Source organism: Streptomyces turgidiscabies Car8 (assembly GCF_000331005.1).
GTDB classification, from domain to species: domain Bacteria; phylum Actinomycetota; class Actinomycetes; order Streptomycetales; family Streptomycetaceae; genus Streptomyces; species Streptomyces turgidiscabies.
This window is the reverse complement of sequence record NZ_AEJB01000343.1, coordinates 1-57671: the sequence shown is the minus strand read 5'-3', so window position 1 is coordinate 57671 and position 57671 is coordinate 1. Positions and strand designations below refer to the sequence as shown.

34 protein-coding genes and 3 pseudogenes (1 of these 37 running past the window's edge) are annotated in these 57671 nt (G+C 70.5%); 18 read left to right on the top strand and 19 right to left on the bottom strand.

What is annotated here, in order from left to right; all coding sequences use genetic code 11:
- Positions 1 to 1070: the 5' portion of a family 2B encapsulin nanocompartment shell protein gene (locus STRTUCAR8_RS23255; RefSeq protein WP_006378390.1), read on the bottom strand. It extends 340 nt beyond the left edge of the window; 1070 of the gene's 1410 nt are visible here — the first part of the coding sequence; its start codon is at positions 1068 to 1070; the stop codon falls past the left edge of the window.
- Positions 1071 to 1925: 855 nt separating this feature from the next.
- On the opposite strand from STRTUCAR8_RS23255, the gene STRTUCAR8_RS23250 reads away from it, so the two are divergent.
- The 8 genes from STRTUCAR8_RS23250 (at position 1926) to STRTUCAR8_RS23215 (ending at position 23086) form a co-directional block, all read left to right on the top strand.
- Positions 1926 to 3188 carry an acyl-CoA dehydrogenase family protein gene (locus STRTUCAR8_RS23250; RefSeq protein WP_006378375.1) on the top strand — a complete coding sequence of 421 codons (1263 nt, stop codon included), beginning with the start codon at positions 1926 to 1928 and terminating at the stop codon, positions 3186 to 3188.
- A complete protein-coding gene (locus STRTUCAR8_RS23245) occupies positions 3185 to 4060 on the top strand; it encodes an SCO6745 family protein (RefSeq protein WP_006378365.1) in 876 nt (291 codons plus the stop codon). The genes STRTUCAR8_RS23250 and STRTUCAR8_RS23245 overlap by 4 nt, the downstream gene beginning before the upstream one ends.
- A gap of 49 nt (positions 4061 to 4109) precedes the next feature.
- Complete coding sequence (locus STRTUCAR8_RS48780; protein ID WP_006378352.1) at positions 4110 to 4733, top strand: nuclear transport factor 2 family protein; 624 nt, start codon at positions 4110 to 4112, stop codon at positions 4731 to 4733.
- A gap of 215 nt (positions 4734 to 4948) precedes the next feature.
- Positions 4949 to 6607, top strand: a complete 1659-nt coding sequence (locus tag STRTUCAR8_RS23235; protein WP_006378357.1) for a PfaD family polyunsaturated fatty acid/polyketide biosynthesis protein — start codon at positions 4949 to 4951, stop codon at positions 6605 to 6607.
- A gap of 139 nt (positions 6608 to 6746) precedes the next feature.
- On the top strand, positions 6747 to 12908 hold the full coding sequence (locus STRTUCAR8_RS23230) for a type I polyketide synthase (RefSeq protein WP_006378369.1): 6162 nt from the start codon (positions 6747 to 6749) through the stop codon (positions 12906 to 12908).
- 8 nt (positions 12909 to 12916) lie between these two features.
- Positions 12917 to 19579: a type I polyketide synthase gene (locus tag STRTUCAR8_RS23225; protein WP_006378362.1), complete on the top strand. Its 6663-nt coding sequence runs from the start codon at positions 12917 to 12919 to the stop codon at positions 19577 to 19579.
- A 114-nt stretch (positions 19580 to 19693) separates the two neighbouring features.
- Positions 19694 to 20956: a phenylacetate--CoA ligase family protein gene (locus tag STRTUCAR8_RS23220; RefSeq protein ID WP_006378388.1), complete on the top strand. Its 1263-nt coding sequence runs from the start codon at positions 19694 to 19696 to the stop codon at positions 20954 to 20956.
- Between the two features lie 138 nt (positions 20957 to 21094).
- A complete protein-coding gene (locus tag STRTUCAR8_RS23215) occupies positions 21095 to 23086 on the top strand; it encodes a ThiF family adenylyltransferase (protein ID WP_006378371.1) in 1992 nt (663 codons plus the stop codon).
- Between the two features lie 149 nt (positions 23087 to 23235).
- Here STRTUCAR8_RS23215 and STRTUCAR8_RS23210 read toward each other — a convergent pair whose 3' ends face one another.
- The 11 genes from STRTUCAR8_RS23210 to STRTUCAR8_RS23160 form a co-directional block, all read right to left on the bottom strand.
- The gene (locus tag STRTUCAR8_RS23210; protein WP_006378385.1) at positions 23236 to 23958 is read right to left on the bottom strand and encodes a FadR/GntR family transcriptional regulator; all 723 of its coding nucleotides are present in this window, start codon (positions 23956 to 23958) and stop codon (positions 23236 to 23238) included.
- The gene (locus STRTUCAR8_RS23205; RefSeq protein ID WP_044472716.1) at positions 23949 to 24977 is read right to left on the bottom strand and encodes an aldo/keto reductase; all 1029 of its coding nucleotides are present in this window, start codon (positions 24975 to 24977) and stop codon (positions 23949 to 23951) included. The genes STRTUCAR8_RS23210 and STRTUCAR8_RS23205 overlap by 10 nt, the downstream gene beginning before the upstream one ends.
- An 86-nt stretch (positions 24978 to 25063) precedes the next feature.
- Positions 25064 to 26110: a sugar kinase gene (locus STRTUCAR8_RS23200; RefSeq protein ID WP_006378368.1), complete on the bottom strand. Its 1047-nt coding sequence runs from the start codon at positions 26108 to 26110 to the stop codon at positions 25064 to 25066.
- Positions 26107 to 26742, bottom strand: a complete 636-nt coding sequence (locus STRTUCAR8_RS23195; protein WP_006378366.1) for a bifunctional 4-hydroxy-2-oxoglutarate aldolase/2-dehydro-3-deoxy-phosphogluconate aldolase — start codon at positions 26740 to 26742, stop codon at positions 26107 to 26109. Before STRTUCAR8_RS23195 ends, STRTUCAR8_RS23200 begins: the two co-directional genes overlap by 4 nt.
- Positions 26739 to 27500 carry an SDR family oxidoreductase gene (locus STRTUCAR8_RS23190; protein WP_006378395.1) on the bottom strand — a complete coding sequence of 254 codons (762 nt, stop codon included), beginning with the start codon at positions 27498 to 27500 and terminating at the stop codon, positions 26739 to 26741. Before STRTUCAR8_RS23190 ends, STRTUCAR8_RS23195 begins: the two co-directional genes overlap by 4 nt.
- A complete protein-coding gene (locus tag STRTUCAR8_RS23185; RefSeq protein ID WP_006378354.1) occupies positions 27497 to 28540 on the bottom strand; it encodes a zinc-dependent alcohol dehydrogenase in 1044 nt (347 codons plus the stop codon). Before STRTUCAR8_RS23185 ends, STRTUCAR8_RS23190 begins: the two co-directional genes overlap by 4 nt.
- A complete protein-coding gene (locus STRTUCAR8_RS23180) occupies positions 28537 to 28974 on the bottom strand; it encodes an RbsD/FucU domain-containing protein (RefSeq protein WP_044472715.1) in 438 nt (145 codons plus the stop codon). Before STRTUCAR8_RS23180 ends, STRTUCAR8_RS23185 begins: the two co-directional genes overlap by 4 nt.
- A gap of 359 nt (positions 28975 to 29333) precedes the next feature.
- The gene (locus tag STRTUCAR8_RS23175) at positions 29334 to 30668 is read right to left on the bottom strand and encodes an L-fuconate dehydratase (RefSeq protein ID WP_006378379.1); all 1335 of its coding nucleotides are present in this window, start codon (positions 30666 to 30668) and stop codon (positions 29334 to 29336) included.
- Between the two features lie 129 nt (positions 30669 to 30797).
- Positions 30798 to 31838, bottom strand: a complete 1041-nt coding sequence (locus STRTUCAR8_RS23170; RefSeq protein WP_006378384.1) for an ABC transporter permease — start codon at positions 31836 to 31838, stop codon at positions 30798 to 30800.
- Entirely contained in the window at positions 31831 to 33393 is a 1563-nt protein-coding gene (locus STRTUCAR8_RS23165) for a sugar ABC transporter ATP-binding protein (protein ID WP_006378374.1), read from the bottom strand. The genes STRTUCAR8_RS23170 and STRTUCAR8_RS23165 overlap by 8 nt, the downstream gene beginning before the upstream one ends.
- A 44-nt stretch (positions 33394 to 33437) precedes the next feature.
- Positions 33438 to 34502 (bottom strand): sugar ABC transporter substrate-binding protein, encoded by a 1065-nt coding sequence (locus tag STRTUCAR8_RS23160; protein ID WP_006378392.1) that lies wholly within the window; start codon positions 34500 to 34502, stop codon positions 33438 to 33440.
- A 478-nt stretch (positions 34503 to 34980) separates the two neighbouring features.
- Between STRTUCAR8_RS23160 and STRTUCAR8_RS23155 the strand changes: the two genes are divergently transcribed.
- Positions 34981 to 37212, top strand: coding sequence for an alpha-L-fucosidase (locus tag STRTUCAR8_RS23155; protein ID WP_044472722.1), 2232 nt, complete (start codon positions 34981 to 34983; stop codon positions 37210 to 37212).
- Between the two features lie 504 nt (positions 37213 to 37716).
- Here the strand turns inward: STRTUCAR8_RS23155 and STRTUCAR8_RS23150 are convergent.
- A complete protein-coding gene (locus tag STRTUCAR8_RS23150) occupies positions 37717 to 38499 on the bottom strand; it encodes an IclR family transcriptional regulator (RefSeq protein ID WP_006378363.1) in 783 nt (260 codons plus the stop codon).
- 159 nt (positions 38500 to 38658) lie between these two features.
- Here STRTUCAR8_RS23150 and STRTUCAR8_RS23145 point away from each other — a divergent pair, with 159 nt between their 5' ends.
- The 3 genes from STRTUCAR8_RS23145 to STRTUCAR8_RS23135 all read left to right on the top strand — a co-directional run bounded on the left by STRTUCAR8_RS23145 (position 38659) and on the right by STRTUCAR8_RS23135 (position 41216).
- Positions 38659 to 39369, top strand: a complete 711-nt coding sequence (locus STRTUCAR8_RS23145) for a CoA transferase subunit A (RefSeq protein ID WP_078507286.1) — start codon at positions 38659 to 38661, stop codon at positions 39367 to 39369.
- Between the two features lie 34 nt (positions 39370 to 39403).
- Positions 39404 to 40087 carry a 3-oxoacid CoA-transferase subunit B gene (locus STRTUCAR8_RS23140; protein ID WP_044472714.1) on the top strand — a complete coding sequence of 228 codons (684 nt, stop codon included), beginning with the start codon at positions 39404 to 39406 and terminating at the stop codon, positions 40085 to 40087.
- 151 nt (positions 40088 to 40238) lie between these two features.
- The gene (locus tag STRTUCAR8_RS23135; protein WP_100247632.1) at positions 40239 to 41216 is read left to right on the top strand and encodes a LacI family DNA-binding transcriptional regulator; all 978 of its coding nucleotides are present in this window, start codon (positions 40239 to 40241) and stop codon (positions 41214 to 41216) included.
- 55 nt (positions 41217 to 41271) lie between these two features.
- On the opposite strand, the gene STRTUCAR8_RS23130 is transcribed toward STRTUCAR8_RS23135, so the two are convergent.
- Together STRTUCAR8_RS23130 and STRTUCAR8_RS23125 are read right to left on the bottom strand one after the other, a co-directional pair.
- Positions 41272 to 42783, bottom strand: coding sequence for a glycoside hydrolase family 43 protein (locus STRTUCAR8_RS23130; RefSeq protein WP_006378351.1), 1512 nt, complete (start codon positions 42781 to 42783; stop codon positions 41272 to 41274).
- A 38-nt stretch (positions 42784 to 42821) separates the two neighbouring features.
- Positions 42822 to 44945: an alpha-galactosidase gene (locus STRTUCAR8_RS23125; protein ID WP_006378367.1), complete on the bottom strand. Its 2124-nt coding sequence runs from the start codon at positions 44943 to 44945 to the stop codon at positions 42822 to 42824.
- 209 nt (positions 44946 to 45154) lie between these two features.
- On the opposite strand from STRTUCAR8_RS23125, the gene STRTUCAR8_RS23120 reads away from it, so the two are divergent.
- From STRTUCAR8_RS23120 to STRTUCAR8_RS54375, 4 genes and pseudogenes are all read left to right on the top strand, one after another.
- Positions 45155 to 48010, top strand: a complete 2856-nt coding sequence (locus STRTUCAR8_RS23120; RefSeq protein WP_006378360.1) for a glycoside hydrolase family 3 protein — start codon at positions 45155 to 45157, stop codon at positions 48008 to 48010.
- Complete coding sequence (locus STRTUCAR8_RS23115; RefSeq protein WP_006378349.1) at positions 48007 to 49404, top strand: GH1 family beta-glucosidase; 1398 nt, start codon at positions 48007 to 48009, stop codon at positions 49402 to 49404. The genes STRTUCAR8_RS23120 and STRTUCAR8_RS23115 overlap by 4 nt, the downstream gene beginning before the upstream one ends.
- Positions 49401 to 51683 (top strand): alpha-xylosidase, encoded by a 2283-nt coding sequence (gene yicI / locus STRTUCAR8_RS23110; RefSeq protein WP_006378348.1) that lies wholly within the window; start codon positions 49401 to 49403, stop codon positions 51681 to 51683. The genes STRTUCAR8_RS23115 and yicI overlap by 4 nt, the downstream gene beginning before the upstream one ends.
- 98 nt (positions 51684 to 51781) lie before the next feature.
- Positions 51782 to 51868: pseudogene (locus STRTUCAR8_RS54375) on the top strand (GntR family transcriptional regulator); the annotation flags it as partial.
- On the opposite strand, the gene STRTUCAR8_RS23105 reads toward STRTUCAR8_RS54375, so the two are convergent.
- From STRTUCAR8_RS23105 to STRTUCAR8_RS23100, 4 genes and pseudogenes are all read right to left on the bottom strand, one after another.
- Positions 51835 to 52236, bottom strand: coding sequence for a ribosomal maturation YjgA family protein (locus tag STRTUCAR8_RS23105; protein ID WP_006378397.1), 402 nt, complete (start codon positions 52234 to 52236; stop codon positions 51835 to 51837). The pseudogene STRTUCAR8_RS54375 and the gene STRTUCAR8_RS23105 sit on opposite strands and share 34 nt — an antisense overlap.
- Positions 52237 to 52345: 109 nt before the next feature.
- A complete protein-coding gene (locus STRTUCAR8_RS49980; protein WP_006378393.1) occupies positions 52346 to 52513 on the bottom strand; it encodes a hypothetical protein in 168 nt (55 codons plus the stop codon).
- A gap of 491 nt (positions 52514 to 53004) precedes the next feature.
- Positions 53005 to 53277 (bottom strand): annotated as a pseudogene (locus tag STRTUCAR8_RS49975) (amidase family protein); the annotation flags it as partial.
- Between the two features lie 66 nt (positions 53278 to 53343).
- Entirely contained in the window at positions 53344 to 55647 is a 2304-nt protein-coding gene (locus STRTUCAR8_RS23100) for an alpha-L-fucosidase (protein ID WP_234372571.1), read from the bottom strand.
- 381 nt (positions 55648 to 56028) lie between these two features.
- Between STRTUCAR8_RS23100 and STRTUCAR8_RS23095 the strand changes: the two genes are divergently transcribed.
- Both STRTUCAR8_RS23095 and STRTUCAR8_RS23090 read left to right on the top strand, forming a co-directional pair.
- Complete coding sequence (locus STRTUCAR8_RS23095) at positions 56029 to 57468, top strand: RICIN domain-containing protein (RefSeq protein WP_006378391.1); 1440 nt, start codon at positions 56029 to 56031, stop codon at positions 57466 to 57468.
- Between the two features lie 16 nt (positions 57469 to 57484).
- A pseudogene (locus STRTUCAR8_RS23090) lies at positions 57485 to 57671 on the top strand (WHG domain-containing protein); the annotation flags it as partial.

The following is a 57671-nucleotide window of genomic DNA, read 5'->3' as shown; positions in this document are numbered from 1 at the left end:
CTGAACTCACGCCCGATCGCCGCGATGGTCCTGGGGTGCGCGAGATAGAACTTGGACCCTCGTCGGCGGCAGAGCAGCTCGTCCATGTCGTCCGGGGTCGGCGGCCCGGAGTGCGTCTGGATGCGCTGCTTGAAGTCGGCGTTGTGGAGCAGCCCGAACTCCCTGTTGTTGATCAGCTCATGCTCCTGGCGCTCACGCAACGCCTCGATGGTGAGCCTGAGTTGCTCCTTGGTCTGGTTCATCGGCCCGTTGTAGAGGTCGGCGACCCTCGTGTGGATCCGCAGAATGGTCTGCGCGACCGACAGTTCGTACTCGCGCGGCTTCAGCTCGTAGTCGACGAACGCGCCGGGCAGGTCGTGCTCGCCGGTGTGGCCGGCCGACATCGCGATCTCCGCCTCGCCGCGGTGGTTCTGCCGTTGACGGGGAAGGGACTTGAACTCCTCGATGTGGTCCTGGAGGCCCGGCGCCATGGACAGGACGGCGTCGAAGTCGGCGCGCGACAGGGTGAGCAGGGTGCCCGAGGTCACGGCGGTGGCGGTGTGCTCCCACGGGGCGCTCCCGTTCAGCAGGGCGTGGTCGCCGAACCGGTCGCCGTTGGCGAGTACGTCCAGGGCGACCTCGTCGCCGTACCCGCCGACCGAGGTCCGGCGGATGCGGCCGTGGGCGATCAGGTGGAGGCGGTCCGCGGGCGCACCGCGTTCCACCAGCGTCTCACCGACCCGGAAGTCGCGTTGGACGCACCGATCGGCGAGGGCGGTCAGCACCTCCACGTCGTCGAAGCCGCGCAGCAGGGCCAGTTCACCGAGTTCGTGCGGGATCACCCGGACGTCGGCGCCGTCCTGGACGAACTCCACGCTCCCGTCGCCGACGGTGTAGCTCAGGCGACGGTTCACCCGGTAGGCCCCGCCCTTGGTCTCCACCCAGGGGAGCATCCGCAGCAGCCAGCGGGAGGTGATCTCCTGCATCTGCGGCGCGGACTTGGTGGTGGTGGCGAGGTTGCGGGCCGCCGCCGTGCCGAGGGACTGCCGGGGTGGCTCCGGCCGCGCATCCGGGATCGTGTCAACAGTCATCGGGCGAGCTCTCCTTGCTCAGGGCGGTGATGACACCTGCGTGGGCGCATCGGACCAAGCAGGAGAAAAGGGGGTTTTCAAGGGGGAATCCGTCCAGACCCAGGTGAACAGTAGTGGCCGCTTCGTCCTGTGGACCAAGGGAAGTCGGCGACATTAACTCGATGCGATGATCGCGCCCGCGCGATGTTTGCCCGGGTGACGGCGGGATTCGTCCCTGTTTGGGTGACGGTGCGTCGGAGACGCGACAGGAGTCCGACGAAGCCATCGGGTTGCCGGAGTGCGGGACGCGGTGCTGCGCACGGGCCGGGTCGACGCGTGCTCGCGTCTCGCACCGAGCGGCGACACAAGCGGCGACGCGCCGGGACCAGGGCGCCTGTGCGCGTCGGCCTGACTCGGCTGCGGACGTCCCTGACGTCGTCGGAACACTTCAGCAAGGACCCGCGAGATCGTCAAGGGGACTCAGGCGTATGGCATATGACGAGACGTCAGGAGTGCGAGGCGGCTCGCGCATGATGTTCACGCCAGGTCGGCCCTCGGCACTCCCGTGCCCGAATGTCTCGTTCCGTTTCACCCTCATGCGGGGGTACCGGGCGGGACGGGTTGCGGTCATGGTGGGACCCATCGAGAAGAGTTCGTGACCCGACCCGGCCAAGACGCACTGCGTATTCGAACCACTATTCGTTCCCCAGGCAGGAACTCCGCAGGGGATTCTGGCCAGGGGCTGGGCCGGCAGGCCCCCTTCATGTTCCAAGGGCCGAGGCGCGAGGCCCCTACCGCTCCCTCCGCCCCGAGGTTCTGCCGCCCTGTACAGCCGCTGTGCGCAAGCGCGTTCGCACGCCCAGAGAGGCACTTCCGATGGATTTCTCCTATTCACCGAGGCTCGTCCGGCTGAAGGAAAGCGCTGTCGATCTCGCACAGAGGATCGCGGCCTACGAGGACGAGTGCGAGACGTCGGGCGGTCTCGGCCCCGAGAGCCGCGCCGCCCTGCGCCGGATCGTGCTGGACAGCGGTCTGCAGGCGATGAACGCGCCGGTCGAGTGGGGTGGCGCGGGACTGAGCTGGACCGAACAGGTCACCGTGGAAGAGGAGTTGGGGACGCTCACCAACGGACTGTGGGCGGCGGTGTGGCGCCCCACCGCCGCGGCCCTGCTGGCCTCGACACCCGAGCAGCGGGAACGCTATCTGTTCCCGGAGAACCGCGGCGAACGGTTCGGGGCCCGGGCCATCACCGAACCCGAGGCGGGCTCCGATCCCCGGCGGATCGCGACCGTGGCACAGCGGACGCCCGGCGGGTACCGCATCACGGGCGAGAAGTGGTTCGTGACCATGGGCGATGTCGCCGACTACCTGATGGTGCTGGCTGTGGTGCAGCCCGACGCCGCTCCCACGATGTTCCTCGTCGACAAGGACGCGCCCGGTGTGCGGCTCCTCGAAACCCCGCGCTACTCCCACAACTTCGCCTACGAGCACCCGCACTTCGCCCTGGACGGCGTCGAGGTCGGTGAGGACGCCGTCCTCGGCTCGGTCGGCGACGGGCTCGCGCTGGTACAGGCGACGTTCTTCGAGGAACGGGTGCTGGTCGCGGCGCACGCGGTGGGCGCCGCCGAGCGTGCCCTGCGGCTGGCCGCCGACTGGGCGCGCGAGCGTGTGCAGGGCGGAAAGCCCATCATCAGGCACCAGTTGATCCAGGCCATGCTGGCGGACTCCGCGACGGACATCGCCGTCAACCGCATGCTGGTCTACCGGGTCGCGTGGGAGATCGACCAGGGCGGGGACCCCAAGACACTCAACGCGAAGGTGGCCATGGCCAAGGTGTCGGCCACGGAGGCCGCGGGACGGGTCGTGGACAGGGCGGTGCAGATCTTCGGAGGACGCGGTTTCATCCGGGACAACCCGGTGGAGCGTCTCTACCGGGATGTGCGCGTCGACAGGATCTGGATGGGCACCTCCGAGGTCCAGCGGCTGATGATCGCCAACGAGATCGACAAGCGCGGGCTGCCCGGCCTGCTGCACTTCCCGGCGGCACCGCCGGACGCACCCGACCCGGCCGGTGCGGCGGACACCCCGGTCTCCGTGGCCGACGCCGTCGAGCCGCACTTGGAAGGGGCCTCCCGGTGAGCGCGCCGACCGTGGCGCGCCGGGACCCCGCGCGCGTGCTGCACGACGTCCTGGAGCCGTATCACGCGGTGGTGTACTACGCGCCCCAGGTCTACGAGGCCTTCCGGGGTGTCGGACTGAGCGGCACCTGGCGTGGCTACTTCGGCGGTCGCGCGGCACCGCTCGGCGCGGTCACCGAGCCGGTGGTCACCGCCGCGTTCTACCATTTCCGGCCGAGTGTGGTCGCCGCGACAGTCCCGGCGGTGTGGGAGAAGGCGGCGCCCGAGAAGGTGCTGGCCGCGCGGCTGGCCGGAGTCGACGCGGCACTGCGCGCGGTACTGGACGACGTGCTCGACGGGCCGGAACTCGCCGAGGCAGCGTCACTCGCGACGGACGCCGCCGGGGCGTGCACCGTGCCCGGACGGCCACTCGGTGCCGCGAACGCCGCCCTCGAACCCTCGTCGGTACCGCATCTCGCGCTGTGGCAGGCGGCGACCACGCTGCGGGAGTTCCGCGGCGACGGGCATGTCGCCGCGCTGACGCACGCCGGGTTCGACGGTGTCGAGGCGCTGGTGAGCATCACCGCGGCCGGCGGCGAGGTCCGGGAGGACATCCAGGCCAGGCGCGGCTGGACCGACGAGGAGTGGGCCGAAGGCGAGCGCAGGCTGCGCGAGCGCGGCCTGCTGGACGCCGACGGGGAACTCACCCCCGAGGGGCGTTCGGCGCGGAACACGGTCGAGGAGCTCACCGACCGGTTCGCCGCCGCACCCTGGAACGCCCTGGGCCCCGCGGGCACCCGTCGCCTCCACACTCTGCTCCGGCCCATCGGTGAACGCGTCATCAAGGGGTTCCGGCTGCCGCTGCCCGTACCCACGGACTCCTACGACAGCTGACCCCGGCACCCCCTCCAGGACGACGTCCCCGACCCGCTTGGCGGAGCACGTGACAGACCTGACCGATCTGACCTCGCCCCACCCCCTGAACACCACCACCGAACTCCCGAACGCATCCGGCATCCCGGAAGGCACCGACCGTGCGGGCGAGCACGCGCCGCCCGCCCACCCGCACGGGTTCGCGGTGGCGACCCCGCCGTACGCAGTCCTCGCGGACGACGAGCACGGTCTGCGGGACCGGATGGATCTGCGGCAACTCGTCGACACCTACGCCTACGCCCTCGACCGGCGGATGACGGAGCTGTTCGCGTCCCTGTTCGGTGAGGGTGGCCAGCTGGTACTCATGCGGCCGCCGGGCAGCCTTCGGGCGCCGTACGTACTCGACGGGCGCGACGGCTGGGCGAAGGCGCTGGCCGTGCTGGATCCGTGCCGGGTCACCACGCACTTCGTCGGCAACCACCTGGTCCGGCTCGCCGGAGACAGTGCGACGGGGGAGACCTACTGCCTGGCGCACGAGATCTACCCCGCCGACGGGGCGGACCGGATACGGGTCCGGTCCATCCGCTACCACGACTCCTACCGCCGTACGAACGGTTCCTGGCTCTTCGCCCGCCGGGAACTGACCATCGACTGGACCGAGGACCGCGACCTCTGTTACCCCTCGGGCCCCTAGGACCGGGCGTCGCATTCGCCTGTGCCCGGCGACGCCACGCCCCCGCGCTCGCCCGCATCGGACGCGATTCGACGACAGGCGGGCCCACAGGCCGCCCTCGACCGCCCGCGCCGCTCCCCTCCCGGCCGGCGCGGGCCCCCGCTCATCCTCCCCAGCACCGCGGCTGCCACCGGCGCGCTCGCGGCGGAACGACCCATGCCGGCGAAGGACGGAACATGGTTGCAGAGAGTGTGCTCACCGAAAGCGGCGCACCCACTCCGGGCGGAGGCATCGCTGCCGCCACCGGCCCGATCGACCCGTGGGCCCCCGACTTCGCGGGTGACGCGCTTGTGCGGCGCGCACACCGCATCAGAGAAGCCGCACACATCGTGCGGGAACGGTCCACCGGACGGACGGGGCTGGCCCCCGGCAGCGAGTCGGCCCGCACCCGGCTGGCCGCCGAAGGCCTGCACCAGGTCCTCGGCACCCTGCCGCCGCTCTACCCGGAGTGGCTGGGCGATCCGTCGTTCTGCACCGCACACGGGGTCCGATTCCCTTACGTCGGCGGTGAGATGGCCAACGGCATCGCGACCACGCGGATGGTCATCGCGCTGGCCCGGGCCGATCTGATGGGGTTCTTCGGCGCCGGCGGGCTGGATCACCGGAGCGTCGAACGAGCCGTGGCGGACCTCGCGGCGGGTCTCGGCGACCGACGCAACTGGGGGGTCAACCTGATCCACTCCCCGCAGGAACCGGAGTTGGAGGAGCGGGTGGCCGGCCTCCTCGTCACCCGGCACGTGCCCGTCGTGTCGGCGTCGGCGTTCATGGCACTCACTCCCGCGGTGGTGCGCTGTGCCGTGGCGGGGCTGGCCACGGACCCGTCGGGTGTGATCGTCCGGCGCACCCGCGTCTTCGCGAAGGTGTCGCGGCCGGAGGTGGCCGAGCAGTTCCTGTCACCCGCTCCGCCGGCTGTCCTGCGTGTCCTCGTCGAGCGCGGCGAGATCACCGAACGGGAGGCCGACCTCGCGGCCCATGTGCCCGTGGCCGAGGACCTCACCGTGGAGGCCGACAGTGGTGGCCACACCGACAACCGGCCGCTGGGCGTACTCCTGCCCGTCCTGGTCGCGCTGCGTACCGAACTCGCGGCGCGGTACGGCTACCGGGTGCCGCCGCGTGTGGGGGCGGCCGGCGGTCTGGGCACCCCGGAGGCGCTGGCCTCCGCGTTCGCCATGGGCGCGGCGTACGTGGTCACCGGCTCCGTCAACCAGGTGGCCCTGGAAGCGGGGCTGTCCGACGAGGGCAAGGGCCTGCTCGGCCAGGCGGACGTCGCGGACGTCACCATGGCGCCCGCGTCCGACATGTTCGAACTCGGCGTCAAACTCCAGGTGTTGCGCCGGGGCACGATGTTCCCCGCGCGGGCCCACCAGCTCTACGAGGTGTACCGGACCTGCGAGTCGCTGGAGACGATCCCCGACGACGTACGCGCTCGGCTGGAGCGCGACGTACTGGGCGGCACCGTCGACGAGTTGTGGAGCAGCACCCGCCAGTACTGGCAGGACCGCGATCCGGGACAGCTCCACCGGGCGGAGCGGGATCCCAAGCACCGTATGGCGTTGCTGTTCCGCTCCTATCTGGGGCAGTCGAGCCGTTGGGCGATCACCGGCCATTCGGCCCGGCGCACCGACTACCAGATCTGGTGCGGACCCGCGATGGGTGCCTTCAACCGCTGGACGAAGGGCAGCTTCCTCGAGCTGCCCGAGAACCGCTCCGCGGTCCAGATCGCGCTCAACCTCCTCGAAGGAGCCGCCGTGGTCACGCGCGCCCAGCAACTGCGCACCCACGGCGTGCCGTTGCCCGCCGCCGCATTCTCCTACCGGCCCCGGCCACTGGCCTGAACCCGCAACGCGACTCCTTCCCGTTACGCGGGCCGGCTCCACGGAGCCCGGGATCGCCCGCGCTGAACATCGTCGTATCGCCCGCATTGCCGTTCCATGCCGCTCGGCGTCACCCCCATGCTGCAGACGGAGAACTCCTATGACCGCATCGACCGCATCGACCGCGTCATCCGGACTCACCAATCCCGACCCGGCCGGACCAGCCCGGCCGGACCGCCCGCTGCACGTCCCCATCGCCGTCATCGGCACCGCCGCCCTGACTCCCGGTGCCGCCGATGCGGAGGGCTTCTGGCGGAACGTGCTCACCGGACGGGACCTGATCACCGACGTACCCGCCGACCACTGGCTCGTCGAGGACTACTACGATCCCGATCCGTCCGCGCCGGACCGCACCTACGCCCGGCGCGGCGCGTTCCTTCCCGTGACCGACTTCGACCCGTCGGCGTACGGCATCCCGCCCAACGCGCTGCCCGCCACCGACACCACCCAACTGCTCGCCCTCGCGGTCGCCGAACGGGTGCTGGCCGACGCCGGGTCGAGCGGTGCCGAGCGGTTCGACGGGGAGCGTACCGGGGTCATCCTGGGCACGGCCGCGCTGGAACTGCTGCACACCATGAGCAACCGCATGCAGCGTCCGGTGTGGCTCAAGTCGCTGCGGGAGAGCGGTATTCCGGAGGAGCGGGCCCAGGAGATCTGCGACCGGATCGCCGGCCACTACGTGCCGTGGCAGGAGGAGTCCTTCCCCGGAGTGCTCAGCAATGTCGTCGCCGGGCGGATCGCCAGCCGTTTCGACCTGCACGGTTCCAACTACACCACGGACGCCGCCTGCGGCAGTTCGCTCGCCGCGGTGACCGCCGCCGCCAACGAACTCGCCGTCGGGACAGCCGACTTGATGATCACCGGGGGCGTCGACACCCTCAACGACATCCTGATGTACATGTGCTTCAGCAAGACCCCGGCACTCTCCCGGTCCGGGGACTGCCGGCCGTTCTCCGACGCCGCCGACGGCACGATGCTCGGCGAGGCGCTGGTGATGTTCGCGCTGAAGCGGCTCGACGACGCGGAACGTGACGGAGACCGGATCCACGCCGTGCTGCGCGGGATCGGCAGCTCCTCCGACGGCCGGGGAAGCGCCATCTACACGCCCGTACCCGCCGGACAGGCCCGTGCGCTGCGGCGGGCCTACGCGTCCGCCGGATACGGTCCCGAGTCCGTCGAGCTGGTCGAGGCACACGGCACCGGGACCACGGCCGGTGACGCCGCGGAGTTCACCGCGCTGCGCACCGTGTTCGAGGAGTCCGGCCGCAGGGACGGCCAGTGGTGTGCGCTGGGTTCGGTGAAGTCGCAGATAGGGCACACCAAGTCTGCCGCGGGCGCGGCAGGGCTGCTCAAGGCAGTGATGGCACTCCGGCACAAGGTCCTGCCGCCCACGATCAAGGTCGAACGACCCAATCCCGCACTGGAGTTGGACAAAAGCCCGCTGTATCTGAACACGGAGGCCCGCCCCTGGGTGAAGGAGGCGGCGCAACCCCGGCGTGCCTCCGTGTCGAGCTTCGGGTTCGGTGGCACCAACTTCCATCTCACGCTGGAGGAGTACGTTCCCGCGGCAGGGGCGCGGTCCCGTCCGGTTCCGCCGGCCCGGACCGTGCCCACCGAACTGGTCGTCCTCGGCGCGGCCTCGGCGGAGGAACTCCTCACGCGGGCGGCGGAGTTGGCGACCGAGGTCACCGACGGAACCTGGGCCGGAGCGACGTCGGCGGCTCAGCGGGGCTTCCGTCCGTCCGATCCGTACCGGCTCGCCATGACCGCCACGGGGCCCGAGGATCTCGCGAAGCGGCTGGAGCAGTTGGGCACGCTGATCCGCCGCGACCCCGACCGCCCGCTGACCACGCCGGACGGCGTCACCTACCGCACCGGCACCCCCACGCCCGGCCGGACGGCCTTCCTCTTCTCCGGGCAGGGCAGCCAGTACACCGGTATGGGTGCCGACCTGGCCATGCACTTCCCCGCGGCCCGGGAGGCCTGGGACCGGGCGGCCGAACACGAACTCGACGCCGAACTCCCTCTGCACCGGGTGGTGTTCCCGGTTCCCGCCTTCACGGAGGAGAGTCGCGCCGCACAGCAGGACCTGCTCACCCGCACCGAGTGGGCCCAGCCGGCGCTCGCCGTGCAGAGCGCAGCACTGCTCGCCGTGCTGCGCGCCGCGGGCGTCGAGCCCGACTGCGTAGCCGGGCACAGCTTCGGTGAACTGGTCGCCCTGCACGCCGCCGGAGTCCTCGACGAGCGCGTGCTGCTGCGACTGGCGCGCAGGCGCGGGGAGCTGATGCGTGACGCGGCCACGGAGCCGGGCGCCATGCTCGCGGTGATGGGCGTCTCGCGCGAGGACGTCGCCACGCTGACCGACGGCTTCGAGGACGCGGTGTGGGCCGCCAACGAGAACGCTCCGGGACAGGTCGTCCTGTCCGGACGGGCCGACGCCGTGGACCGGTTGGAGCGCCGGCTCGGGGCACGGGGCGTCGCCGTACGGCGGTTGCGGGCATCGGGTGCCTTCCATACTCCGCTGATGGCCGACGCGGTCGGGCCGTTCACCGAGTTCCTGGACGACCTGGACCTGCGGGCGCCGAAGTTCGACGTGTACGGCAACGCCGACGCGCGGCCGTATCCGGAGGACCCCGCGCTGATCCGGGAGCGGATCGCCGGGCATCTGCTGTCACCGGTACGGTTCGTCGCCGGTGTCGAGGCGATGTACGAGTCGGGGGTACGCACGTTCGTCGAGGTCGGGGCGGGGTCGACGCTGACCGGACTGACCGGGGAGATACTCGACGGCCGCGAACATCTGGCCCTCAGCCTGGACCGCCGGGGCGTCCACGGCGTCACGGCGCTCCAGCAGGCCCTGGGCACCCTGGCGGTGTCCGGTGTCGCCGTGGACCTGGACGCGCTGTGGTCGGTGGGCGACGCGACGGACGCCCGCGAGGAGGAAGGCCGGGGTGCGCATCCCCAAGCCCCCGCCCAGTTGGCCCCCCTTCCCCGACCCCGGATGGCGGTGCCGATCTCCGGCGCCAACCACGGTGCGCTCTACCCGCCGCCGGGGGGAGCGCAGGCCCTGCCCCGGCCGGTCCCCGCCGCAACGACAGCGGCAGCGCGGGTCGAGGCGGCCCCGGAGGCCGGGATCACACCGACGCCGTCCGTCGGAGCGGCGGCGGCCGATCCCTGGCTGGCGGCCTTCCAGGAGACACAGAGGCAGGCCGCCGAAGCGCACGCGGAGTTCCAGCGGACCATGGCGGAGAGCCACATGCATTTCCTACGGACGCTGGAGACACCGTCGCTCGGCGCGCCCGTCGGCACCCCCCTTCCGAACCCGACCCCTCTGGTCCCACCGGCACCCCAACTGCCGCTACCCACAGAGACGTTCACATCACCGACGTCCCCACAGACCGAAGCGGCGGCAGCGCCGACACCCACCACGAAGCCGGAGACCACTCCCGCCGCCCCCGGACCCGACGTGGGTGCACTGCTGCTGGAAGTGGTCGCGGAGAAGACGGGTTTCCCGGTCGACATTCTCGAACTTCATATGGAGTTGGAGACGGATCTGGGGATTGATTCGATCAAGCGGGTGCAGATTCTTTCTGTCCTGCGTGACCGTGTGCCGGCGCTCGCCCGGGTCGATGCCCATGAGCTCGCGCCGCTGCGCACGCTCCAGCAGATCACCGACAAGCTTCGTGAAGCCGAGTCCGGGGCGGCGCCCGTCGCCCTGCCCGCGTCACCGCCGCCACCGGTCCGTCCGATTGACGAAGAGACCCCGCTGCCAACCCAGTTGGCACGCGCCGTCAGCGTGATGGTGGCTGCGCCCCTCCCGGGGATGGAGCTGGCGGGACTGCGGGACGGGCCGGTCCTTGTCACCGACGAGGGGACCGGTGTGGCCCGTCGGTTGGTGGACCGGCTGGGGGAGCACGGTGTGCGGGCGGCTGTCGTGACGGAGGCCGTGCTGGCCGACGCCGCCGATGTGGCCGACGCGGAGGGCGGTGGTGTCGTGCTGCTCTCCGGTCTGCGCCCCGTCAGCTCCGCCGAGGCGGCGACCTCCGTCAACCGGGACGCATTCGGCGCGGCGCGTTCCGTGGCCCGGCAACTGGTCGCGCGCGGAAGGGTGTTCGTCACCGTCCAGGACACCGGAGGTGACTTCGGGCTCGGCGGCGGACAGGGGGAGCGGGCCTGGCTCGGCGGACCGGCCGGGCTCGCCAGGACCGCCGCGAAGGAGTGGCCCGACGCCGGGGTCAAGGCCGTCGACTGCGAGCGCGGTGACCGCGACGCCGACGCCCTCGCCGAGGTGCTCGCCACCGAACTGCTGCGCGGCGGTTCGGCCGGCGACATCGGACTGCGAGCCGACGGCACCCGCTGGGCACTACGGGACAGGATCGAGCCCGCCGGGCCGGCCGAGGCGGCGGGGGAACACACCGGACCACTGGGCCCGGACGCCGTGATCGTCGCGACCGGCGGTGCCCGAGGCGTGACGGCCGTGACCCTGCGCGCCCTGGCCGAGGCCCATCTGCCGTCCATCGTCCTGCTGGGCCGCACCGAACTGACCGAGGAGCCGGCCGGGTTGGCCGACGCCACGGACGAGAGGCAGCTCAAGGGACTGCTCGCCGGCCAGGCCCGCCGACAGGGCGGCACGATACCGTCCCCGGCGGAGCTGACCGCCGAGGCCGCCCGTGTGCTGGCGGTCCGGGAGATCCGCGCGACCCTCGACGCCATCGAGGCGAGCGGCTCCCGGGTGCGCTATCTGTCCGTGGACACCCGCGACGCACGGGCGCTGCACAGGGCCCTCGACACGGCGCGCGAGGAGTTCGGGCCGATCAGCGGCATCGTCCACGGAGCGGGCGTCCTCGCGGACAGCCGGCTCGCCGACAAGACCGACGCGCAGTTCACGGACGTCTTCGACACCAAGGTGGAGGGGCTGCGGGCGCTGCTCGCGGCGACGGCCGATGATCCGCTCGACCTGGTGTGCGTGTTCTCCTCCGTGGCGGGTCGCTTCGGCAACACCGGCCAGGCCGACTACGCCATGGCGAACGAGATCCTGGCGCAGGTCGCGTCCACCGTCGCCGTGAACCGTCCGAACTGCCTGGTGAAGTCCATCGCCTGGGGCCCCTGGGACGGCGGCATGGTGGGACCGGAGCTGCGGGAGCACTTCCGTGAGCAGGGCGTGCCCCTGATCCCGACGGACGCGGGCGCCCGTGCTCTGCTCCGGGAACTGAGCGACGTACCCGATCCCGCGCGGGTACGGGTCACCCTGACCGCCGGCGACGCGGACGCTTCCGCGTCCCTGGGCGCGCCCCCGGCACAGGCGGTGGGCGGGGACATCGAAATCGGGCTCGGCTCCCACCCGTATCTGGCGGACCACAGCGTCGCCGCGACCCCGGTGGTGCCGATGGCGCTGGTCATGGAGTGGTTCCTGGGTGCCGCCCGGGCCTGGCGTCCCGACGCCCCGGGCTTCGTCCTGCGCGACCTGGAAGTACTCAGCCGGATCGGCCTCGACGGACCGGGCACGGCTCCGGAACAGGGGCGACGGCTGAGGGTCCGTAGTCTGGCCGCTCCCGCCGACGACCCCGCGACATCGCGGCTCGTCCTGGAACTCACCAGCGGTGCTTCGTCGCCGCACTACCGGGCGGCGGTCGAGGTCCTGACGGAAGCGGACCGCCCACTCACCGGGTCGGTCCGGTACGACGCGCGCGATCTCGGCAGTCCCCCGGACCAGGAGATCTACGACGGCCACGTGCTGTTCCACGGCCCCGCCTTCCACGCCATCACCGCCCTGGAGGGAGTCTCCGGGACAGGCGCCGCCGCGCTCGTACGCGGAGTGCGCGAACTGGACTGGCCCGGAGCGGGCTGGCACACCGATCCCGCCGCGATCGACGGGGGGCTCCAACTCGCTCTGAAATGGGCCGAGTACGCGCACGACGGCGCGTTCCTCCCGATGGGCGCGGTCGAGGTCAGGACAACGGGCCGGGGGCCGGTGGGGGAGGGCGCCCGGTGTGTCGTGCTCGCCCGGGGCGCGGCTCGGGACCTCGATGTCTCCTGCGACGTAGCCCTGCTGGAACCGGACGGATCGGTGCACACGGAGCTGCTCGGAGTGACTCTCGTGCGCCGTCCGGACACCGGCAAAGTCTCTCCGGGCCGGGCGTCCGCGCCGGATTCGGCGTCGGACGCCCAGCAGGTCGCCGCCGCTTCCCGCGCCGCCTCCGCCTCCGGCGGCGACCGTTCCGTACACACTCTCCCGGCCCCCGCCGGGACACCGGGCCGGAGGTGACCGGGGCCATGCGCTTCGAACCGATCGCTGTCGTAGGACGCGGCTGCGTCATGCCCGACGCCCCCGACCCCGACACCTTCTGGGACAACGTCCTCACGGGCCGGGTCAGTCTGCGGGACACCCCGCAGGACCGCCGACGCCTGTCCGACGCCTGGGCACTCGGCGATCCGGCCGACTGCACGGACCGGACCTGGAACCGGACCGCCGGCTACGTCACGGACTTCGCCGCCTCAGGTCCGCTGGACCCGTCCCTGGATCCCGTCTTCCACTGGACGTGGCACGGAGCCGCCGCCGCACTGCGGGAGGCCGCCCAGGAACGGCTGTTGCACCGGGCGGGACTGGTGCTGGGAAACCTGTCGTTCCCCACCGCCGGCATGGCGTCCTACGCCGAACACATCTGGCTGCGCGACCAGTACCTGACGTCCAGCGGGCCGCCCCCGGATCCCCGCAACCGCTTCATGTCCGGTCTGCCCGCCCATCTCGCCGCCCGCGAACTCGGCCTGGGACTCGGTGGGTTCGCCCTCGACGCGGCCTGTGCCTCCTCGCTCTACGCGATCGGGCTCGCCTGCCGAGAGCTGCAGGAGCGCCGGGCCGACCTGATGGTGGCGGGCGGAGTGAACAGCGCGGACGACCTCTTTCTCCAGGTCAGCTTCTGCAGTCTGGCGGCGATGAGCCGCAGCGGGTCGAGCCGGCCCTTCCACCGGGACGCCGACGGTCTCGTCCCCGGTGAGGGGGCTGCCTTCGTCGCCCTGATGCGCCTCCACGACGCGCTCGCCGCAGGCGCGCCCGTCTTCGGGGTGATCCGCGGGGTCGGCCTGTCCAACGACGGCCGGGGCAGCGGACTGCTCGTCCCGTCGGAGGACGGCCAGGAACGTGCGATGCGGCAGGCCTACGAAGCCGCGGGCGTCGACCCGGAGAGTGTCGGCCTGCTCGAATGCCACGCCACCGGCACGCCCGTCGGTGACGCGGTCGAAGTACGCAGCGCGGCAAGGGTGTTCACCGACTCGGCGGACCTGCCTGTGGGTTCGGCCAAGTCCAATGTGGGCCATCTGATCACCGCGGCCGGTGCCGCCGGGCTGCTGAAGGCGCTGGGCGCGCTGCGCGCCGGGATCCGCCCGCCGACGGTCGGCGCGGAGGAACCCCTCGCGGCGCTCGCCGGGACCCCGCTGCGGCTGCTGCACGAACCCGAGGAGTGGACGGGGCCGCGCCGTGCGGCGGTCAGCGCGTTCGGCTTCGGCGGTAACAACGCCCACCTGATCGTCGACGCCTGGACCGGCGACGACTCCGGAACCCCGGCGCTTCCCCCGCCGCCCCGCACCCCTCGGACGTCCGAGCCGATCGCCGTCGTCGCCGTCGGCGCCCGGGTCGGTGACGGACGGGATCTGCACGACCTGAGGGACGCGCTGTTCGCCGGGCAGCGCCGGGACGACGCCCGGGACACCGTGGAAGTGGCCCTGGACGGGCTGCGGTTCCCGCCGCTGGATCTGGAACGCACCCACGCCCAGCAACTCCTGGTCCTTGAGGCGGCCCGCGAGGCAGCGGACCGCACGGCGCTGCCCGGGGACCGGACCATGGTGCTCATCGGCATGGGCTGCGATCCCGAAGTGGCCCGCTACATCACGCGTTGGCGGATCCCGGAGCTCCTGGACGAGAACGGAACGGGGTCCGGAAACGGAGCCGGGGCCACTGACCACGATCGTGTACGGGAGTTGCGGGACGCCGTTCAGTCGGCCCAGTCCGCGTCCGCCGTGGTGGGGACGATGCCCAATCTGGTCGCGAACCGGATCAGTGCCCAACTCGACCTGACCGGGCCCGGGTTCACGATCAGCGCGGAGGAGGCCTCCGGCGTCGTGGCGCTGGAGGTCGGCGCCCGGGCGCTGCGGGCGGGCGACGCCGACGCCGTGCTGGTCGGCGCGGTGGACCTCTCGCACGAGCCCGTCCACCGCGCGGCCCTGGCCGAATTCGGCCGGGACGATCGGCCGGGAGACGCGGCTGTCGTACTGGTGCTCAAGCGACTCGCCGACGCCCGCGCCGACGGCGACACCGTTCTCGCCCTGCTGGACACGGAGTTGACGGACCCGCCACCGCCCGAGGAACACGAGGACCACAACGCGGAAGCCGTCGGGCGGCGTTGGACCGTCGGGGATCCCACGCAGGCCGAGGTGACACCGGATCACTTCGATCCCGCCGATCTGTTCGGCCGTGCCCACGCCGCGAGCGGACTGCTCGCCGTGGTGTCCTCGGCGCTGGCCCTGCACCACCGGGCCGTTCCACGGGTCGGCGCCCCGGCCCGGCCCGCGCTGCGTGCACGGACCGCCGTGGCCGGGGTGGAACCGCTGGGCGGGCCCACCCGGCAGATACGGCTGCGCGCCGCCGACCGGGCCCCCTACCTCACCGAACTCCCGCGCCGAGTCCATGTGTTCTCGGGGAGCAGCCGCGCGGGCGTCGTGCGGGCTCTCGCCGAAGGACGTGAGTCGCACGAAGGTCCGGCCCGGCTGGTGCTGGCCGCCGCCGGCCGCGAGGATCTCGCGGACCGAACCGAGGCGGCGCGGAGGTGGCTCGCCGGGGAGAGCGGCGCCCGGCCGGACTTCACGGCGTTCCGTGACCGCCCGGTGGGCGGCGAGGTGGCCTTCGTCTTCTCCGGAGGGTCCATGGCGTATGCGGGCATGGGCGCCGACGTCATGCTGGCCTTCCCCGACCTGCTCGCCGCCGTCGAGGAGCGCAGCGGTCCGCTGCACGGGCTGGTGGGCTGGGCCCACGAGAGCGAGCGGCCACGGCCTCGGCACGCGCTCGACCAGATCTGGGGCGCGTCCGTACTCGGCCAGCTGCACGCCCGGATCACCCGAACGCTGCTGCGGATCGAACCACAGGCATCGCTCGGTTACTCCTCGGGCGAGTCCAGCGCGCTGGCGTCGCTGGGCGCCTGGACGGACGTCACGGGCCTGTCCGCGCAGGCCCGGCGGGCCCAGCTGTTCGCGGACGGTGTGGTCGGCGAGCTGAAAGTGCCGCGCCGAGCCTGGCGGAAACTGGGTGTCGAGGGCACCGTATGGGCGAGCTACCAGGTGGAGGAACCCGTCGAACGCGTGCGGGCCGCCATCGGTGACGAACCCGGGGTTCACCTGATGGTCGTCAACACCCCCGACTCATGTGTGTTCGGAGGCGAGGCGAGTGGGTGTCTGCGGGTCCTGGACCGGCTGGGCACCACCCAGGCGCTGCACATTCCCTACCAGGTCGCCGCGCACGTACCGGAGTTGGCGGAGATCCGGGACACCTGGTGGCGGATGCACCATCTGCCCACCACGGATGTCGGGGTGCGTTTCTACACCTGCTCCACCAGCCGCTGGTACCGCGCGAGCGCCGACGCGGCGGCCGACGCGCTGACGGAACAGGCCCTGGGCCCGATCGACTTCGGCCGTACCGTCGAACAGGCCTGGGAGGACGGCGTCCGGGTCTTCGTCGAACACGGTCCCCGCAGCCACTGCGCGGGATGGATCAGGCGGGTCCTGGGGGACCGCGAGCACGTCGCGGTGTCCCTGGACGCTCCCGTGGGCCGTGGCATCGGCCAACTACTGCGCTCCACACTGGAGTTGGTCGCCGCGGGGGTGGAGGCGGACACCGACGCGCTGTGCGACAGGCTGGCCGCGGCCCGGCCCGAGCCCCGATCCGCGAGCCGCCGACTCACCCTGCCCGCGCACCCACCGGCGATCCGGCTGCCCGACCCCGGCACACCACCGCCCCCCGAGGTGATGCCGAGGGCACCCCGGCTGCCGAGCGCACCGGAGTACCACGCGGCCCGGGTTCAGGTCCCGGTCAGGGTCACTGTCCCGGCGCGTGACGCGGCAACTCACGTCGGGCCCAAGGAGGGTGGGGAACCGGATCGGGTTCTGCTCCCCGCGCCGACCGCCGTTCCGCTGCCCGTCCTGGCCGAAGGTCCCGCCGCGCCGGTCGGCGTCACGCAGGCACTCGGCACCCTCACGCACCACCCCGCGACGACCGCGGTCATGGAGACACGGCAACTCGCCGTCTCCGCCCACCGTCACTTCCTCGCCGTCCAGGCCCGGGTGCACGAGGAGTTCCTGGCGACACGCCAGAGGGCAGCGGCACACCTCCTGGCCGCTCGTCTGAACGCCGCCGGTCCGCCGCCGAACACCATCGGTTCGCCCCCGTCCCCGCTCCCGCCGCCGGCTCCTGTCGCAGTGGCCGTACCCGCGGCCCCGCAAACCCCTGCCGCAGCCGACGTACCCCGTGGCCCCGTCTTCACCCGCGCCGACCTGGAACGTCTCGCCACCGGCCCGGTGTCCGCCCTGTTCGGCCCCCTGTTCGCCGCGCAGGACCAGTACCGGCGGCAGACCCGGATGCCCGCACCGCCGATGCTGCTCGCGGACCGCGTCACGGGGATCGACGCGGAGCCGGCGTCCATGGGCATCGGGACCATCCGCACCGAGACCGATGTCCGGCTCGACAGCTGGTATCTCGACGCGAGCGGACGCATGCCCGCCGGGATCATGGTCGAGGCCGGCCAGGCCGACCTGCTGCTGATCAGCTGGCTCGGGGTGGATCTGCTCAACCGTGGTGAACGCGTCTACCGTCTCCTCGGCTGCGAACTCACCTACCACGGCAGCCCGCCGCTCCCGGGCGAGACGCTCCGCTACGAGATCCATATCGACGGCCACGGCGAGCACGGTGGCATCCGGCTGTTCTTCTTCCACTACGACTGCTACGTCGGGGACGAACTCCGGCTGACCATGCGGGGCGGCCAGGCGGGCTTCTTCACCGACGAGGAACTCGCCCGTACCGGCGGCGTGCTGTGGGATCCGGCGACCGAGACCCCCGACCCCGCGCTGCCCCTCGACCCGCCACCCGTCAGCTCCCCGCCACGCGCCTTCGGGCCCGACGCGGTGCGGGCGTTCACCGAAGGCCGGCCCTTCGACTGCTTCGGCACCGGCTGGGAACTCACCCGTAGCCACATCCGTTCGCCCCGGACGGGCGACGGGCGGATGCAACTCCTCCACGAGATAACGGAGTTCGACCCTGTCGGCGGCCCCTGGGGTCGGGGCTGTCTGCGGGCGGTCACGCCGATCTCACCCGACGACTGGTTCTTCGAGGGTCACTTCCCCGAGGATCCGTGCATGCCGGGCACCCTCATGTTCGAAGGCTGTCTGCAGGCCATGGCGTTCCATCTCGCCGCCCTCGGCTGCACCGTCGACCGCGACGGCTGGCGCTTCGAACCGGCCCCGGGCAACCCCGTGCCGATGCTCTGCCGGGGGCAAGTGACGCCCGGCAGCGAGCAGTTGACGTACGAGGTGTTCGTGTCGGGGCTGTCCACCGGACCCGAACCCGAACTCGTGGCGGACGTGCTGTGCACCGTCGACGGGGTCAAGGCATTCCATGCGCGGGGCGTCCGGCTGCGGCTCGTCCCGGACTGGCCGCTGACCCACTGGCGGCATCTCGGGCCCGCTGCGGTCCAGCCGACCGGCGCGGCCGTCCCGCACCGTGCGCTCGCCGGTCTGGCGGGCCACCACGAGACGACGGCGGTCGCCGAGGCCCAGGGCTTCCGCTACGACTACGCCTCGATGCTCGCCTGCGCGTGGGGCAAACCGAGCGAGGCCTTCGGCGCCGCCTACGCCCCGTTCGACAGCGCCCGCAGACTGGCGCGGCTGCCGGGGCCGCCGTTCCACTTCATGAGCCGGGCCGTCGCCGTGGAGGGTCCCGCCTGGGTGCCGGAAGCGGGCAGTGCGGTGGAGGTGGAGTACGACGTCCCGGACGAGGTCTGGTACTTCGAGCAGAACGGCTTTCCCGTCATGCCGCTCGGGGTGCTCATGGAGGTCGTCCTGCAGGCCAGCGGCTGGCTGGCCTCGTATGTCGGCAGCGCCCTCGGCCACGACGAGGACCTGCTGTTCCGCAACCTCGACGGCACGGGAACAGTCCTGCGGGAGATCCGGCCCGGCACAAAGGTGCTGCGCACCCGGACCCGACTGCTCGACATCGCGCACAGCGGCGACATGATCATCGAGACGTTCGGGGTGGAGTGCTTCGCCGACGACGAGCCGGTGTTCTCGCTCACCACCGTGTTCGGCTTCTTCCCGCCGGCGGCGTTCGAGAACCAGGTCGGACTGCCGCCGACCGACGACGAACGGCGGGCCCTTGAACGGCCGTGCGACGTCCGGGTCGATCTCGGTCTCCGGCCCGCGAAGTACTTCGACGGACCGCTCCACCTGCCCGGCCCGATGCTGCTGATGCTCGACCGGGTGACCGGCTGGTGGCCGGACGGCGGACGCGCCGGACTCGGGAGGCTGCGGGCGGAGAAGGACGTGGACGCCGACGAATGGTTCTTCAAGGCCCACTTCTTCCAGGACCCGGTCCAGCCGGGATCCCTGGGCGTGCAGGCCATGTACCAGCTCCTCCAGTTCTACGCCATGGAAAGCGGACTGGGTGACGGTCTGCGCCGCCCGCGTTTCGAACCGGTACTCCCCGGGCGCCCGGTCACCTGGAAGTACCGGGGCCAGGTGACCCCGCGCAACAGGACGATCACCGTGGAACTCGAGGTGACCGAGACCGGTGAGACCGAAAGCGGCCCCTACGCCGTCGCCGACGCCTGGCTGTGGGCCGACGGCACCCGCATCTACCACGTGACGGACCTGGGCATCGGACTCACCGAGAACGACGGCTGAGCAGGGGACATCCTCGATCCGGTGCCCCGCCGCTCCTCCCGCCCCTCCTGCTCACCTTTCTCCACCCTTCCCATCCCCGCGAACCCCTTCCCCGCGAACCAAGGAGGTTCCACCGTGGCCCCGTACTACGCCGACGACCTCACCGAACTCGTCGACTTCGTCCGTCAGCACTCGCCCTACTACCGAGACCTGTACGCCCAGGTACCGCCCGGCCCCGTGGTTCTGGAGGACCTCCCCGTCCTCGACCACTCGTCCTTCTGGGGCGCCAACACCGCCCACGACAGCCGGGTGCTCACCGGCCCGCTCACCGACGGCATCGTCTTCAAGTCCGGCGGCACCACCACCGAGCCCAAACTGTCCGTCTACACCCGGCAGGAACTGCTGGGCATGAGCCGGCTCCAGGGCAACGGCTTCGAGCACGCCGGACTGCGTCCCGGCGACCGGATCGCCAACCTCTTCTACGCCGGAGAGCTGTACGCCAGCTTCCTGTTCAACGTGCTGTGCCTGCAGGAGTCCTCGGTCCCGAACGTGCACCTGCCTGTCGCGTCCGCCCCGCTGGAGTACACGGCCCACGTCATCCACGAGTTCGCCGCCACCGCGCTGCTGGGCCCGCCGACCACAATCTGCCAACTCGCCGCACAGCTCACCGAGTCGGACCGGCCGGCGCCCGACGTCCACCTCGTGATGTTCGGCGGCGAGTCGTTCTACGAGGACCAACGCCCGCTCCTCGAAGCGGCGTTCCCCAACGCCCGTATCCGCTCGATGGGTTACGGCAGCGTGGACGGCGGCATGCTCGGAGCTCCCGTGGCGGACCACCCCGATCCCCGGGTCCACCGCACCCACCGACCCCAGACCGTGATGGAGATCGTCGACGACGACACCGGCGAGCCCATCAGGGAACCGGGCCGCCCCGGACGGCTGGTCGTGACCGATCTGGCCCGTCGGCTGATGCCCGTGATCCGGTATCCCACCGGGGACCGGGGCGCCTGGGTTGACCGCGAGGAAGGGCTGTTCCGGCTGCTGGGCCGCTCCGACGAGGGCGCCCGGGTCGGGCCGATCACCGTGTATCTGGAGGATCTGCGCGCCGTGGTGCAGCAGGTGGCCGACGGCCGGCCCCTCGTCGGCATGCAGGTGGTGCAGCGTCGTAAGGACGGCCGGGACGAGCTGGTGGTGCGGATCGCGGGCGACCTCGGTGATCCGGACGCCGTGGGCAAAGCCGTCGCGAGCCGACTCGACGAGATCCGCCCGATGTTCGCGGATCACGTCGACGCCGGACTGATCAGCCCGCTGACGGTGGAGTGTGTTCCGGCCGCCGGGCTCGTCGTCAACTCCCGGACGGGAAAGCTGCTCCGGCTGATCGACGAACGCACGCCGTGAGCGTCCGCCGCCCACGGAACTCGCCCCCGACCAGAACAGGAACCCTCATGATCCGAACTCGCCGGCGTCACCCTCGCCGACTCCGCCACCGTACGGAACAAGGTCCGGACGTCCTCCGCCGCGAGGGAGGCCTCCGCCATGACGCGTGACACGGACGCTCATGAAACGGACGTTCATGCCACGGATCTGTCGGACGTCGCCATGGCGGAGGCCGGGGCCGAGGCGGTGACCCGCAACCTCGGCATCGTCGACGAGCGTGAGCAGGCGGCGTTGCGCGCGGCGACCGTGCTCGTGGCAGGCTGCGGCAGTGTCGGCGGCGCGGTGGTGGAACCTCTCGCACGGCTCGGCGTGATGCGCTTCCGCCTCGCCGACCCCGACCACTTCGACATCACGAACCTCAACCGGCAGGCCTGTGTGCTGGCCGACGCCGGCCGGCCGAAGCCCGAGGTGCTGGCCGAGCGGGTGCGTGCCATCAACCCGTCCGCCGAGGTGACCGTCTGCCCGGAGGGGCTGACGCTGGAGAACCTGGACGAGGCACTGGACGGTGTCCATGTCGCCTTCGACGCCATCGACCCGCAGATGTCGGCCTGGGTCAAGTACCAGCTGCACGAGCGGGCCGCGCAGCGTGGCATCCCCGTTGTCGCGGGTGCGGACTTCGGCGGGAAGCCGGCCGTGTACGTCTTCGACTACCGTCGCCGTCCCGTGCCCTTCTACGGCACCGCCACCGCCGAGGCCCACCGGGAGAACCGCGTCTGGGACTCCGTGCGCTGGTTCGGCAGGACCCACTTCCCCAGTGACTACCTCCCGGTCATGACCGACCGGCTGTCCAACGGCGGCACCTGGCCGCAGATCTCCTACTGTGTGCTCGGCATGGGCGCGTTGGGCAGCAGGGTGGTACTGGACCTGTTGATGAACCGCAGGACGAGGCACGTCGTCACCGTGGACCTGCACGCGGCGGCCATGCCCCGCGCGGCGGCGCTCGCCCACCGGCTCCGGATGCCGCTGGAACTCGCGCGGACCCTGAGAGCGGTCCGGGCGACGGCCCGGGCATCGGCTTCACCGTCGGCTGCGGCATCGGCCCGCCTCCGCCCGCCCGAGTCCGCGGCCCCGCCCGTACGACAGCTCCCCGAACGTCTCGCCATCGTGCTGCGGGGAGCCCGCCTCGCACCGTCGCCCTACAACGCTCAGCCCTGGCGCTTCGAGCCTGTCGACGGGCGTACGGTGCGGCTCGCGCCGGACGCCGGGCGGTGGCCCTCCGCCGCACCTGACGCGCTGGGCTGGGCGGAGAGCCTCGGCTGTGCGCTGGGGGCGATGTCCTACCTCGCCCACGGGGAGTGGGAGGGCAGTGCCGCCGATCCGGGTGAGGCTGGCTGGTCCGCGGGCCGGTTCCACTGCGACCGACTGCGTGACGACGTGCTCGCCCGGCAGGGAGTCCTCGGCCTGCGCGGCACCCACCGGGGCGATCTGCTGCGGACACCGCTCGACGGGACCACCCTGAAGCGGATCGAACTGACCTGTGCCGAGCGGAACCTCACCCTGGAAACGGTCACCGGAGCCACGGCCCTGGGCCGGCTGGCCCGCACCGAGCTCGACGCCGGGAAGGACGGCCGCGCGGAGGACGTCCGCGCGGATGACGGTGCGCTCTGGGAATGGCTGAGAGAACGGGCGCGGACCGAGGACGGCCGACGCTCGTTCGGTGATCCGAGCGAGCTGCTCGCCGCCTCGGGAACGGCCCGTGTCGTCGGCCGTGTCCTGGGAAGCCGGATGGTGCCACCCCGGCGGGCGACACCACCGGTCACGGCGACGGCCCGGCTCAGGGCTCGCGGTTTGCGCAACTGCGGAGCCGTACTGGTCCTGCGGGGCCCCCGGCGCACGGTCACCGACAGGCTCGACGCGGGTGTGGCGCTGATGCGCGTGTGGCTCGAGTTGACCGAGGCCGGATACGCCGCGCAGCCGCTGGGCCACGAATCCGGCGGACCGGTCGCGCTCCGGGCCGGAGGCGGCACGAACCCGGACCACGCGCTACTGGCGGTGCTGCGGGTGGGACGGGCCACCACCGCACCGTCCCGCCAGGCGACGCGCTGCCCGACCGACGCGTCTGTGCGGTGGACCGGCTGGACGGGCCGGTGACCGAAGCCCGGCCCCCGGCCCGCCCCGGGCTGGGCTTCGAAACTCCCGAACCACCGTGAGCCGACGAGCGACATAGGAGCCTCACAGGGATCGTCAATATCTCCTGCGTTCATCCTCGCCCGAGTTCCGCACAGACGAGGAGTGGTCGCCTACTTCTGTGTGGCCACTTCGTGGGGGAGGGGCTGGTTGACGCGCAGGTGCTCCTTCAGCGCCTGCGCGGTGTTGCTGACGTGCAGCAGCGCGGCGGCCTGGCTGAGGGCGGCGTCGCGTGTGGTGAGTGCCGCGTAGATCGCCTCGTGCTCGGCGAGAGTGCGGGCCGCCGCCTGGTCGTCGACCAGGCCACGCCAGATCCGTGCGCGCAGAGTCCGGCCGGAGACGCCCTCCAGCAGGGTGAGCAGGGTTTCGTTGCCTGTCGCGGCGACGACCGCGCGGTGGAAGGCCGCGTCGTGCGCGTTGAGCAGTTCGACATCGTCGCGGGCCTCACGCATGGCGTCCAAGTGGCTTTTGACCTCGACCAGCTGGTCGTCGGAGATGCGTGTGGCGGCCAGTGCGGTGGCGGCCGGTTCGAGGAGCCGCCGTACCTCCATGAGGTCCTGCAGCACGGCGGAGTCGCCCTGCAGCAGTTCCACCGCCCCACCCAGTCCCTCCAGGAGCAGGCTGGGCTGGAGACTGGTGACGTAGGTGCCGTCGCCCCGGCGGACCTCCAGGATTCGGGCGACCGCCAGTGCCTTGACCGCCTCGCGCGCGAGATTGCGGGACAGGCCCAGCTGGGCGGCCAGATCCGGCTCCGGGGGGAGTTTGGATCCCGGTGGCAGTGCGCCGGTCCGGATCAGCTCGCGGATCTGTTCGATGGCTTTGTCCGTCAGGGACACTGCGTGCTCCTTCCCCGGCCGTCGGCACCGGGTACGTCCGATCGGATCAGCCCCTGGGCGCGGAGTTCGTCCCAGAGGCCTCCGGGGACGGGCCGCCCGTGGAGTTCCATGTTTCGTCCGACCTGTTCCTGAGTCCGCATTCCGAGAGTGACATTGATGATACTGGGATGGGTGCGGGGAAAGGCGATGGCGGCGGCGGGCAGCGTTGTCCCGAAGGCCGAGCAGACGTCGGCGATCGCCCGGGCCCGGGTGACGAGAGCGGGCGGGGCTTCCCGGTAGTCGTACTTCATGCCGTCGGTGGGCTGGTCGCGGGAGAGGAGTCCCGAGTTGAAGACGCCGACGGCGACGACGCTTTTGCCGTGTTGTCGGGCGGTGGGCAGTACGTCGTCGAGTGCGGATTGGTCGAGGAGGGTGTAGCGGCCGGCGAGCATGACGATGTCGGCGGCGGTTTCGTGGAGGAAGCGGGTGAGCATGGGTGTTTGGTTCATGCCTGCGCCGATGGCACCGATGACACCTTGGTCGCGGAGTTCGGCGAGGGTGGGCATGGCTTCGTCTGCGGCTTGTTGCCAGTGGTCGTCGGGGTCGTGGAGGTAGACGACGTCGAGGCGGTCCAGGCCCGTCCGCTCCAACGTGGCCTCGATGGAACGCAGGACCCCGTCCCTGCTGAAGTCCCACTGGCGGCGCAGGTCGTCCCGTACGACGAAGCCCTCACTGTCGACGCCCTGCGGGTGCTCGTTGGGGACGAGGAGGCGGCCGACCTTGGAGGAGACGACGTACTCGGTACGGGGTCGGTGCCGTAGCGCCGCGCCCAGCCTGCGTTCGGACAGGCCCAGGCCGTAGTGGGGGGCCGTGTCGAAGTAACGGATGCCGGCGTCCCAGGCTGCCTCGATCGCGGCGGCCGCGTCCTCGGCCGAGGTGGTCCGGTAGAGGTTGCCGATGACGGAGGCCCCGAAGCCGATCTCGGTGAGTTCGACAGAGGTGTCCGTGATGTTCCGACGCACAATGCTCCGATGTCTCAACTGTGCTCCTTGCGACTGCGACTGCGACTGCGACTGCGACTGCGACTGCGACTGCGACTGCGTGCGAGTACGGATGGTGAGACGGGTCAGCGGCTGACGGCTGCGGTGCCACCTGCCATGAGTGCTTCGACTTCGGTGAGTGTGGCCATGCTGGTGTCGCCGGGGGTGGTCATGGCGAGGGCGCCGTGGGCGGTGCCGTAGGCGAGGGCGCGTTCCAGTCCCACGTTCGTGAGCAGGCCGTGGATGAGTCCGGCGGCGAAGCTGTCGCCGGAGCCGATGCGGTCCAGAACGTGCAGGCCGGTCATGCGCGGGCCGGTGATGCAGCCGGTCTCCGCCGACCAGGCGGCGGAGGACCAGTCGTTGACTCCGGCCGAAGGGACTTCGCGCAGTGTTGTGGCCAGTACCTTGGCGGCGGGCAGTCTGCTCGCGATGTCGGCGAACGCGTCCGGGACTTCGTCGGTGCTGATGCGCTGTGCCCCTGGGCTTGTCCCGGCAAGGCCCAGGGCGCCGACCACCACGTCGGCGTGGCGGGCCAGGCGCAGGTCGACTTCGCGGGCGGCGTCGGGGCCGCCTCGGTCGGTCCAGAGGCTGGGGCGGTAGTTGGGGTCGTAGGAGACGGTGATGCCGTGGCGGCGTGCGGCTGTCATGGCTTCGTCGGCGACGTCGAAGGTGGTCTCCGAGAGGGCGGCGAAGATGCCGCCGGTGTGGAACCAGCGGACGCCGCTGGTGAAGAGGGTGTCCCAGTCGATGTCGCCCTTGCGGAGTCGGGAGGTGGCCGTGTGGGTGCGGTCGCTGACGCCGAGGGCACCACGGATGCCGTAGCCGCGTTCGACGAAGTTGAGTCCGTTGCGGGTGGTGTGGCCGTCGTGGTTGGGGGGTGTCCAGCGGATGTGGGTGGTGTCGACGCCGCCTTGGAGGATGAGGTCTTCGACGAGGTGGCCGACGGGGTTGTCCGTGAGAGCGGTGACGATGGCGGTGCGCAGGCCGAAGCAGCGGCGTAGGCCGCGGATGACGTTGTATTCGCCGCCACCTTCCCAGACGTGGAAGGTGCGGGTGGTGCGGATGCGTCCTTCACCGGGGTCGAAGCGGAGCATGACCTCGCCGAGGGCGATCACATCGGTCGTCGCGGTCACAGCGTGCTCCTTTCCGTGGCTTCGGCGGTGAGCCGGCGGATCTCCTCGTAGTCGCCTTCTTCCAGGTGGGTGGGGGTGGCCATCCAGCTGCCGCCGACGGCGAGGACCGAGGGCTCGGCGAGGTAGGCGGTCAGGCGGGAGGCGTTGATCCCACCGGTCGGTACGAAGCGCATGTGGGGGAAGGGCGCGGCGAGTGCGCGCAGTGTCCGCAGGCCGCCGAGCGGCTCGGCCGGGAAGAGTTTCACGGTCTCCAGGCCGGCTGCCAACGCCCGCATCAGCTCGGTCGCGGTGGCGATACCAGGGACTACCGGAATCCCCAACTCCCGGCATTTGGCGACGACTTCGTCGTCGTAGCCGGGAGAGACGATGAAGCGGGCTCCTGCTGCCACGGCCCGTTCTACCTGTTCGGCGGTGAGGACGGTGCCGGCGCCGACGGCGAGTCCGCCATGGGCGGCCATCGTCTTGAGTACCTGCTCGGCGCCGGGGGTGCGGAAGGTGACCTCGGCGCAGGTGGCGCCGCCTGCTGCGAGCGCCTCGGCCAGTGGGGCGGCGCTGGCGGTGTCCGGCACAGACAGTACGGGTATCAGCCGGGCGCCCCCGAGGGTGGAGGCCAGTCTGCTGGTGTCGTTCATCGGCCGAGCCATCCCCCGTCGACGGGGAGGGTGGTGCCGTGGATGTAGGAGGCGGCGTCGGAGGCGAGGAAGACGGTCGCGCCCGCCAGGTCGTCGGCGTTGCCCCAGCGGCCGGCCGGGATGCGCTCCAGGATCGCCTGACTGCGTGCCGGATCGTCTTGCAGGGCTTGGGTGTTGTCGGTGGCGATGTAGCCGGGGGCGATGGCGTTGACGTTGACGCCGTGCGGAGCCCACTCGTTGGCCAAGGCTTTGGTGAGTCCGGTGATGCCGTGCTTGGCGGCGGTGTAGCCGGGGACGGTGACGCCGCCCTGGAAGCTGAGCAGCGACGCGGTGAAAATGATTTTTCCGTGACCCCGGGTCACCATGGCCGCGCCGACGGCCCGGGTGAGGGTGAACTGGGCGGTGAGGTTGACCTGAAGAACCAACTCCCAGTCTGTGTCGGTGTGTTCGGCTGCCGGGGTGCGGCGGATGGTGCCGGCGTTGTTGACGAGGATGTCGACGGGGCGCGTGCGTGCGGCGAGGTCGGCGCCGAGAGTTCGTACGGCGTCGGGGTCGGCGAAGTCGGTGCGGATCGCCTCGAACGTACGGCCCGCTGCGGTGACGTCTTTCTCCACGTCACTGCCGGAGTGTTCCAGGTTGGCGCTGACGCCGATGATGTCCGCGCCGGCCTGGGCGAGGGCGCGGGCCATGGCGTGGCCGATGCCGCGTCGGGCGCCGGTGACGACGGCGAGTTTCCCGGTGAGGTCGAAGGCGTTCATGCGGTGGCTCCGTTGGTGTGCTCGGTGCAGTCGACGAGGATCTTCATGACGTCGCCGCCCGCTTCGAGAGCTTCGAAGGCGGCGGGTGCCTCGGTGAGCGGGACGACCTTGCTGATCAGCCGCTCGGCGGGGATGGTGCCGTCGGCGACGAGCGTCACGGCCTTCTCGAAGTCGGTGCGGTCGTACAACCGGGCGCCGATAAGGGTGAGTTCGCGCCAGAAGAAGCGGTGGAGGTTGATCTCGCGGGGCCGGGGGTGAATGGCGACGAGGCACAGCCGGCCGCGCACGCCCAGCACATCGACGGCGGTGTCCACTCCGCCTGCCGCACCGGACACCTCGAAGGCGACGTCCGCGCCCGCGTCCCCGGTCCACTCACCTACCAGCTCGGGCACGTCGACGGCGGCGGGGTCCCAGGTGGTCAGCCCCAACTCCTCGGCGACGGCGCGCCGGTGGGGGCTGAGTTCCACCACCCGCACGTCGGCTCCAGCATTGCGTGCGACGAGGGCGATGAGGATGCCGACGGGTCCGCCGCCGACCACGACAACCTTGTCGCCGTCGGTGACCTGGGCGCGGCCGACGTCGTGGACGGCGACGGCGGTGGGTTCTACGAGGGCCGCCCGGTCGAGGGGGAGGGTGTCGGGGAGACGGATGAGGGTGGTGGCGGGGACGGTCCAGCGTTGTTGCATGGCGCCGGGGGAGTCGATGCCGATGAAGTCGAGGTGCTGGCAGATGTGTTGGTGGCCGGCACGGCAGGCGGGGCAGGTGTTGTCCCAGCGCAGGGGCATCACGGTGACCGCGTCACCGGGCGCCCAGCCCTCCACCTCTGCTCCGACGCGCACGACGCGGCCGGACATCTCGTGTCCGATGACGGCGGGCGCGTGGACGCGTGCGTCCATGTCACCGTGGAAGATGTGCAGGTCGGTGCCGCAGATCCCGACGTAGGCGGGGGCCAGTTCCACCTCGCCCGGACCGGGGACGGGAGTCCCGGTGGGAGCGGTGTCCAGGGTGCGGGCGGCGGTGTAGCGGACGGCGAGGGTCATCGTGTGCTCAGGGTCCCTTCTGCGCGGACGCCGATGGTCAGCAGCAGGTTCGCGTAGGTACGGATGTCGGCGGTGACGATCGCCAGTGCCAGGTCTGGGGAGCGGGCGGCGTCGTAGAACTCGAAGCGGCCGAGTGTCCCGACCGGGACGGGTGCCAGTCGGGCGCGGTACTCGGCGATGGCCGGCGGCTCCGGCTCGCCCTCGGGTGGCACCATCACGTGGGCCGACTCGACAGGCAGGGCGGTCAACAGGACGTCGAGCACGCTGGTGACGTCCAGCAGGCCCGGTGCCAGGTTCAGATGGACGGTGCGGGCGCGTTCGCCGGTGGCCGTGCTCGCGGGGTAGTGGCCGTCGGCGAGCAGCACCCGGGCGCCATGGCCGGCTCCGGCCAGCGCTTCGAGGATTCCGGGGTGCAGCAGCTCGGTCAGGAGCACGGTGTTCTCGCCTTCTGGACGGATCTTGCGACGTGTCGGGGAGTTCGGGAGGTTGGGGTTGGGGTGAATGGGAGTCTCCCGACGGGCCCGACGGCGTCTACGGCATTGGTGCTCGGGGGAGGCGAGACGGCAGAAGCCGGCCGCGGTGACGGAGAGCATCGCGTCGGTCTCGGCGGTGGCGCAGTCACCCGAGCCAGTTCCTCCACGGTGGCGGCCCAGCGGCAACAGCCGCCCGCGAGGGCGCGGACCGGCCGGTCGGAGGCGAACATCATCAACTCCGACCACCAGTGGCCTCGCTCCTCTCCGGCGCGGACGTGACGCGCCGGACGACAGCGGCGCTGTCCACCAGCCGCCGGGTGTCAGAGACGCGCGGCCCAGACCGGGCCGTCGGGGTACGTGTACTCCTTGAGGGACTCGGGGTGCATCTGGGCGCTGAGTCCGGGGAGGGTGGGCGCGAGGTAGTGGCCGTCGGCGATGCGCACCGGGTCGACGAAGTGTTCGTGCAGGTGGTCGACGTACTCGATGACGCGGTCCTCGGTCGTGCCGGAGACGGCGATGTAGTCGAACATGGACAGGTGCTGGACCATCTCGCACAGGCCGACTCCGCCGGCGTGCGGGCAGACGGGCACCCCGAACTTCGCGGCGAGCAGCAGGATGGCGAGGTTCTCGTTGACGCCGCCGACCCGGGCGGAGTCGATCTGGACGATGTCCACGGAGCCGGCCTGGAGGAGCTGCTTGAAGACGACCCGGTTGGCGATGTGTTCGCCGGTGGCGACCTTGATGGGGGTGAGGGCCTCGCGGACGGCGGCGTGGCCGAGGATGTCGTCGGGGGAGGTGGGCTCCTCGATCCAGTACGGGTCGTAGGGGGCCAGTTCGCGCATCCAGTCGATCGCGGGCTGGACGTCCCATCTCTGGTTGGCGTCCACGGCGATGCGGATACCGGGCCCGACGGCCTCACGGGCGGCGCGCATGCGCCGTATGTCGTCCTCCAGGGACGCGCCGACCTTCAGCTTGATCTGGGTGAAGCCGTCCGCGACCGCTTCGCGGGCCAGGCGGGCGAGCTTCTCGTCGGAGTAGCCGAGCCAGCCGGGGGTGGTGGTGTAGGCGGGGTAACCGCGGTCCAGGAGGCGGGCGATGCGTTCCGCGCGGCCGGGTTCGGCACGCTTCAGGATCTCCAGCGCCTCTTCGGGGGTGAGGGCGTCGCTGAGCCAGCGGAAGTCGACCTGGGCGACCAGTTCCTCGGGCGACATCTCGCCGAGGAAGCGCCAGACGGGCTTTCCGGCGCGCTTGGCCGCGAGGTCCCAGGCGGCGTTGACGACGGCGCCGGTCGCCATGTGGATGGCGCCCTTCTCCGGTCCGAGCCAGCGCAGTTGGGGATCGTGGACCAGGGAGCGGGAGAACGCGCCGAGGTCGGCGCACACCTCCTGCACCGACAGGCCGACGACGTGCGGGGCGAGGGCCGCGATGGCGGCGGCCTGGACGTCGTTGCCGCGGCCCGTGGTGAAGGCCAGGGCGTGGCCCTCCAGCCCGTCGCCGGCGTCGGTGCGCAGGACCACGTAGGCGGCCGAGTAGTCGGGCTCGGGGTTCATCGCGTCCGAACCGTCCAGATGCTCCGACGTCGGGAAGCGTACGTCGAGGACGTCCAGGGCGATGATGCGGGCGGATGCCGATTCGGGGGACTCAGCGGAGGACATGGCAACTCCTAGGGGGCAGGGGAGGTGGACCCTGCGACGAGAGAGGGGAGGACAGCGGGGGGTTCGGCGGCCGGGCGGACACGAGCGGCAGGCCGCTGGTTCCTGTGGAGCCCCGCGACGGCCGCCTGTTCAGTCCTGGACCTTGCCGCCCGTGATGCGCGAGATCATCAGCGCGACCAGGATGATCAGGCCGTTGAGGGCGCCGATCCACTGCGCGGGGACGCCGCCCAGGGTGAGCACGTTCTGGATCATGAAGAGCAGCAGGATGCCGCTGAAGGCCCCGAACATGGTGCCCTTGCCGCCGTTGAGGCTGATCCCGCCGATGACGGCGGCTGCGAAGACGGTGAAGATGTAGCCGTTGCCCTGTGCGGAGGCCACCGAGGCCAGCCGCCCGGAGAGCAGCAGTCCGGCGAGGGCGGCGAGGACGCTGCCGGTGACCAGGACGATCCACAGCACCCGGTCGGTACGGATACCGGCCGCCTTCGCGGCGTCGACGTTGCCGCCGATGGCGTACAGGGAGCGGCCGAAGCTGGTCCAGCCGAGAACCACGACGGCGATGGCGAACAGTGTGAGGCAGAGCCAGATGGAGGCCGGCATCCCGAACCACTGCGTCGTGCCCAGGTAGAGCATCGACTCGGGTAGCTGGAAGAAGGTCTGGCCGCCCGAGATGCCCGTCAGGATGCCGCGCAGGACGATCAGCATGCCGAGGGTGACGATGAAGCCGTTGAGGCCGAAGCGGATGATCAGCAGGGAGTTGACCACGCCGATCAGCGCGCCCACGGCGAGGGTGATCGGGATCGCCCAGGCGCCGGGCAGCAGGCCGATTCCGTGTCCTGCGCCGCCGATGGTCAGCCAGGCCGCGACGCCGGGCGCGAGGCCCATGGTCGACTCCAGGGAGAGGTCCATTTTCTTGACGATCAGGATCATCGTCTGGGCGAGGACCAGCAGCGCGATCTCGGACATCGTCTGCAGAACGTTGATCAGGTTGTCGGTCTGCAGGAAGACCGGGCTGACGATCTGTCCGACGATCGCGATCACCACGATCGCGGGGACCAGAGCGAGGTCGCGCAGTCTGGCCAGCGGTATCCGGCCGCCGAACAGCGCGGTCCGTCGGGCCCCCGGCGCGGCGGCCTTCGGCGCGGGCGTCTCGGCGAGAACGGTTTCAGGCATGAAGGTCCACTCCTTCCATCGCGGCCACGAGGTCGTGGTCGTGCCAGCCGCGGGTGATCTCTGAGGTCACTCGGCCCTGGAACATCACCAGGACCCGGTCGCACATCCGCAGGTCGTCGAGTTCGTCGGAGGCGATGAGCACTCCGGTCCCGGTCTCCGCGGTCTCCTCGACCTTGCCGAGGAGGAACTCCTTGGAGCGCACGTCGACGCCCGCGGTCGGGTTGATCAGCACCAGCAGTCGGGGGGCGTCGGCCAGGGCGCGGGCCATGACGACCTTCTGCTGATTGCCACCGGAGAGCGCCGACACGGGCAGCTCGGGACCCGGAGTCTTGATCGCCAGGTTCTCGATCATCCCCTCGGCGAGCCGGTCCCGGGTGCGGCTGCTCACGAACCCGTTCCTGCCGAGCCGGTGGGGCACGGACAGGGTGGCGTTGTCCGCGATCGACATGTCGGGGACGAAGCCCTGGTGGTGGCGGTCCTGCGGGACGAAACCGGCGCCCGCGGCGAGCGCGGCGGGGACACTCCCCGGCCGGGGCCGCTGCCCGGCGATCGCGACCCGGCCCCCGTCCGGGGCCCTGAGGCCCACGACGGTCTCGGCGATCTCCGTGCGACCGCTGCCGGCGGCTCCCGCGAGTCCGACGATCTCGCCGGCGCCGACTCGGAAGGTGACGTCCGTGTAGGTGTCGCCGCTCAGTTCGCTGACGCTCAGTGCCGCCGTCGTGCCGGAGCTCAGGCTGCTCGGCCGGTCCTCGCGCCGGTCGCCCGCCGCCTCGCCGGTCATGGCGGCGACGAGTTCGGTGCGGGGAAGCTCGGTGACCGGGGCGGTCAGGATGTGCCGGGCGTCCCGGAACACCGTCACCATGTCGCAGATCTCGTAGACCTCCTGGAGGTGGTGACTGATGAACAGGAAGGTCACGCCCTGGCTTTGCAGGTCACGGATCCGGTCGAAGAGCCGGTTGATCGCCGCGCCGTCGAGCTGGGCGGTCGGCTCGTCGAGGACGATGAACCGGGCGCCGAACGACAGTGCGCGGGCGATCTCGACGAACTGCCGCTGTTCCACGTCCAGTTCACCGGCCGGGGTCTGCGGATCCACGTCCACCGACCAGGTCGACAGCAGTTCCTGGGCCCGGCGCCGCACACCCTGCCAGGTGATGAGCCGGCCGCGGCCGTGCTCGTGCCGGTTCAGGAAGAGGTTCTCGGCGACGGTCAGCGTGGGGATGATCGTCGACTTCTGGTAGACGCAGGCCACCCGGCTGCGCCACGCGTCGCGGGCCGATGGCCGGGGGGCCGGGGCGCCGCCGAAGGTGACCGTGCCCTCGTCGGGGGTCTGAAGCCCGGTGAGCACGGACACCAGCGTCGACTTGCCGGCTCCGTTGCGGCCGACCAGCGCGTGGGTCTCGCCGGGCCTGATGGTGATCCGGGCGCCGTTGAGCGCCACCGTCGGACCGAATCGTTTGACTATGCCCGTCGCCTCGACGACGGCCGGGCCGGCCGGGGCCCGTCCGTCGTCCGCCGGGGCGGGCGCGGGGGTGACTGCTCGCTCCCCGTCGTTCATCTCAACCGCCTTGTGTTCGTTGGTCCAAGAGTCCTGGCGGTCCGTCAGCCGAGGTTGTTGCCCCAGAGGGACTTGTCGTCGCTCCTGATGCTGGGGACACCGCCGTAGGTGCCTCCGTCGGCGGTGACGAGCGGGGCGGAGAGCTGGTCCTCCAGGAGACCTTCACGGACCTGGATGATGTTGCTGTCGTGGTCCGTCCTGCCCGGCTTGAAGGTCTTCCCGTCGATCGCGGCCTTCAGGTAGTACAGGGCGTACTTGGCGTACAGGTCGGCCGGCTGGGAGACGGTGGCGTCGATCTTGCCCTCGGCGATGGACCTGAGCTCCTCGGGGATGCCGTCGTTGGAGACCACGAACACGTGCTTCTTGTCCGACGGCTCGACCAGCAGGCCCTTCTGCTTGAGAACCTGGAGGGTGCCGGCCAGGGCGAAACTGGACTGCATGTAGACGCCCTTGATGTCCGGGTTGGCGGTCAGGTCGGTCTGCAGCTTCTGTGCCGCGACGGCGCCGTCCCAGTTGGTGGCCTCGCCGAACACCTTGATGGCGGGGAAGCTCTTCTTCATGCAGTCGTTGAACGCCTCGGTGCGGTCACGGCCGTTGATGGAGTCCAGACCGCCCTGGAGCATGACGACCTTGCCCTTGCCGCCGAGCTTGGTGCCCAGGTACTGGCACGCCTTCTCGCCGTACGCCCGGTTGTCGGCGCGCACCACCATGAAGACCTTGCCGCTGTCGGGGCGGGTGTCGACGGTGACGACGGGGATCTTCTTCGCCTCCAGCTGAGCCAGCGTCGGCGCGATGGCCGCGGTGTCCTGGGGGGCCATCGCGACACCCTTGACGCCCTGGCTGATGAACGTCTGCGCGTTGGCCGTCAGCTTGGCGACATCGTTCTGCGAGTTGGTGGTCTTGAGTGAGAGGCCGAGCTCCTTCGCGTACTCCGGCGTGTACTTGATGTACGAGTTCCAGAAGTCGGTGTCGGAACGCGGGTAGTCCACGCCGACCAGCGGTGTGCCGCTCGACGACGCCGAAGTGCCGGAGCCGCTGCCACAGGCGCTGAGAAGCGTCAGGGCGGACAGGGCGGCGGCGGTGGAGCAGAGAGCGTTTCTGAGTCTCATCGGTACTTCCTCGCGCTGGTCCCGAAGCGGGAGATTTTCCACATAGGCGACAGCTGGGTGTCGCCGTCTCGGAGAGATGGGATGTTTATAGGATGCGCGGCGAGGTCCTGTCTAGTCCTTGACGTGATTTTCCCGAAACATGCAGGTTGATTGTGGGATAAGGGGCCGCAGTGAGCGTTGCGGTGGCAAGTTTCATCCCATCAATCGATTGCTTCGCTGGTCGTCAGGTGCTCGACTCCGCTCGGCTGTAGTTGGAAGACATGCCATGTCTGATCGACAGGAAACCAACACAAAAGGGAATGAAAGGCATATAACGCCTGGTCAAGAGCTCCTACTCATCCCTGCACGCCCGTTGACATCCCGGGGACACATGCTCGATCTTCATGCGTAACAAGTGGCGACCCGGACACCGTGAGTGGCGGCGGCCTCCCGTGCCCTTTCGCCCTCCTCTGTCACCTTCCGCATCGAGGATGTCTTCATGTCGAGTTCGATCAACAGGCGCCAGTTCCTGGCCAGTGCCACCTTCGTGGCCGCGACGGCCGTCGCCGGAGGCATCTTCGGTGCCGGCGGCGCGCAGGCGGCACCCAGCACGTACACACCGGACTGGAACTCGGTCGACCAGCACCCGCCCGCCCCGGAGTGGTTCCAGGACGCCAAGTTCGGCATCTACTTCCACTGGGGTGTCTTCAGCGTTCCCGCGTACGACAACGAGTGGTACCCGCGCAACATGTACTCGGGCGGCAGCAACGCCAACAAGCACCACATCGCGACCTACGGCCAGCCCTCCACCTGGCCGTACCACAACTTCATCAACGGCGCGAAGGACCTGGCCGGCAACACCGTGCAGTTCGCACCGAAGCTGAAGTCGGCGGGCGGCAACTTCGACCCCGACGAGTGGGTGCAGCTGTTCGTCGACGCGGGCGCGAAGTTCGCCGGGCCGGTCGCCGAGCACCACGACGGCTTCTCGATGTGGGACAGCCAGGTCAACGAGTGGAACTCGGTCGCCAAGGGGCCGAAGCTGGACCTGCTCAGCCTGTTCACCACGGCCATCCGGGCCAAGGGGCTCAAGCTGCTGGTCGCCATGCACCACGCGTACCACTACAACGGCTTCTACGAGTTCGCGCCCGCGCAGACCGACCCCAGCCTGAAGAAGCTCTACGGGCAGCTCGGCGCGGCGGCGGAGAACAAGCTCTGGTACGACAAGCTCAAGGAGGTCATCGACCGGGCCAAGCCCGACATCCTCTGGCAGGACTTCAAGCTGGACGCCGTCGACGAGACGCAGCGGCTGAACTTCCTGTCGTACTACTACAACCAGGCCAACAGCTGGGGCCGTGAGGTCGTCGCCACGTACAAGGACGGCATGAACGGCAAGGGCGAGGTCTTCGACTACGAGCGGGGCGGGCCGGGCGACCTCACGACCCCCTACTGGCTGACCGACGACAGCATCTCCAGCTCCAGTTGGTGCTACACACAGGGCATCGGCTACTACAGCACCAAGCAGATGCTGCACTCCTTCCTCGACCGGGTCAGCAAGAACGGCAACGTGCTGCTGAACATCGCGCCGATGGCCGACGGCACCATCCCCCAGGCGCAGAGGGACATCCTGCTCGGCATCGGCGACTACCTGAAGCGCTTCGGGGAGTCCGTGTACTCGACCCGCGCCTGGAGCGTGTACGGCGAAGGCCCGACGAAGATGGGCGGCGGGGCCTTCACCAACCCGACCGCCGGCACGGCACAGGACATCCGGTTCACCCGCAACAAGGCGAACACCGTCCTGTACGCCACCGTCCTTGGCTGGCCCGGCAGTTCACTGACGATCAAGACGCTCGGCTCGGGCCAGATCAACCTCTCGTCGCTGACGTCGGTGAAACTGCTCGACTCGACGGCCGGCAGCTACATCAGTCTGCCGGCGCCTGTACAGACCTCCTCCGGGCTGACGGTTTCCCTGCCGTCCTCGGCGCCGTACAGCGCCAACGCCTACGTCCTGAAGCTCAGCTTCTCCGGCGGGATCCCCAGCCTGCGGCCGCTGACCGGAGCCGTCGCCTTCAAGGACGTCAACTACACCGATCCCGGTACCGTCCTCGCTGTCGGCGACTACACCGCGGCCCAGCTGCAGCAGGCCGGACTGGGCACGCTCAGCCTCTCCTCGCTGTGGCTGGCCCCCGGCTACAGGCTCGTCGGCTACTCCGGCGACAACTTCACCGGCACCTCGTGGACCTTCACCGCGGACAACCCCGACCTCAGGGTCACCGGAAACAACGACCAAGTCACCTCACTGAGAGTCCAGTTCAACCCGTCGACGTACTTCCGGATCACCAATGTCACCGACGGCCTCGCGCTGGACAGCGGCGGCGGTGTCGCCTCCGGGTCCAACCTCAAGCAGTGGACGTGGGACGGCAGTTCCAACCTGCAGTGGCAGGCGGTGGACGTCGGCAACGGCTACTACAGGCTGGTCAACCGCGCCAACGGCATGGTCGCTGACGGCTGGGGCGCCACGGCCGACGGCTCCGTCGCCCAGCAGGCGGCGTGGAACGGCGGAAACAACCAGCAGTGGACGATCACCCACCGGGGCGCCGGCCACTACTCGATAGCAAACCGCACCAGCGGCCTGGTCCTCGACGGAGGCGGCAACGTCGCCTCCGGCTCCGTCACCAAGCAGTGGACGTACGACGGCAGCAACAACCTGCTGTGGACCTTCACGGCGCTCTGATCCGCCAGGTCTGCTCGCAGTGTGACTCCGGGGTCGGGGGACCGGACTGGCCAGGTGGGGCCGGGAAGCGGCGGCTTTCCGGCCCCCGCGTCCGTCGTACGGTTGTCCGCCTGTGTGGTCGACTCCGGTCTGTGGCGAGGTCAGCGGGGAGATCCGGTCGGTCGGGCCCGGAGAAGCCTGCGCGGATGAGTTCGCAGACCTCCGTGAAGGCCCGGGTCTGTTCCGGTGTGAGGCGGTCGGAAACCGTGGGTGCGGACGGTGGCGACGTGGCCGGGCGCGAGCCGGCCACCGTCGGCCTGCTGGTTCCGGCGGCGACCGCCCCCAGGGCCGACGCCTCCCCGTCTCCGCGCCCCGTATCGCGTCGCACTTCGCTCTCTCCGCCTCGCGGCAGCCCGAGAACATCACGGTCGATCATGCCGACACCGCGTACGTCGCCTTCGCCCGGCAGATCGCCGTCGTCACGCCCGGCGGACACACCTGGCAGGCCTCCACCCGGGCAGCGGGTCAGCGCCGGGTGCCCGCGCCGGTGTTCAGTGTGCGGCCCAGCGAGTGGGCCTCGCGCAGGAGGAGCGCGCCGAGTTCAGGTCTGCGCTCGGCGCGGAACCTGTTCTCCACCCCCGTCACGGTCAGCGCCCCCGAGGGCTGACCCGCCTGGTCGAACACGGCCGCCGCCATCCCCCAACTGCCTTCCACGACGAGTCCGGGGTTCACCGCGTAGCCGTCGACGCGGGTCTGGGCGATCCGCTCACGCAGCACGTGCGGCGCGTGTGCCGGACCCCACCGGCCCACCAGGTCCTCGCGTGCCAGATAGGCGTCGATCTCGCCGTCGTCGAGGAACGACAGCACCGCCAGGCCCGCCGACACGACACCGAGGGGGAAGCGCGCACCCTCGTACAGCACGAATGAGCGGATCGGGAAGTCGCCGTCCTCACGCAGCAGGCACACCGTCTCTTCCCCTCGCCTCGCTGAGAAGAACGCGCTCTCGCCCGTCGATGCCGCGAGCCGGTGCACGCTTTCACGTGCCTGGCGGGTGATGTCGTAGCGAATGCCGGCCACTCCGCCGAGCAGATACAGCTCGGGGCCCAGGAACCAACGCCCGCTGCGGCGGTCGCGGTCGACGAACCCCTCATCGGCCAGGGAGACGAGCAGCCGGTGGACGGTCGGTCTCGGCAGGCCTGTCGCTCTCGCCAGGTCGGCGGTGGTCGCACCCGTCTCGTTGACGGCGGACAGTGCGCGCAGGAGGGTGCCCATCCTGCCGACGAGATGAGCTGCCGGGGTCGCGTCCATGCCCTCATCTTACGTTCACTCAGTGGACGCATGGTTCCGCTCTCGCTCACCCGTCAACCGGTTGCTCAGGGAAGAGGCCTGTTCTCTTGCCTGTTGGCGGTGCAGTGAAGTTGACTCCGGTGCTCGGACAGTGAACGCCCTGACGGGGAAGTGGACGAGTTGATCAAGCTGCGCGCGACCGCGGACGATGCCTTGGCCGACGTACTGGCCGACGGGATGACGATCGCCGTCGGCGGATTCGGTCTGTGTGGTGTTCCGTACGACCTCATCGAGGTCGTACGGAACAGCGGAGTCACGGGGCTGACGGTCGTGTCGAACAACATGGGGGTCGACGGCAAGGGTCTCGGCCTGCTGCTGGAGAACCAGCAGGTGGCCAAGGTGATCGCGTCCTACGTGGGCGAGAACAAGCTGTTCGCCCGCCAGTACCTGGACGGGACTCTCGACGTGGAGTTCGCCCCCCAGGGCACGCTCGCCGAACGCATGCGCGCCGGCGGAGCCGGCATCCCTGCGTTCTACACGAGGGCCGGGGTGGGCACGCCCGTCGCCGAAGGCAAGCCGCACGCCGAGTTCGACGGGCACACGCACATCCAGGAGCGTGCGATCGTCGCCGACCTCGCACTCGTCCACGCCCACACCGCCGACCGGGCGGGCAATCTGACCTACCGGGCCGCCGCACGCAACTTCAACCCGCTCGCGGCGACGTGCGGCCGGGTGACCGTGGCCGAGGCCGAGTACCTGGCCGAGGAGTTCACCGATCCCGAACGCGTCACCACCCCTGGCATCCACGTGAGCCGTCTGGTGGTCGCACGCGAACGGTCCAAGGAAATCGAGCAGCGTACGGTCCGCCCCCGCGTGACCGTCGAAGTGTAGGAGTGGACGAGACGTGCCCAGGACACGCGACGAGATGGCCGCGCTCGCGGCCGCCGAACTCAGTGACGGCGACTATGTGAATCTCGGCATCGGCATCCCGACCCTCGTGGCCAACCACGTCCCCGAGGGCGTCCAGGTGACCTTGCAGAGTGAGAACGGCATCCTCGGCCTCGGCCCGTTCCCCTGGGAGGGGGAGGAGGACGCGGACGTCATCAACGCGGGCAAGCAGACCGTCACCGTCCTCCCCGGTGCGAGCTACTTCGACTCCGCGACGTCCTTCGGCATGATCCGCGGCGGCCACATCGACATCGCGATCCTGGGTGCCCTGCAGGTGAGTGCGAGGGGCGACCTCGCCAACTGGACCATCCCGGGTGCCCTGGTGAAGGGCATGGGCGGAGCCATGGACCTCGTGGTCGGCGCCCGACGCATCGTGGTGCTCACCGACCACGTGGCCAAGGACGGAAGCCCGAAGATCGTCGACGACTGCACGTTGCCGCTGACCGCCGCCGGGGTGGTCGACCGCGTCATCACGGACCTCGCCACCATCGACGTGACGCGACACGGCCTGTGGTTGAGGGCACTCGCACCGGGCGTCACCGAGGAAGAGGTCCGCGCCAAGACGGGTGCCGCACTGCGACTGGCCATGGAGGAACCCGCGGGGCAGCGCCGGGCGAACGGTCCAGGCTCCGGTCAGGAGAGAAAACCGCCGGCGGGGTGAGCGCCACGGTCCGTCCGACGAGGTGGTGTCAGAATGACGGCTCCACTGGGCGAGGGGCTGGGGAAAGGCGACCGTGCCGGACAAGCGATCAGAAACACCTCCGACGCCGGACCGGGACGGGCGGAGCGGTCGCGGTGACGGACCGGCGGCGGTGACCATCGCCTACATCGCCGAGACCGCGGGCGTCTCGGTGCCCACGGTGTCGAAGGTGCTCAACGGCCGCACCGGTGTGTCCGACGAGACCCGGGCCCGTATCGAGGAACTGATCCACCGGTACGGCTACCGCAAGCCGCCGAAGAACCGCAGCAACCTGGTGGAGTTGGTGTTCCGCGAGCTGGAGAACATGTGGGCCGTGGAGATCATCCGCGGTGTGGAACGTGCGGCGCGCAGGAACAAGGTCGGTGTGCTGGTGTCGGAGTTCGGCCTCCAGGACAACCCGACCAGGACCATCGACGACACGCTGGGGCGGCGTCCGCAGTGCGTGCTGTCGGTGGCGCAGCTGTCGGAGCCGGAGCGCGAGCAACTGAAGGCCAAGGGCATCCCGTTCGTCGTCTTCGACCCGAACGAGGAACTCCCCGACGGCGTACCGTTCGTCGGCGCCACCAACTGGAGGGGCGGCCAGGCCGCGACCCGGCACCTGATCGGCCTGGGACACCGGCGCATCGCCATGATCACCGGCCCCGACCATCCCTTCTGCCTCGCTCGCCACGCCGGCTACTCCTCCGCTCTCGGCGAGGCCGGGCTGCCGGTGGATCCGGACCTGGTGGTCAAGACCCTCCTCACCCGAGAGGACGGCTGTACGGCGGCACACGATCTGCTCTCCCGGCCCGACCGTCCCACCGCTGTCTTCACCGCCAACGACATGCAGGCGCTCGGCGTCTACCAGGCCGCGCGCAAGCTCGGGCTGAGGATCCCCGACGACCTGAGCGTGGTCGGCTTCGACGACGTACCGGCCGTGGCCTGGGCGGACCCGCCGCTGACCACGGTCCACCAGCCCCTGTTGGAGATGGCGGTGGCCGCCACCGAACTGGCGCTCGCGCTGGGCCGCGGTGAGGACGTGCCCCAGGTGGGGCTGGAGATCGCCACCACCCTCACCGTCCGGGAGAGCACGGCCCCACCCAAGAGCTGAGCGGGCCGGGGGCAGGCCAGAACGGGGCGTCCGCGGAAGAGGACCCGGACATCGTTCAGGGGGCGAGTGGCTGGTAGTCGAACCAGTCGAAGTGGACGGTGCCGGCTGCGGCGTACATGCCGATGACTCGTCCGGTGAAGCCGCCGGCGACTTCGGTGGTCAGGTAGCGGCCGTCGAGGGTGGCGAGTGCGGTGAAGGTGTCGTCCGGTTCCTCGATGCCGAAGGTGAGGAGGTCGGGGCCGGTGCGGGGGCCGCTGGGAGGGGTGTCGGAGACGTCGAGGCGGAGGATCACCGGCCCGGCGGGTACGGAGCGGGATGCCACGGTGGTGCGCAGGGGTCCGACACGGATGAGGAGGCGTACTTCGCCTTCGGACACCTCGATCTCGTAGTGGTGCTCTTCGTCCAGGCGGACGGCGAGCCCGCCGCGTCCTTCGGCCGGGTCGACGCGGGTGCGGGCCTGGCAGGTGAGGTGTTGCTGGCGGCGGCCGACGAACACGACGTCGGTCTCGTCCAGGGAGTCGCCCCGGGCGTGCAGGGTGAGCCAGTTGGGCCGTTCCTTGGTGGTGCAGTGTTCTGCGGGTCGGTCGCGGACGGAGATCCACCGCGGGTGGAGTTCGCTGAGTTCGAAGTCGTCGCGGACCTCGTCGGTGGGTCCGGGGGCGAGTGGCCAGGCGGGGGCGGGCAGTTCGGACGGGACCTCGCCGATGACGGGCCAGTCGTCCACCCATTCGACGGGGGTCAGGTAGGTTTCGCGGCCCAGTGCGTGCCAGCCGGGGGTTCCGCCGCGTGGGCGGACGCCGAGGACCACCATCCACCAGGAGTCGTCGGGTCCCTGGACGAGGTCTGCGTGACCGGTGTTCTGGATGGGGTGGTCGGTGCTGCGGTGGGTGAGGATCGGGTTGTGCGGGCATGGCTCGAAGGGGCCTGTGGGTGTGTGGCTGCGGGCGATGGACACGCTGTGACCGCGTTCGGTGCCGCCTTCGGCGATGAGCAGGTACCAGTAGTCGCCGATGCGGTAGAGGTGCGGTGCTTCGGGGGCCTTCGCGCCGGGGGCGCCGGACCAGACTTTCCGCGGTGGACCGAAGGTCTCTCCGGTGTGCGGGTCGATGCGCACCTGTGAGACTCCGGCGATGGTGCACCAGCAGGTGCCGTCCCGGTCCCAGGCGAGGTCCGGGTCGATGCCGGGGACGTCGGGCAGGCGGACCGGGTCGGACCAGGGTCCGGCGGGGTCGGTGGCGGTGAACAGCATGTTGCCGCCGCCCTGGGTCACGTTGGTGACGATCAGCCAGAAGCGGCCGTCGTGATGGCGCAGGGTGGGGGCGTAGATGCCCCCGGAGGACGGGGTGTCGGTGGTGAGCCGGAGCTGGCTCGGGCGGTCGAGGGCGTTGCCGATCCGCGTCCAGTGGAACAGGTCGCGGCTGTGGAAGACGGGGATGCCGGGGAAGTACTCGAAGCTGGAGCACACGAGGTAGTAGTCGTCGCCCACGCGGCAGATGCTGGGGTCGGGGTGGAAGCCGGGGATCACGGGATTGGGGAAGGTGCCGGCCGCCTGCTGCTTGTCTGACACTCGGTCAAGTCCCTTCGCGAAATGGTGAGTCGGTGGGTTCAGGGGGTGAACGGCGCCGGGTGGGTGAGGCGGAGCAGTACTGCGGACGGCGCCGAGGGCAGTGTGACGGTGAGGTCGGCGGTGTCCGGGTTCCAGGAGGTGACGGCCTGGCTCGCCGCGGGGTAGAGCACGTCGAGGCAGGCCGCCGAGCCTTGGACATGGGGCAGGGGGAGAGTCGCGGTGGCCTCCGTGCCGGGGCGCCGCCAGACGGTGAGGTAGGTGGTGTCCGGGGTGTGGAGGGCCAGGGCGAGCCAGGGGTCGTCCCAGGCCGGCAGGCCCAGCGGCCACACGGGGACGGCCTGGGCCAGGTCGGCGCGGACGGCCTTGTACGCGGTGACGGCCTCGTGCACCAGGGCGCGGGACTCGGGCGGCAGATCCGGGAGCAGGCCGGACAGGTGGATGCGGCCGAGGAGGGCGTTGGCCATGGTGAAGGCCACCTCGTCCTGCGAGTGCTCAGGGAGCGGGTAGGCCCAGACGGCGCCCTGTTCGGGGGTGACGGCGGTCGGTGCGGAGGCCGCGATGGGGGCGTAGAGCTGGAGGTTCTGCTGGTCGCTGGTGGACTGCAGTTGCAGCCGGGACAACAGCGCGTAGTCCCAGCGCATGCCCCCGGAGGAGCAGTTCTCGATCACCAGATGCGGGTAGCGGTCCAGGACGCTGTCGAGCCAGTCCAGTTGGGCGCGGTTGTGCCCGAGCAGTCCGGCGCCCGGGGTCTCTCCGGGGTGGGCGCTGGTGCCGGAGCCGGGGTCGATGTTGTGGTCGAGTTTGAGGTAGCCGACGCCCCACTCGCCGACCAGACGGTCCACGACCTGGTCCAGGTGGGCGCGGGCGGCGGGGTGGCGCAGGTCGAGGTGGTGGCGGCCGGTCTCGGTGACGCGGATGCCGTCGCGGCGGAAGAACGCCTCGTCCGGCAGGGACCTGGCCATGGGGCTGCGGACGCCGATCACCTCCGGCTCCAGCCACAGGCCGGGCACCATGCCGCGCTCGCGGATACGGTCCAGCACCTCGTGGATGCCGCGTTCGCCGGGGAAGCGGGAGGCGGCCGGTTCCCAGGCGCCGACGCTGTCCCACCAGCCGCCGTCCTCGCCGTCGTACCAGCCTGCGTCGATGACGAAGTACTCCGCGCCCGCCTCGGCCGCCGCGTCGACCAGCGGCAGCAGTTTCTCCGTGGAGGGGTCGCCCATCAGACAGTTCATGTAGTCGTTGAAGATCACGGGCAGCCGCTGATGGTCGGGGTGCGGGCGGCGCAGGGCGCGGCGGTAGCGGGTGAGGGCGGCGAACGCTTCATCGGGACCGCCCGCGTCGGTGAAGGCGAGGGCGACGGGCACGGTGCGGAACTCCGCGCCCGGCTCCAGGGGATGCCGCCAGCCGTGGTGCGTGTCGTTCGGGCCGAACAGTGCCAGGTAGGCCAGCGTGTCGCGTTCTCCGCACTCCCAGTGCCAGCCGCCGCCGTTGTGCTCGATCTGCCACAGCCAGGTGCGGCCCGAGTGACGGTCGGTCAGCCCGCCCATGGGCAGCCTGCCGCAGCTGGACCACACGCCACGGCCGGTCTGTGTGAACTCCCCCTTGCCGTTGTCGTAGACCACGCGGTCGGCGAGGACCGGCGAGGTCACCCGCATCGGGCCGCGCTGCCAACGGCACTCGGCGACCCAGTCGTTCTCGGCCCACAACAGGTCCGCGGCGTCGATGGCCCGCGGGCCGTCCGCCAGGCAGCCCACCACGAGGGAGGAGACCGACTCCAGGTGCAGGGTGGTGTCACCGCCGTTGCGCAGGAGTACCTCGGCGCGCAGTACGGGCACGCCGTCCGGCGAGCGGTAGGTCACCTCCGCGAGGAGTCCGGTCTCGGGGTCGTGGAGTTCGACGGCGAGTACGTGCCAGTCGCCGTCGCGGGTCTCCTGGTGCGTGCGGTACCGCAGCCGTCCGCCGAGAGACGTGTCGATGAGCCGCCCGCCCGACCAGGCGCGACCGTGACCGGCGGCCATGACCTCCACCAACGGCAGCGGAGGCCACGAGCGCTTTTCGGGCGGCGCCTCGCCGGGGACGCCGGCCCGGGTGAGACGGGCTACGCCGATCTCGACCTCCAGAGCCTGGTGGCCCCACCGGAGGAGCCGCGGTGCACCGGTCATGGTTGTCCTTCTGACTCGTCGGTCATGGCTGCCCTTCTCCCCAGAGGTGTCGAAGCGCTTCACCTGGCGGCGACGTTAATGACATGTTTCTCACGAAACAAGAGGGCTCAAGCCGAGAAACTTCCTCGTCCTCCCATCATTGACAGCCTGCGGGGAGGGATGGCAGCGTCGAAGCGCTTCAACATTCCGCCTGCTTAGGGGTTCACCTCGTGGATTCTCCGCACCTGTCCACCGCCCACCGCCTGCCGTTCCGTGACCCGGAGCTGCCGGTCGACAAGCGGGTCGACGACCTGCTCGGGCGGCTCACACTCGACGAGCGGATCGCGCTGCTGCACCAGTACGCGCCGGCCGTCGACCGTGTGGGCGTCGACGCGTTCCGTACGGGTACGGAGGCGCTGCACGGGGTGTCCTGGCTCGGCGAGGCGACGGTGTTTCCGCAGGCGGTCGGGTTGGGCGCGACCTGGGACGAGGACCTGGTGCGCGAGGTGGCCGAGGCGGTCTCGGTCGAGCTGCGTGCCTTCCACCGCCACCGTCCCACGGCGAACGGCATCGGCGTCAACAGCCTGCAGGCGTGGGCACCGGTGGTGAACCTGCTGCGTGACCCGCGCTGGGGCCGCAACGAGGAGGGCTACTCCGAGGACCCGGTCCACACCGCACGGCTCGGCACGGCCTACTGCCAGGGGCTGGCCGGCGACCATCCGACGTATCTGCGCGCGGCCGGCGTGCTCAAGCACTTCCTCGCCTACAACAACGAGGACGACCGCTGCGTCACCTCCTCCGGGCTGCGCCCCCGCGTCCTGCGCGAGTACGACCTGGCCGCCTTCCGCCCGGTGATCGCCTCGGGTGCGGCGACGGGCGCGATGGCCGCGTACAACCTGGTCAACGGCCGCCCCTGTCACGTCAGTCCGCTCCTGGAGGAACTGCGCGGCTGGGCCGTGCCGACCGGGCACGAGCTGTTCGTCGTCAGTGACGCCGAGGCACCCTCCAACCTTGTCGAACAGGAGCACTACTTCGACGACCACGCCCAGGGGCACGGCGCGGCGCTGAAAGCCGGGATCGACAGCTTCACCGACCAGAACGAGGACAGCGGGATCACGGTAGGGCGGTTGTGTGAAGCCCTGGAGCGCGGCCTGATCGACGAGGCGGACATCGACCGCGCGGTACGACGCCAGCTGCGACTCCGCTTCCGGCTCGGCGAGTTCGACGCCGGCCTCGACCCGTACGCCGGTATCGGCCCGGAGGTGATCGACAGCCCCGAACACCGCGCGCTGGCCCTGCGCGCCGCGACCGAGTCGGTGGTGCTGCTCAAGAACGACGGCCTGCTGCCGCTCCGGGCGGACCGCGCACCGCGCGTCGCTGTCATCGGCCCGCTCGCCGACGCCGTGTACGAGGACTGGTACAGCGGCACCCTGCCCTACCGGGTCGGCATCGCGTCCGGGCTGCGCGCGATGGCTCCCGACGTCGTCACCGTGGAGGGCCTCGACCGGATCGCCCTGCGCTCGCGCACCACGGGCGAACCGCTCGGCGGGACCGCGTACGACGTGTCGGAGTGGGGCGACGGGGTGCTGACCCTTCGCGACGCCGCCACCGGCCGCTACCTCACCCGCAGGGACGACGACTCGCTCGCCGCCGACCACGAGGTGATCAAGACCTGGTTCATCGACGAGAGTTTCCTGCTGGAGCCCGATCCCCTCGGTGACGCCGACACCGTGCTCCTGCGCAACGTCCGCACCGGCCGCTACGCGGTCGTCGACCCCGCCGACGGCAGGGCCACCGTCATCGCCGACACCCCGCAGGAAGCCGAACGCTGGCAGCGTGAACTGCTGCGGGACGGCCACGCCGAGGCCCGCAGCGCCGCCGCGGCGGCGGATGTCGCCGTCGTCGTCCTCGGCAACCACCCGCTCATCAACGGCCGCGAGACCGAGGACCGTACGGGCATCGCCCTGCCCGCCACCCAGGAGGCACTGCTGCGCGAGGTCGCCGCGGTCCGGCCGGAGACCGCGCTGGTGGTCATGAGCAGCTACCCGTACGCCCTCGACTGGGCGGAGAAGCACCTGCCCGCCGTGGTGTGGACCTCCCACGGCGGGCAGGAGACAGGGCGGGCACTGGCCGCCGTACTGCTCGGCGAGGCCGACCCGGCGGGGCGGCTGCCCCAGACCTGGTACCGCGGCGACGACGAACTCCCGCCCCGGCTCGACTACGACGTCATCAAGGCCGGCTGGACCTACCAGTACCACCGCGAAGCACCCCTGTACGCCTTCGGCCACGGTCTCTCCTACACCGACTTCACCTACGGCGACCTGCGGCTGTCCACGCCCACGACGGGACAGGACGGCGAACTGGACGTCACGGTGACGCTGTCCAACACCGGGACACGGTCCGGCAGCGAGGTGGTCCAGCTCTACGTCCGTGCCGTGGACGCCCGTTACGAGGCGCCCCGGCTGAAGCTCGCCGGTTTCCGCAAGGTGCGCCTGGAGGCGGGGGAGCGCCGGGAGGTGGCCTTCCGGCTCCAGGCCGAGCAGCTCGCCCACTGGGACGTGGCCACCGGAGCCTTCACCGTGGACCCCGGCGCCCACGAGGTCCTCGTCGCCCGCTCCGCCCGACACGTCGTCCTTGCCGCGCCGTTGACGGTGACCGGGCCGGCGCCCGAACCCCGCCGGGTCGTCGACCGGCGCACGGAGGCCGCCGACTTCGACGACTACACGGACGTCACCCTTGTCGACGCCACCCGTAGTGCCGGAGACGCGGTCACCCCCGCCGACCCCGCCCGCCCCGCCACCGTGCTGTTCCGCTCGGTCGACCTGTCCGGCGCCGTCCGCTTCGAGGCGGAGGTCGCGCGCGAGGACACCGGGCCGGGCGAGGCACGCCTCGAGGTCCGGGCCGGTGACCGGCTCCTGGCGGAGATCGCCGTACCGGTCACGGGCAGCCGCTACACGTGGACCGGCGTGAGCGCCGACGTGGGACCCGTCGAAGACGCCGTCCACGACCTGAGGCTGACCCTGCACGGAGCCTTCCGCCTCGCCTCCTACCGGTTCGACTCACGCGGCGAGGAGGCAACCGCATGAGCCGCCCCGACTTCCCGCTGCTGCCCCCGGGGTTCCGCTTCGGTGCCGCCACCGCCGCCTACCAGATCGAGGGCGCCCACGCCGAGGACGGCCGCGGCCCCTCCATCTGGGACACCTTCAGCCACACCCCTGGCCGCACCCTCGGCGGCGCCACCGGCGACACGGCCGCCGACCACTACCACCGCTACCGCGAGGACATCGCACTGCTGCGCGACCTCGGTGTCGACAGCTACCGCTTCTCGATCTCCTGGCCGCGCGTACTGCCCGAGGGCACCGGCCGGGCCAACGCCAAGGGCCTGGACTTCTACGACCGTCTGATCGACGAACTACTCGCCGCCGGCATCGCCCCCGCCGTCACCCTCTACCACTGGGACCTGCCCCAGGCGTTGGAGGACCATGGCGGCTGGCGGGTCCGGGACACCGCGGCGGCCTTCGCGGACTACGCGGCGCTCGCCGCCGAGCGTTACGGCGACCGGGTGCGGCGCTGGATCACCCTCAACGAGCCTTACTGCACGGCCTTCGTCGGGCACGCCGAGGGCCGGCACGCACCCGGCACCCGGGAGGGCCGCGGCGCCCTGGCCGCCGCCCATCACCTGCTCGTCGCCCATGGACTCGCCGTACGCGCCCTGCGCGCGGCAGGTGCCGAGGAGGTCGGCATCACCCTCAACCTGGACCGTGTCCACGCGGCCTCGGACCACCCCGACGACCTGGCGGCCCTCCGCCGCGCGGAGACCCTGCACAACGACATCTGGGCCGAACCGCTGTTCGCCGGGCGCTATCCCGAGCACGAGGCCGAGACCTGGGCCGGGCTCGCCGACGGCCCCTGGCGCAGGCCCGACGACCTGACCGTGATCGGCACGCCGCTCGACTTCGTCGGCCTGAACTACTACCGGCCGATCTGCGTGACCGCCGCACCCCACCGGGCTGCCGATCCCGAACAGCGCACCGCGGTCGACATCGGCGTGGCCGAGACGGACCCGTACGGCACCCGGCACACCACCATGGGCTGGCCGGTCGTACCTTCGGCGTTCACCGAACTGCTCCGCCGACTCCACGACCGCTACCCACGGTTGCCCCCGATCTGGATCACCGAGAACGGATCCGCCGAGGCCGACACCTTGACACCCGACGGCCAGGTCCACGACGACGACCGGACCCGCTACCTCGCCGACCACCTCCAGGCGGTCGCCGACGCGATCGCCGCCGGCGTGGACGTACGCGGCCACTACGTCTGGTCGCTGCTGGACAACTTCGAGTGGGCGCGCGGCTACGACCAGCGGTTCGGCCTGGTCCGCGTCGACTACGACACCCAGACCCGCACTCCCAAGGACAGCTACCGCTGGTTCCGGGACCTGATCACCGGGCACCGCGCCCGCACGAAGGACGCGAGATGAAGTTCACGGACGGCTACTGGCTGATGCGCCCGGGTGTCACCGCGCGCTTCGCCACCGAGGTCACGGACGTCCGTGCCGACGAGCACCGGATGACCCTCTTCGCCCCCGTCAAGCACGTCACCCGCCGCGGGGGCACCCTCAACAGCCCCCTGCTGACCGTGGAGTGCTGGTCCCCGGCCGAAGGCGTGATCGGGGTGCGCACCACCCACCACGCCGGATCCGGGCGCCCGGCACCGGAGTTCGCACTTCCCGGTACCGAGGAGGGCGCGGGGAAGGTCCACCGGGACGGCTCCCTGCTCGAACTCACCTCCGGCGAGCTGACCCTGCGCGTGAACACCTCCGGACCATGGCGACTGGAGTTCACGGCCGGCGGCAGGGTGCTGACCTCGGCGGGCGAGCGGGGCAGCGGATTCGTCACCGACGCCGACGGACGCCACCACATGGTCGGGCAACTTGCGCTCGGCGTAGGCGAGTCGGTGTACGGATTGGGGGAGCGGTTCACACCGTTCGTCAAGAACGGCCAGACGGTGGACATCTGGCAGGCCGACGGCGGCACGAGCAGCGAACAGGCCTACAAGAACATCCCGTTCCATCTCACCGACCGGGGCTACGGCGTCTTCGTCAACCACCCCGGCAAGGTCAGCTACGAGGTCGGTTCGGAGTCGGTCGGCCAGGTCCAGTTCAGCGTCGAGGACCAGTCGCTGGAGTACTTCGTCGTCCACGGCCCCACCCCGAAGGAGATCCTGGAGCGCTACACCGCGCTCACCGGGCGCCCGGCCCTGCCGCCGGCCTGGGCGCTGGGCCTGTGGCTGACGACGTCCTTCACCACCGACTACGACGAGGCCACCGTCAGCGGCTTCATCGACGGCATGGCGGAGCGCGGTATCCCGCTGAGTGTCTTCCACTTCGACTGCTTCTGGATGCGTGCCTACCAGTGGTGCGACTTCGACTGGGACCCCGAGACCTTCCCCGACCCGGAGGGCATGCTGGCCCGGCTGAAGGAGCGGGGACTGCGGATCTCCGCGTGGATCAACCCGTACATCGCGCAGAAGTCCCCGCTGTTCGAGGAGGGCATGCGCGAGGGGTACCTCGTACGCCGTCCCGACGGCAGTGTGTGGCAGTGGGACCTGTGGCAGGCCGGCATGGCCCTGGTGGACTTCACCCACCCGGCCGCCCGTGACTGGTACACCGGCAAGCTGCGCACGCTGCTCGACCAGGGCGTGGACTGCTTCAAGACCGACTTCGGCGAGCGCGTCCCCACCGACGTCGTCTGGCACGACGGCTCCGACCCGGAGCGGATGCACAACTACTACGTACACCTCTACAACCAGGCCGTCTTCGAGCTGCTGCGCGCCGAACGCGGCGAGGGGGAGGCGCTGCTCTTCGCCCGTTCGGCCACGGCCGGAGGCCAGCAGTACCCCGTGCACTGGGGCGGCGACTGCGACTCCACCTTCGGCGCCATGGCCGAGTCGCTGCGCGGCGGCCTCTCCCTCGGCCTGTCCGGCTTCGGCTTCTGGAGCCATGACATCGGCGGCTTCGAGGGCACGCCCACTCCGGCGGTCTTCAAGCGCTGGGTGCAGTTCGGCCTGCTCTCCTCGCACAGCCGTCTGCACGGCAGCAGGTCCTACCGTGTGCCGTGGGACTACGGCGAGGAAGCCGTCGAGGTCACCCGCGAGTTCACCCTCCTCAAGCACCGCCTCGCCCCCTACCTCCAGCGCGCGGCCCAGCAGGCGCACACCACCGGCGTCCCGGTGATGCGCGCCATGCTGCTGGAGTTCCCCGACGATCCCACCGCCGCCCTGCTCGACCGGCAGTACATGCTGGGCGACGATCTGCTCGTCGCCCCCGTCTTCAGTGACGACGGTACGGTCGAGTACTACGTGCCCGAGGGCACCTGGACCAACATCCTCACCGGCGCCGTCGTCACCGGCCCGCGCTGGGTGCGGGAACGGCACGACTTCCACACCCTGCCGCTGCTGGCCCGCCCGGACTCCGTGATCCCCCTGGCGGCCGACGACCAGCGCCCGGTCTCCGCCTGGGCCGAGGGCGTCGAACTGCGCGTGCACGCCTTCGCCGACGGCGCCGAGCGCACAGTCGTCGTCCCGAGCCCGGACGGGCCCGGCGAGACGGCCCGCTTCCGGCTGCGCCGCGAGGGTGCCCGGCTCCATGTGGAGACCGACAGCCCGCACCCCTGGCGGCTGCGGATCGGCGGCCCCGATGCCCGCCCGCACACGAACACAGCGGGACCCGGGGTGAGCAGCTTCCCTTGCGAGGACTGAACCGCGTTCCCCACCAGCGACAGTTCACGGACGTCAGTCACCGACGCCATGGCCGTCACGCGCAACTCCCCGGGAAGGGCGCGATGTTCGACGACGACAACGACGACGCGGCCGAGGTCACCGCCGTGCAATCGGACCGGACCCTGGAGGACTACCGGCGCGAGTTCCAGCGCCGCCTGTTCGGCCGGCGGTGGACTCCGGAGTCCACCGCGGTATGGATCAGCCACCCCGCTGCCGCACCGACCGCGTACCAGAACAGGTCGGGTGGGTTGAAGGTGGAACCGAGCACGAGGCGGCTGACTACGCTGCGCCGGGAGAGCTCCGTCGTCACCTCGCTGAGCTGCAGGAACTCCACCCCCCAACTGATCGCCAGCGCGCTTCCGGCCGCCGTCGGGGGAGTCACCCGGGGTGCCACCACAACGACAAGGGTGAGAAGCAGGACGGTGTACAGCGCGTCTCCGCCGTACTTGGCGAGGCTTCCCGCAGCCACCGCGCGGAGCCCCAGCCCCGCGCCGACGGTCACCACCGCGGCCCCGGCCGCCACCAGACGCATCCGCGTCGGTTCCACGGCACGGTCACTGACTCCGGGGACGAGGGGCACAGGAACATACTGCCGGACGTCCCGATGACGGTGGCCGGTCGGCAGCGCGCCGCACAGACCCTCATGGCAGCGGGTCGCCTTGCCTGAGGGTGGAGCCGTGATGGGCGCGGACGACCGCGATCACCGTGTCGGCGGTGCGGGCAAGGTGGCTGCGGCCGTCGGGCAGTTGAGCCGTAGGGCTGATATAGCTCTGCGGGCCGAAGTGAGTGGCCGGGTCGAGCCGGTGCACGGTGATCTTCCCCGCGTGAACGGCCCGGTTCCATCCGCTGCGACGCGGGAGCCGCCAGCGCTGCGGACGCTCGTAGCTGCCCGCTGAGGCTGTCGAGTGCGCAGGGAGCCAGTCAAGCTGTGAGGGTGGGCAGTCAGGGACGCACCCGGAGGACATCGCCCACGCCCGGCACACCCTGGACGACGAGGACCGATCGTCCCGAAAGCACTGCCGCCGTGTGGGAGCGCGAGGACGGGGGTGGCCGGGGTCACCAGGACGTCGGCGCCCGTCATGGCCGCGCGGAAGGCGTTTTGGATGTCGGTCTTTCCTCGCCGGAAGGCGGCGCAGACCTGCCGCCCGGTGACGTTCTTTCGACGGTGGCGCCCGCGGTGCGCAGGTCGTCGGGTCCCTCGTCGAAGAGCCTGCGCACATCGGGGTCGAGGACCTTCTGGCCCAGGTCGTGGCAGGCGGCGACGCGTACGCCCGTCAGGTCTCCCGGGGTGGCCGGCGGTCGCTTCGAGCGCCATGGCCGCGTCCAGAACGGTGCGGGCGAGGGGGCCGTCGGTGGAGTCGCCGTCGGTGTCGGAGGCGGTGGGGACGCGACCGACGGACGGTTTGATGCCCACCGCGCCGCACAGCGAGGACGGGACGCGGATGGAGCCGCCGCCGTCGGAGCTCCATGCGACAGCCTGTCGGTCCGTACTTCGTCGTGGCCGAGCATCCGGTGCAGCCTCTGCGCTATCGCTGACGAGGTCATGCTCTTGATTCCACGAGTGAAGGGCCATGGTCGGAAGGCCGGATGGACCAAGGGCCGGTGCCGTGCGGCACCGGCCCTCGCGCAGCTGGTCCGGCTACAGGGCGATGACCTGCCATTCCTGGTTGGTGCCGCCGGTGCCGTGCCACTGGATGACCGCGGCGCCGTCCGCGGTCGAGGCGTCCTTGACGTCAGCACACCAGCCGTTGCCGACGTTGACGAGCCGGTAGTAGCCGCTGGTCGCGGGGACCAGCTGCCACCGTTGGTTGCCGGCGCCGGTGTCGGTCCACTGGTCCAGGGCCGCGCCCTCGGCGGAGCCCCCGGGACTGTCCAGGACCTTGCCGCTGCGGACGTTGGACAGCCGGTAGGAACCGTCCGTGTTGGCCAGCAGCTTCCATTGCTGGTTGGTGCCGCCGGTCCATGGCCACTGGATGATGGCCGCGCCGTCGGCGCTGGAGGCTGCGTTGACGTCCAGCACCTTGCCGCTCTTGCGGTTGACCACCCTGTACGTGCCCAGGTCGGCGGTGAAGGGCCGGTCGTAGATCTCCAGGCTGCGGATGGACGCCCAGGCCCCGGAGGGCAGGCCAGTGACCGTCACCCGCACGTACCTGGCCGAGGCGCTGAACATGGCGACCTGGACCTGGCTGGTGCTGGTGGTGGCGGTGCGGTCGGCCAGGGTGGTCCAGTTGGTGTTGTCGGTGGAGCCCTCGATCCTGTACCGGTAGTTGGTGGCGTCCAGCTCCCAGGCGATCCGGGCACCGGTGACCGGCTTGGCCGCCCCCAGGTCCACCTTCAGCCAGTGACCGGTGTTGCCGTTGGCCGCGCACCAGCGGGTCGCGGTGGAGCCGTCGACCGCCTTGGCTGCCGTGTTGCCGTTGGAGCTTTCCTCGCTGCTCGCTGTGGCGGTCCTGCCGATGGCGACGTCGGCCGGCTGCACCGTCCGGTCCAGGGTGACACCGACGACGCTGTCCTCGGGGATGCGGGTGCGGTTGATGCCGGTGACGGTCACCTTGCCGTCGCCGTCCACGCTGAACGACAGGTCGGCGCCCGACGCCACGTCGAAGACGCGGGTGACTGTCGCGTCGCCGATCTGCGGGGTGGTGAAGGAGGTGCCGCTGTAGCCGGGCAGCAGATGGACGTAGAAGGTCTTGTCCTTGTACGTGAAGCCGTACTTGCCGTCGACCGGGTTCCACGGGCCGCCGCGGGTGCCGTACACGGCCTCCCCGCACGTGGTCAGGAAGGAACCGATCTGCCGAACGAGTGTCTGCTGGGCACTGGGGACCGCACCGGTGCGGTCCGGGCCGATGTTGACCAGGCAAGTCATGTTGCGCACCCAGGCGTTGACCAGGATGTTCATCGCGTTGCCGAAGCTCATCACGCCCGAGCCGGCCCGGTAGCCCCAGGCGCCGCCGATGGTGAAGGCCTTCTCCGACAACTTGCCGTTGCGGATGGCACCGCTCGGGACGGAGGGGCCCTCCTCGCTGTCGAAGTCGCCGATCCAGCCGGCGCGCAGAGTGGTGACGGCGTCGGGCTGGTGCTTGCGGACCAGGCCGGTCAGGCCCAGGGGCTTGCCGGTGGCGGGGTCGGTGTCGCCGTAGGCGGCATCCACCGGCCACTCGTTCGCGGGGTCGCGGAACTTGCCGGGCTCCCAGAAGAAGGCGGCGTCCGCGTCGGAGCCCTGCTGGCCCAGCCAGCCGCCGTCCCACCAGATGTCGTCGATCTTTCCGTACTGGGTGACCAGCTCCTTGACCTGTTGGTACACCTCGTTCTTCATGATCCGCGCGTTCTCCTTGTGCGCGGGATCGGTGGTGTAATTCCAGGCGTTGGGTAGGCAGTTGGTGCCGCGGACGTCGTAGTAGCCGGGGTAACGCCAGTTCAGCGGCGAGAAGTAGAGGCCCACCTTCAGTCCGGCGTTGCGTACGGCGGTGACGTACTGGCCGACGAAGTCCTTCTGCAGCGGCGCCTGACCTGAGTGCCAGGCGTTCGGGTGGGTGGACGGCCACAGTGCGAAGCCGTCGTGGTGGCGGGTGGTGAGCACGGTGTACTTGGCGCCCATGTCCTTCGCCAACTGGGCCCAGGCGGCCGGGTCGTAGGCGCTGCCGGTGAACTGCTCGCTGGTGGCGTCGGTGACGTACTTCTTGTAGTTCTCCGGCGTGATGGCGGCGTTCTGCATGTACCACTCGCCCTTGGCCGGGCCGGAGTAGGGACCCCAGTGGATGAACATGCCGATCTTGGCGTCCTGCAGCCACTGGACCTTCTCGTCCGACTGCTGCTCGACCTCCATGTCCAGCTTGGGGATGCGCAGCGGCGGGAGTGGCAGGGGTTGGGTGGAGGCGGCGTGCGCGGGGCTCGCCAGGGCGGGAGTGACGACGGCGGCGACCGTCATGGCCGCCATACCCATCAGTACTCTTCGTCGAGTGGGCGGTTCTGACAAGGGAGATCTCTCCTGACTGTCCACAGGACAGCATGGACCGTGCTGTGACTCGGTACCCGAGTACGAACAGGTCGGATGGGTCACCCAGAATCGGCGGGATGTGGGGAGCCGCACGAAGGCGTACATCGCACCGGGATGACACTGGATGTATTAACAAGCATGAGGTCGACCCTGTCCAGAGGGCGGACAAAAATGAACGCCCAACACGTCGACAGTCGAGCCGGGCGAGGGCCTGACCCTATAAACATCGGATGTTAAGGCCCTTGACGCACCCATACGCCCCCTCTACCGTCCGACAACGGAGTCGCACACACATCAACAATTCCGAAACCGTTGTTGAGGTAACCCATGCTCAGACGCACCCTCACGCTCATGCTGGCCACCACGGTGAGCGTGTTCGCCTTGCTGGTGACCGGATCGCCCGCTCAGGCCGCTCCGGTCACGGTGTCCAACGCGACCCAGTTCACCGACACCGCCGGCGCCGTAGTGCAGGCCCATGGCGGTGGAGTGGTCAAGGTCGGCTCCTTCTACTACTGGTTCGGTGAGAACCGCAACGCCGACAACACCTTCAAGGCCGTCTCCGCCTACCGGTCCACCGACCTCAAGACCTGGGAGTTCCGGCGCAACGTCCTGACCCGGGCCAGCAGTCCCGAACTCGCCGTCGCCAACATCGAACGACCGAAGGTGATCTTCAACAGCACCACCGGCAAGTTCGTGATGTGGATGCACAAGGAGAACGGCAGCGACTACAACCAGGCCCGCGCCGCGGTCGCCGTCTCCGACACCGTCGACGGCGACTACACCTGGCGGGGCAGCTTCCGCCCGCCGTCCGGCACCACGTCCCGCGACATGACGCTGTTCAAGAACGACGACGGCACCGCCTACCAGATCACCTCCGCGGCCGGCAACGCCGACCTGCAGATCTGGAAGCTCACCGCCGACTACACGGCGTACGACAGCCTGACCGCCAACCCGTGGGCCGGCACCTTCCGTGAGGCGCCGGCGCTGTTCAAGCGGAACGGCGTCTACTTCATGCTCACCTCCGGCAACAGCGGCTGGAAGCCCAACCAGCAGAGGTACGCGACCGCGAGCAGCATCACCGGCCCGTGGACGGCGATGACCGACGTCGGTGACGACACCGGCTACGGCTCCCAGACCACGTTCGTCCTGCCCGTCCAGGGCACTTCGGGCACCTCGTACCTGTACATGGGCGACCGCTGGGGCAACTCCATGGGTGGCACGGTCAACGACTCCCAGTACGTCTGGCTCCCCCTGACCTTCCCCACCAGCACCACCCTGGACCTGCCCTGGTACCCGCAGGTCGCCATCGACACCGACGCCGGCACGGTCACCGGTGTGGGCGGCGGCCCGTACGACAACCTGGTCGCCAGGCACAGCGGCAAGTGCCTCGACGTCTCCGACAACTCGGCCTCCGACAGCGCGATCGCCCTCCAGTACACCTGCGGTGGAGGCCTCAACCAGCAGTGGCGGCTCCAGGACGCAGGTGGCGGCTACGTCCGCGTCCTCGCCCAGCACAGCGGCAAGTGCCTGGACGTCGCGGGTGCCTCAACTGCCGACGGTGCCTTCGTGAACCAGTACCGCTGCGGCACCGGCACCAACCAGCAGTGGCAGTTCCAGGACCAGGGCAACGGCTACTACCGGGTGGTGGCCCGGCACAGCGGCAAGTGCCTGGACGTGAAGGACGCCTCCACCGCCAACGGCGCCCGGCTCATCCAGTGGACCTGCGGGACCGGCACCAACCAGCAGTTCCAGCGCAGCACCGTCTGACGACTGGCACCGAGGGATGCACTCCGCGCTCCACGCCTACGTGGACTTCGCCACGGCCAACGCCGAGCTCCTCGACCTGATGTACTCGATCAAGCACGATCCACAGGCGTCACAAGAGCTGTCCGAGGCCATCCACCGTTGGTCCCAGGAGATCTTCGGACTGATCGCCGAGGGGCAACGCCTGGGCGAGGTACGTGAAGGGC

Coding starts and splice junctions, on each gene's coding strand:
- STRTUCAR8_RS23250 (WP_006378375.1), top strand. CDS start 1,926: ATGGATTTCTCCTATTCACCGAGGCTCGTCCGGCTGAAGGAAAGCGCT.
- STRTUCAR8_RS23235 (WP_006378357.1), top strand. CDS start 4,949: ATGGTTGCAGAGAGTGTGCTCACCGAAAGCGGCGCACCCACTCCGGGC.
- STRTUCAR8_RS23230 (WP_006378369.1), top strand. CDS start 6,747: ATGACCGCATCGACCGCATCGACCGCGTCATCCGGACTCACCAATCCC.
- STRTUCAR8_RS23225 (WP_006378362.1), top strand. CDS start 12,917: ATGCGCTTCGAACCGATCGCTGTCGTAGGACGCGGCTGCGTCATGCCC.
- STRTUCAR8_RS23215 (WP_006378371.1), top strand. CDS start 21,095: ATGACGCGTGACACGGACGCTCATGAAACGGACGTTCATGCCACGGAT.
- STRTUCAR8_RS23195 (WP_006378366.1), bottom strand. CDS start 26,742: ATGAACGACACCAGCAGACTGGCCTCCACCCTCGGGGGCGCCCGGCTG.
- STRTUCAR8_RS23190 (WP_006378395.1), bottom strand. CDS start 27,500: ATGAACGCCTTCGACCTCACCGGGAAACTCGCCGTCGTCACCGGCGCC.
- STRTUCAR8_RS23185 (WP_006378354.1), bottom strand. CDS start 28,540: ATGACCCTCGCCGTCCGCTACACCGCCGCCCGCACCCTGGACACCGCT.
- STRTUCAR8_RS23175 (WP_006378379.1), bottom strand. CDS start 30,668: ATGTCCTCCGCTGAGTCCCCCGAATCGGCATCCGCCCGCATCATCGCC.
- STRTUCAR8_RS23170 (WP_006378384.1), bottom strand. CDS start 31,838: ATGCCTGAAACCGTTCTCGCCGAGACGCCCGCGCCGAAGGCCGCCGCG.
- STRTUCAR8_RS23165 (WP_006378374.1), bottom strand. CDS start 33,393: ATGAACGACGGGGAGCGAGCAGTCACCCCCGCGCCCGCCCCGGCGGAC.
- STRTUCAR8_RS23160 (WP_006378392.1), bottom strand. CDS start 34,502: ATGAGACTCAGAAACGCTCTCTGCTCCACCGCCGCCGCCCTGTCCGCC.
- STRTUCAR8_RS23155 (WP_044472722.1), top strand. CDS start 34,981: ATGTCGAGTTCGATCAACAGGCGCCAGTTCCTGGCCAGTGCCACCTTC.
- STRTUCAR8_RS23150 (WP_006378363.1), bottom strand. CDS start 38,499: ATGGACGCGACCCCGGCAGCTCATCTCGTCGGCAGGATGGGCACCCTC.
- STRTUCAR8_RS23140 (WP_044472714.1), top strand. CDS start 39,404: ATGGCCGCGCTCGCGGCCGCCGAACTCAGTGACGGCGACTATGTGAAT.
- STRTUCAR8_RS23125 (WP_006378367.1), bottom strand. CDS start 44,945: ATGACCGGTGCACCGCGGCTCCTCCGGTGGGGCCACCAGGCTCTGGAG.
- STRTUCAR8_RS23115 (WP_006378349.1), top strand. CDS start 48,007: ATGAGCCGCCCCGACTTCCCGCTGCTGCCCCCGGGGTTCCGCTTCGGT.
- yicI (WP_006378348.1), top strand. CDS start 49,401: ATGAAGTTCACGGACGGCTACTGGCTGATGCGCCCGGGTGTCACCGCG.
- STRTUCAR8_RS23105 (WP_006378397.1), bottom strand. CDS start 52,236: ATGCGTCTGGTGGCGGCCGGGGCCGCGGTGGTGACCGTCGGCGCGGGG.
- STRTUCAR8_RS23100 (WP_234372571.1), bottom strand. CDS start 55,647: ATGGGTATGGCGGCCATGACGGTCGCCGCCGTCGTCACTCCCGCCCTG.
- STRTUCAR8_RS23095 (WP_006378391.1), top strand. CDS start 56,029: ATGCTCAGACGCACCCTCACGCTCATGCTGGCCACCACGGTGAGCGTG.